The sequence below is a fragment of the Shouchella tritolerans genome (assembly GCF_025770735.1).
Classification (GTDB): Bacteria; Bacillota; Bacilli; order Bacillales; family Bacillaceae_D; genus Shouchella; species Shouchella tritolerans.
Genome location: NZ_JAODPB010000008.1, coordinates 1 through 57,368 on the forward strand (window position 1 = coordinate 1; position 57,368 = coordinate 57,368).

59 protein-coding genes and 1 pseudogene (1 of these 60 running past the window's edge) are annotated in these 57,368 nt (G+C 44.5%); 40 read left to right on the top strand and 20 right to left on the bottom strand.

From position 1 onward, the window contains the following. The 9 genes from N6H06_RS19635 to N6H06_RS19670 form a co-directional block, all read left to right on the top strand. Positions 1-1,430, top strand: a 1,430-nt coding sequence (locus N6H06_RS19635; protein WP_263707783.1) for an AHH domain-containing protein, incomplete at its 5' end; no start/stop codon positions are given. A 35-nt stretch (positions 1,431-1,465) separates the two neighbouring features. Continuing rightward, on the top strand, positions 1,466-1,921 hold the full coding sequence (locus N6H06_RS19640) for a DUF4274 domain-containing protein (RefSeq protein ID WP_213029407.1): 456 nt from the start codon (positions 1,466-1,468) through the stop codon (positions 1,919-1,921). A 67-nt stretch (positions 1,922-1,988) separates the two neighbouring features. Then, positions 1,989-2,291 carry a hypothetical protein gene (locus N6H06_RS19645; protein WP_263707784.1) on the top strand — a complete coding sequence of 101 codons (303 nt, stop codon included), beginning with the start codon at positions 1,989-1,991 and terminating at the stop codon, positions 2,289-2,291. A 180-nt stretch (positions 2,292-2,471) separates the two neighbouring features. Further along, positions 2,472-2,528, top strand: a complete 57-nt coding sequence (locus N6H06_RS19650; RefSeq protein ID WP_450103996.1) for a hypothetical protein — start codon at positions 2,472-2,474, stop codon at positions 2,526-2,528. A 134-nt stretch (positions 2,529-2,662) separates the two neighbouring features. Continuing rightward, a complete protein-coding gene (locus N6H06_RS19655) occupies positions 2,663-3,154 on the top strand; it encodes a hypothetical protein (protein ID WP_213029406.1) in 492 nt (163 codons plus the stop codon). Between the two features lie 324 nt (positions 3,155-3,478). Then, positions 3,479-3,910, top strand: a complete 432-nt coding sequence (locus N6H06_RS19660; RefSeq protein WP_263707785.1) for an SMI1/KNR4 family protein — start codon at positions 3,479-3,481, stop codon at positions 3,908-3,910. A 359-nt stretch (positions 3,911-4,269) separates the two neighbouring features. Further along, positions 4,270-4,662, top strand: coding sequence for a hypothetical protein (locus tag N6H06_RS23110; protein ID WP_318527592.1), 393 nt, complete (start codon positions 4,270-4,272; stop codon positions 4,660-4,662). 53 nt (positions 4,663-4,715) lie between these two features. Further along, on the top strand, positions 4,716-5,075 hold the full coding sequence (locus N6H06_RS23115; RefSeq protein ID WP_318527593.1) for an EndoU domain-containing protein: 360 nt from the start codon (positions 4,716-4,718) through the stop codon (positions 5,073-5,075). A 116-nt stretch (positions 5,076-5,191) separates the two neighbouring features. Beyond that, positions 5,192-5,494: a hypothetical protein gene (locus N6H06_RS19670; RefSeq protein ID WP_095253368.1), complete on the top strand. Its 303-nt coding sequence runs from the start codon at positions 5,192-5,194 to the stop codon at positions 5,492-5,494. A gap of 311 nt (positions 5,495-5,805) precedes the next feature. Here N6H06_RS19670 and N6H06_RS19675 read toward each other — a convergent pair. Further along, positions 5,806-5,950 (bottom strand): annotated as a pseudogene (locus N6H06_RS19675) (DUF1569 domain-containing protein); the annotation flags it as partial. A gap of 71 nt (positions 5,951-6,021) precedes the next feature. Beyond that, positions 6,022-6,444, bottom strand: coding sequence for a thiol-disulfide oxidoreductase DCC family protein (locus N6H06_RS19680; RefSeq protein WP_263707786.1), 423 nt, complete (start codon positions 6,442-6,444; stop codon positions 6,022-6,024). 219 nt (positions 6,445-6,663) lie between these two features. Here N6H06_RS19680 and N6H06_RS19685 point away from each other — a divergent pair, with 219 nt between their 5' ends. Next, complete coding sequence (locus N6H06_RS19685) at positions 6,664-7,179, top strand: DinB family protein (protein WP_263707787.1); 516 nt, start codon at positions 6,664-6,666, stop codon at positions 7,177-7,179. A gap of 117 nt (positions 7,180-7,296) precedes the next feature. On the opposite strand, the gene N6H06_RS19690 is transcribed toward N6H06_RS19685, so the two are convergent. Further along, entirely contained in the window at positions 7,297-8,712 is a 1,416-nt protein-coding gene (locus N6H06_RS19690; RefSeq protein WP_263707788.1) for an aminotransferase-like domain-containing protein, read from the bottom strand. A 106-nt stretch (positions 8,713-8,818) separates the two neighbouring features. Here N6H06_RS19690 and N6H06_RS19695 point away from each other — a divergent pair, with 106 nt between their 5' ends. Then, positions 8,819-9,454: a LysE/ArgO family amino acid transporter gene (locus N6H06_RS19695; protein ID WP_062750099.1), complete on the top strand. Its 636-nt coding sequence runs from the start codon at positions 8,819-8,821 to the stop codon at positions 9,452-9,454. Between the two features lie 35 nt (positions 9,455-9,489). On the opposite strand, the gene N6H06_RS19700 is transcribed toward N6H06_RS19695, so the two are convergent. After that, the gene (locus N6H06_RS19700) at positions 9,490-9,921 is read right to left on the bottom strand and encodes an Lrp/AsnC family transcriptional regulator (RefSeq protein WP_213029394.1); all 432 of its coding nucleotides are present in this window, start codon (positions 9,919-9,921) and stop codon (positions 9,490-9,492) included. A 121-nt stretch (positions 9,922-10,042) separates the two neighbouring features. On the opposite strand from N6H06_RS19700, the gene N6H06_RS19705 reads away from it, so the two are divergent. Then, a complete protein-coding gene (locus N6H06_RS19705; RefSeq protein ID WP_062750097.1) occupies positions 10,043-10,465 on the top strand; it encodes a carboxymuconolactone decarboxylase family protein in 423 nt (140 codons plus the stop codon). Between the two features lie 146 nt (positions 10,466-10,611). Here N6H06_RS19705 and N6H06_RS19710 read toward each other — a convergent pair whose 3' ends face one another. From N6H06_RS19710 to N6H06_RS19730, 5 genes are all read right to left on the bottom strand, one after another. Continuing rightward, positions 10,612-12,015 carry a sensor histidine kinase gene (locus tag N6H06_RS19710; RefSeq protein ID WP_263707789.1) on the bottom strand — a complete coding sequence of 468 codons (1,404 nt, stop codon included), beginning with the start codon at positions 12,013-12,015 and terminating at the stop codon, positions 10,612-10,614. Continuing rightward, positions 12,006-12,668 (bottom strand): response regulator transcription factor, encoded by a 663-nt coding sequence (locus N6H06_RS19715; RefSeq protein ID WP_062750095.1) that lies wholly within the window; start codon positions 12,666-12,668, stop codon positions 12,006-12,008. The genes N6H06_RS19710 and N6H06_RS19715 overlap by 10 nt, the downstream gene beginning before the upstream one ends. Positions 12,669-12,731: 63 nt before the next feature. Beyond that, positions 12,732-13,493, bottom strand: a complete 762-nt coding sequence (locus N6H06_RS19720; protein ID WP_213029392.1) for a lantibiotic immunity ABC transporter MutG family permease subunit — start codon at positions 13,491-13,493, stop codon at positions 12,732-12,734. Positions 13,494-13,497: 4 nt separating this feature from the next. Then, positions 13,498-14,253, bottom strand: a complete 756-nt coding sequence (locus N6H06_RS19725) for a lantibiotic immunity ABC transporter MutE/EpiE family permease subunit (protein WP_263707790.1) — start codon at positions 14,251-14,253, stop codon at positions 13,498-13,500. Between the two features lie 3 nt (positions 14,254-14,256). Then, entirely contained in the window at positions 14,257-14,958 is a 702-nt protein-coding gene (locus tag N6H06_RS19730; protein WP_238583367.1) for a lantibiotic protection ABC transporter ATP-binding protein, read from the bottom strand. A gap of 302 nt (positions 14,959-15,260) precedes the next feature. Between N6H06_RS19730 and N6H06_RS19735 the strand changes: the two genes are divergently transcribed. From N6H06_RS19735 to N6H06_RS19755, 5 genes are all read left to right on the top strand, one after another. Next, a complete protein-coding gene (locus tag N6H06_RS19735) occupies positions 15,261-16,121 on the top strand; it encodes a MurR/RpiR family transcriptional regulator (RefSeq protein WP_263707791.1) in 861 nt (286 codons plus the stop codon). A 168-nt stretch (positions 16,122-16,289) separates the two neighbouring features. Further along, positions 16,290-16,955: an RraA family protein gene (locus N6H06_RS19740; RefSeq protein ID WP_263707792.1), complete on the top strand. Its 666-nt coding sequence runs from the start codon at positions 16,290-16,292 to the stop codon at positions 16,953-16,955. A 22-nt stretch (positions 16,956-16,977) separates the two neighbouring features. Then, the gene (locus N6H06_RS19745; RefSeq protein WP_263707793.1) at positions 16,978-17,844 is read left to right on the top strand and encodes a DUF1932 domain-containing protein; all 867 of its coding nucleotides are present in this window, start codon (positions 16,978-16,980) and stop codon (positions 17,842-17,844) included. Positions 17,845-17,864: 20 nt separating this feature from the next. Then, on the top strand, positions 17,865-19,214 hold the full coding sequence (locus tag N6H06_RS19750) for a TRAP transporter permease (RefSeq protein ID WP_263707794.1): 1,350 nt from the start codon (positions 17,865-17,867) through the stop codon (positions 19,212-19,214). 4 nt (positions 19,215-19,218) lie between these two features. Further along, positions 19,219-19,449 carry a hypothetical protein gene (locus tag N6H06_RS19755; RefSeq protein ID WP_263707795.1) on the top strand — a complete coding sequence of 77 codons (231 nt, stop codon included), beginning with the start codon at positions 19,219-19,221 and terminating at the stop codon, positions 19,447-19,449. Between the two features lie 214 nt (positions 19,450-19,663). Here N6H06_RS19755 and N6H06_RS19760 read toward each other — a convergent pair whose 3' ends face one another. Continuing rightward, positions 19,664-20,572 (bottom strand): AraC family transcriptional regulator, encoded by a 909-nt coding sequence (locus tag N6H06_RS19760; protein WP_263707796.1) that lies wholly within the window; start codon positions 20,570-20,572, stop codon positions 19,664-19,666. A gap of 146 nt (positions 20,573-20,718) precedes the next feature. On the opposite strand from N6H06_RS19760, the gene N6H06_RS19765 reads away from it, so the two are divergent. The 4 genes from N6H06_RS19765 to N6H06_RS19780 are packed head-to-tail and all read left to right on the top strand — an operon-like array spanning position 20,719 to position 25,801. Next, entirely contained in the window at positions 20,719-22,644 is a 1,926-nt protein-coding gene (locus N6H06_RS19765) for a glycoside hydrolase family 127 protein (protein ID WP_263707797.1), read from the top strand. 22 nt (positions 22,645-22,666) lie between these two features. Then, the gene (locus tag N6H06_RS19770; RefSeq protein ID WP_263707798.1) at positions 22,667-24,025 is read left to right on the top strand and encodes an ABC transporter substrate-binding protein; all 1,359 of its coding nucleotides are present in this window, start codon (positions 22,667-22,669) and stop codon (positions 24,023-24,025) included. A gap of 40 nt (positions 24,026-24,065) precedes the next feature. Then, a complete protein-coding gene (locus N6H06_RS19775; protein ID WP_263707827.1) occupies positions 24,066-24,974 on the top strand; it encodes a carbohydrate ABC transporter permease in 909 nt (302 codons plus the stop codon). Then, on the top strand, positions 24,974-25,801 hold the full coding sequence (locus N6H06_RS19780) for a carbohydrate ABC transporter permease (protein WP_263707799.1): 828 nt from the start codon (positions 24,974-24,976) through the stop codon (positions 25,799-25,801). Before N6H06_RS19775 ends, N6H06_RS19780 begins: the two co-directional genes overlap by 1 nt. A gap of 284 nt (positions 25,802-26,085) precedes the next feature. Here the strand turns inward: N6H06_RS19780 and N6H06_RS19785 are convergent, their stop codons facing one another. Further along, a complete protein-coding gene (locus N6H06_RS19785) occupies positions 26,086-26,619 on the bottom strand; it encodes a GNAT family N-acetyltransferase (RefSeq protein ID WP_263707800.1) in 534 nt (177 codons plus the stop codon). A 372-nt stretch (positions 26,620-26,991) separates the two neighbouring features. Between N6H06_RS19785 and N6H06_RS19790 the strand changes: the two genes are divergently transcribed. The 3 genes from N6H06_RS19790 (at position 26,992) to N6H06_RS19800 (ending at position 30,483) form a co-directional block, all read left to right on the top strand. Next, positions 26,992-27,399 carry a helix-turn-helix domain-containing protein gene (locus N6H06_RS19790; protein ID WP_062750088.1) on the top strand — a complete coding sequence of 136 codons (408 nt, stop codon included), beginning with the start codon at positions 26,992-26,994 and terminating at the stop codon, positions 27,397-27,399. A 91-nt stretch (positions 27,400-27,490) separates the two neighbouring features. After that, positions 27,491-28,549, top strand: coding sequence for a tetraprenyl-beta-curcumene synthase family protein (locus N6H06_RS19795; protein ID WP_263707801.1), 1,059 nt, complete (start codon positions 27,491-27,493; stop codon positions 28,547-28,549). 332 nt (positions 28,550-28,881) lie between these two features. Next, positions 28,882-30,483, top strand: a complete 1,602-nt coding sequence (locus tag N6H06_RS19800) for a glutathione ABC transporter substrate-binding protein (RefSeq protein WP_263707802.1) — start codon at positions 28,882-28,884, stop codon at positions 30,481-30,483. Between the two features lies 1 nt (position 30,484). On the opposite strand, the gene N6H06_RS19805 is transcribed toward N6H06_RS19800, so the two are convergent. After that, positions 30,485-31,366, bottom strand: coding sequence for a LysR family transcriptional regulator (locus tag N6H06_RS19805; protein ID WP_263707803.1), 882 nt, complete (start codon positions 31,364-31,366; stop codon positions 30,485-30,487). A gap of 97 nt (positions 31,367-31,463) precedes the next feature. Here N6H06_RS19805 and aroA point away from each other — a divergent pair, with 97 nt between their 5' ends. After that, the gene (gene aroA, locus N6H06_RS19810; protein WP_263707804.1) at positions 31,464-32,804 is read left to right on the top strand and encodes a 3-phosphoshikimate 1-carboxyvinyltransferase; all 1,341 of its coding nucleotides are present in this window, start codon (positions 31,464-31,466) and stop codon (positions 32,802-32,804) included. Positions 32,805-32,840: 36 nt separating this feature from the next. On the opposite strand, the gene N6H06_RS19815 is transcribed toward aroA, so the two are convergent. The 4 genes from N6H06_RS19815 to ybaK form a co-directional block, all read right to left on the bottom strand. Then, positions 32,841-33,809, bottom strand: coding sequence for a bile acid:sodium symporter family protein (locus tag N6H06_RS19815; protein ID WP_062750083.1), 969 nt, complete (start codon positions 33,807-33,809; stop codon positions 32,841-32,843). Next, entirely contained in the window at positions 33,806-35,191 is a 1,386-nt protein-coding gene (locus tag N6H06_RS19820) for an FAD-binding oxidoreductase (protein WP_263707805.1), read from the bottom strand. The genes N6H06_RS19815 and N6H06_RS19820 overlap by 4 nt, the downstream gene beginning before the upstream one ends. 197 nt (positions 35,192-35,388) lie before the next feature. Next, positions 35,389-37,014 carry a PAS domain-containing sensor histidine kinase gene (locus tag N6H06_RS19825; RefSeq protein WP_062750082.1) on the bottom strand — a complete coding sequence of 542 codons (1,626 nt, stop codon included), beginning with the start codon at positions 37,012-37,014 and terminating at the stop codon, positions 35,389-35,391. A 97-nt stretch (positions 37,015-37,111) separates the two neighbouring features. After that, entirely contained in the window at positions 37,112-37,588 is a 477-nt protein-coding gene (gene ybaK / locus N6H06_RS19830; RefSeq protein WP_062750081.1) for a Cys-tRNA(Pro) deacylase, read from the bottom strand. 351 nt (positions 37,589-37,939) lie between these two features. On the opposite strand from ybaK, the gene N6H06_RS19835 reads away from it, so the two are divergent. The 5 genes from N6H06_RS19835 to N6H06_RS19855 all read left to right on the top strand — a co-directional run bounded on the left by N6H06_RS19835 (position 37,940) and on the right by N6H06_RS19855 (position 42,890). Next, on the top strand, positions 37,940-38,962 hold the full coding sequence (locus N6H06_RS19835) for a sulfate ABC transporter substrate-binding protein (RefSeq protein ID WP_213029380.1): 1,023 nt from the start codon (positions 37,940-37,942) through the stop codon (positions 38,960-38,962). A gap of 66 nt (positions 38,963-39,028) precedes the next feature. Then, positions 39,029-39,853, top strand: coding sequence for a sulfate ABC transporter permease subunit CysT (gene cysT, locus N6H06_RS19840; protein WP_062750078.1), 825 nt, complete (start codon positions 39,029-39,031; stop codon positions 39,851-39,853). Positions 39,854-39,856: 3 nt separating this feature from the next. Further along, entirely contained in the window at positions 39,857-40,693 is an 837-nt protein-coding gene (cysW, locus tag N6H06_RS19845) for a sulfate ABC transporter permease subunit CysW (RefSeq protein ID WP_062750077.1), read from the top strand. After that, entirely contained in the window at positions 40,668-41,741 is a 1,074-nt protein-coding gene (locus tag N6H06_RS19850) for a sulfate/molybdate ABC transporter ATP-binding protein (RefSeq protein ID WP_263707806.1), read from the top strand. The genes cysW and N6H06_RS19850 overlap by 26 nt, the downstream gene beginning before the upstream one ends. 138 nt (positions 41,742-41,879) lie before the next feature. Beyond that, positions 41,880-42,890 (top strand): hypothetical protein, encoded by a 1,011-nt coding sequence (locus N6H06_RS19855; protein WP_062750075.1) that lies wholly within the window; start codon positions 41,880-41,882, stop codon positions 42,888-42,890. A 64-nt stretch (positions 42,891-42,954) separates the two neighbouring features. Here N6H06_RS19855 and N6H06_RS19860 read toward each other — a convergent pair whose 3' ends face one another. The 4 genes from N6H06_RS19860 to N6H06_RS19875 form a co-directional block, all read right to left on the bottom strand. Further along, on the bottom strand, positions 42,955-43,752 hold the full coding sequence (locus N6H06_RS19860; protein WP_062750074.1) for an ABC transporter ATP-binding protein: 798 nt from the start codon (positions 43,750-43,752) through the stop codon (positions 42,955-42,957). Continuing rightward, positions 43,736-44,746, bottom strand: coding sequence for an ABC transporter permease (locus N6H06_RS19865; RefSeq protein WP_062750073.1), 1,011 nt, complete (start codon positions 44,744-44,746; stop codon positions 43,736-43,738). Before N6H06_RS19865 ends, N6H06_RS19860 begins: the two co-directional genes overlap by 17 nt. A 21-nt stretch (positions 44,747-44,767) precedes the next feature. Then, a complete protein-coding gene (locus N6H06_RS19870; RefSeq protein ID WP_062750072.1) occupies positions 44,768-45,754 on the bottom strand; it encodes an ABC transporter substrate-binding protein in 987 nt (328 codons plus the stop codon). 241 nt (positions 45,755-45,995) lie between these two features. Then, positions 45,996-47,243, bottom strand: coding sequence for a YeeE/YedE family protein (locus N6H06_RS19875; protein WP_062750071.1), 1,248 nt, complete (start codon positions 47,241-47,243; stop codon positions 45,996-45,998). A gap of 105 nt (positions 47,244-47,348) precedes the next feature. On the opposite strand from N6H06_RS19875, the gene N6H06_RS19880 reads away from it, so the two are divergent. The 10 genes from N6H06_RS19880 to N6H06_RS19925 form a co-directional block, all read left to right on the top strand. Continuing rightward, positions 47,349-47,879 (top strand): GNAT family N-acetyltransferase, encoded by a 531-nt coding sequence (locus N6H06_RS19880; protein ID WP_062750070.1) that lies wholly within the window; start codon positions 47,349-47,351, stop codon positions 47,877-47,879. 15 nt (positions 47,880-47,894) lie between these two features. Continuing rightward, entirely contained in the window at positions 47,895-48,278 is a 384-nt protein-coding gene (locus N6H06_RS19885; protein WP_062750069.1) for a nuclear transport factor 2 family protein, read from the top strand. A gap of 87 nt (positions 48,279-48,365) precedes the next feature. Beyond that, complete coding sequence (locus N6H06_RS19890) at positions 48,366-50,195, top strand: hypothetical protein (RefSeq protein ID WP_213029373.1); 1,830 nt, start codon at positions 48,366-48,368, stop codon at positions 50,193-50,195. A 321-nt stretch (positions 50,196-50,516) separates the two neighbouring features. Further along, positions 50,517-51,506, top strand: a complete 990-nt coding sequence (locus tag N6H06_RS19895; RefSeq protein ID WP_213029372.1) for an ABC transporter ATP-binding protein — start codon at positions 50,517-50,519, stop codon at positions 51,504-51,506. Continuing rightward, positions 51,496-52,494 carry an ABC transporter ATP-binding protein gene (locus N6H06_RS19900; protein WP_062750066.1) on the top strand — a complete coding sequence of 333 codons (999 nt, stop codon included), beginning with the start codon at positions 51,496-51,498 and terminating at the stop codon, positions 52,492-52,494. Before N6H06_RS19895 ends, N6H06_RS19900 begins: the two co-directional genes overlap by 11 nt. Next, positions 52,491-54,146, top strand: a complete 1,656-nt coding sequence (locus tag N6H06_RS19905) for an ABC transporter substrate-binding protein (RefSeq protein ID WP_062750065.1) — start codon at positions 52,491-52,493, stop codon at positions 54,144-54,146. The genes N6H06_RS19900 and N6H06_RS19905 overlap by 4 nt, the downstream gene beginning before the upstream one ends. Positions 54,147-54,210: 64 nt before the next feature. Next, positions 54,211-55,215: an ABC transporter permease gene (locus N6H06_RS19910; protein WP_062750064.1), complete on the top strand. Its 1,005-nt coding sequence runs from the start codon at positions 54,211-54,213 to the stop codon at positions 55,213-55,215. Between the two features lie 12 nt (positions 55,216-55,227). Next, positions 55,228-56,139 carry an ABC transporter permease gene (locus tag N6H06_RS19915; protein ID WP_062750063.1) on the top strand — a complete coding sequence of 304 codons (912 nt, stop codon included), beginning with the start codon at positions 55,228-55,230 and terminating at the stop codon, positions 56,137-56,139. Positions 56,140-56,170: 31 nt separating this feature from the next. Then, on the top strand, positions 56,171-56,689 hold the full coding sequence (locus N6H06_RS19920; protein ID WP_238583378.1) for a histidine phosphatase family protein: 519 nt from the start codon (positions 56,171-56,173) through the stop codon (positions 56,687-56,689). A gap of 128 nt (positions 56,690-56,817) precedes the next feature. Continuing rightward, positions 56,818-57,368 carry the 5' portion of a TetR/AcrR family transcriptional regulator gene (locus N6H06_RS19925; RefSeq protein ID WP_062750061.1) on the top strand. It continues 40 nt past the right edge of the window, so the window shows 551 of its 591 coding nt (coding positions 1-551); its start codon is at positions 56,818-56,820; the stop codon falls past the right edge of the window.

Genomic DNA, 57,368 nt, shown 5'->3' on the forward strand with positions numbered 1-57,368 from the left:
CCATCGCCGACCTGTTGCCGCTGCCACCGTTCTCGATGGAACCAGTCCTTCGCTACGTGCAACAAGGCAAAGACCATGTCCGTGTGACGGCGGAAAGGCTTGGTAACCTGGACGAAGCCAACGACACGGTGCTCTCAAGCGCAAAAAGCACTTTGCAAGAACTGACGACCGTTGTCAGCCAAGTAGCCAACTGGACCAGTGGCGGCGTGATCCCTTCCCCAGAAACGCAGGCGGAGATCGATGCCAATATGGAAGAGCTGTACCAAAATGTCGTGACACAAGCGATCCAAATGGCCCCACTAGACCGAAGCCATATCAACGGCCGCGAAGGGGATCTGTACCAAGACGTCTTGCCGCTCGAATTTCTGTATACAGGCGCCTACGCCCCGCTATACAGTGGCCTGAAGGCAGCTAACTGGTATTACTTGAACCATTTCCCTGTCAGTGCCATCCTAAGCAACGAGCAGGCCCTGCAAGCGTGCCGAGCGCCAGCGATGGGAGCAACCCATGCCGTTACCCCGGGGTATTTCCCGTTATTTGCGCGCCTATCGAGCCTGCCCGCAAACGCGACCGTCTCGCCGGCAATCCTGACACGGCAACTGAAACAGCTGGTGCCGATCCAATACCAATGGTACCAAGCCCAACTCCGTACCCAAGCGACTCAAGTGGACACGTCGCAAGTGGTCACCATACCAGAATATATGTTTACGGATGAAGAAGTCGCAGCCATCAACACGTACCTCGAGAACAACCCTCCGAGCGAGGAGAGGTTGAAGACAAATCCCATTGTTGCTGGAGTGGTCGACTTTTTCTTCGGTGACTTCCTCACGCTCGCCGACCCAGAAGCTTCGCTTGGGGAGAAAGCCCTAGCAACGACGTTTATCTTAGTGAAGCCAGCGAAAGTGGCCGAACTAGGATATGACTTGTCGAAGGCGAGGAAGGTGAAGACTGGGGGGAAGGGGATAGATAATTCTAATAGACTTATTCCAGGTACACCTGGTATTGTTACAGGAGGTAACTCTAATAAGTTAGGAAAAAATATGTTGGAAGATATGGGGCTTAAACGTTCTACAAAATGGAGTGGATATCAAGCACAACATATTATTCCTTCTGAAATGGCAAATAATCCTGTTATACAAAAAATTGGAATGAATTTTGATGACTCAACAAATGGAATTTTTCTAAGAGTGCCAGATAATGAGATTAGTACCATGTCTAGGCATAGGGGATATCATTCTGTTTATAATGAAGTAGTTGAAAGAGCATTAAACAGAATGGATATAAATCAAAACGTTGATAATTTACAAAAGCAAGTATACGAGTTACAAAGTAACCTAAGAAAATTACAGGAGAAAGGTCTACCTTTGTACCCAAGCCAAGGGGCAACAGTAGAACTTTGGGAAAGAAAGCTTAAACAGTTGGAAAAATAATTGTATATGAAAATATGGTAAGGAGGTAAGTATTTATGGATAAAAAAGATATTATTTTCCTTGAACAGTTACTTTATAATACAGATAAAGATTATGTAGTAAGCCAGTTAAAGAATATAGACAACCCTTTATTACTCCATTACTTTGCTGCAAATTATAATTGGAATAGTGGATTTGATGTACCAACAGTCATCTTAGATAATGAGGCTTGTGATTTAGGGACAGGTTTACTAATGTTCCATTATGCAGATGGCTATCGTTTGTTAGAGAGTTCAGATGAAATTTCAAGTTCTTCATTAGAGGAATGGAAAGTTTTTTTGGGAAAGATTTATAATAAACTATTAAACTTAGACTTTAAATCACAAGACATTTCCTTTGACCCTGAATTAACCAAAATTCAAAAGTATAAGTTAAAAAAGAATAACCCTGACCTTCCGGATGTTTTAATTAGTAAGTCTCCAGGCAAAGAGATTGATATACCTAAGATATGATGTGATTTATTAGAAACCTTGATTGGCAAAATGCATTTCAAGGTTTCTTTTTTGTGGGGGCTACCTAGTGCCGAATAAACGACTTATTATTTTCAGAGTGGAGATAAGCCTTGTAAGCCCTATTACAGAAGATTTGACCCCTGTATTTGAATTAGAAGATGTGGGCGGTTATGGACGAGATTTAGCGTTGTATCTGATTAAACAAAAATACATTGTAAAATTCGTTAATTCCTCTTTATTTTGGGACGCTCAATGCGTCACAGATGTTCTAATTCGTAAGCTGCCTTACCTACCAGACACTCCACCATCGGATATTCATTGGATAATCTCTCAACTTGTAGGTAGAAGAAATGCTTTAGTGAAAGCCTAAACCCGCTTTGAAGATATATGCAATTAAACTATCGTTATCCAAGCTACAAGGATTCAGAAGTAGATGGCAAAACGGCACTAGCCTTTTGGGAAAGCTATTCTTTACCTTCTCATTTTGAGGGAAAACCAGTAAAAGGATTACGAACATTCCTCATCCGCTTTAATTACAGAAATAGGAGACATTCATCGGTTTTCAAACTCTGACAAACTAGCAAGATATGCTGGAATAGTCCCTTAAGGCGATAAGGAGACGATGAAGAAAACGAAACAAGACAATCGAAAGCTATATGACACCTTTTACAACGCGATTGGAAACGGTTTCGTTGGGATTTGCCATCCCAAGTTACTCCATTAATAGGAGGTTGAAAGTACTTGAAAAAGCTTGATTTTAAGACTTATGGAGAATTTACTGATGAAATGTTAAATCTTAAGTATGACTCACAAATAATATATGAGGGATATACCGATAACTTAATAACTTCAGTAACAGGTGATTTAGAACTAAAACTAAACTATGGTACGAGTAATACTTATTCGGTACTCGCTAGAAAATTTGGTGACCGTGTAGTATGGATACCAAAGCTTCCATTGGACTCAGATTATAGATACAAAACGATTGTTTTTACTTTGAGGCAGTTTGTAGATTTATGGACATTTTTAAAATATAAGGCAGAAGATGATTTAGAAATTATAAAGAATATACGTTCAGATGAATTAAAACTCATATGGATGATGGGAGCTAGAGGGGTAGAACGAATTGATGATACATCAAGTCTAATTCAATCAGTTAAAAAGAATATCCTTGCACTCTCTCCAAGTTTAGAACAACAGGATACCACTTTTAATAATCTTATTCAAAAATAATTGGGTATTAAATAAAGATAGGCTAATAGAAGGAGGAGACAATTGGGAATGTTTTATTGCTTATCTTGACAATGGAGTACATGAGGAGTGGGAGGTTTTTAAAAAAGATCAGGAAGATGTTTTATATATTCACTTAGGTAGTGGATATTGTTTACCAATTTAACAATAGTAGCGGCTATCGAATGATAGCCGTCTTTTGGTTAGAGTACGGAGTGTCATATTTAGACAATAGAAAGATACTTGTAAGCTCAATATGATGTTTTAACAAAGATAAGGAAAGGATTAGCACCGTAAGGAAAAAGTTATTTGAAAGAGGTGTAAATAATGATTGAGATAAAACCAAGTACTGCAAAGTTTAATGAGAGAGAGTTCAACAATTTTCAAAAAGAACTAGGGGCAAGTTTGCCAATTGAATATAAAAAATTCCTAGAAAAAAATAATGGTGGCGCTCCGGAAGTAAATATTGTTGAACTTAAAAATGAAGAAATAAAGTCATTTTCTGTTACCGATTTTTTTGGGATTAATAACGCGAAAATAAATGACTTAAGATCACAATATGAAACTTATAAAGAACGGATACCAAGTAGGAATATACCTATATGTCGGGCAGAGGGAGGCAATATAGTTTGTTTAAATATTGATAATGGGTTAATAAGTTTATGGGACCATGATACTGAACTTATGAATGAAAATTTCTTGCCTACTAATTCTTTTTTAAAAGTTGCGAGCAGTTTTGAAGAGTTTTTAGTTTTATAAAACCATATGACCATGAAGATGCTTTAGATGATTACAAAGTTGAAGACGTGTGGATTGATCCTGATTTTCTAAAAGAATTAAAAAGTGATAAAGATTAACGTGCAATACTTAGAAAAACTTGATTTGCTATAAAGAACTGCCCCCGAAGAATGGACCCTTTAAAAAGTTCGTTTCTCGGGTTTTTGTTTTCTATTACAACGAACCCGGTATAATTAAATCAACTAAGAAGAACGACGAATGTAAAAATGAGTAAACGATTTTTACTATTCTTGAGTAGAAACAGTTAGAATTTAAACCATTTCCCTGTCAGTGCCATCCTAAGCAATGAACAGGCGCTGCAAGCGTGCCGAGCGCCAGCGATGGGAGCAACCCATGCCGTTACCCCGGCGTATTTCCCGTTATTTGCGCGCCTATCGCACCTGCCCGCTAACGCGACCGTCTCGCCGGCAATCCTGACACGGCAACTGAAACAGCTGGTGCCGATCCAATACCAATGGTACCAAGCTCAGCTCCGTACCCAAGCGATTCAAACGGATACGTCTCAAGTGGTCACTACACCAGGATATATGTTTACGGATCAAGAAGTCGCAGCTATCAACACGTACCTCGAGAACAACCCTCCGAACGAGGAGCGGTTGAATGAAAATCCCATTGTTGCTGGAGTGGTCGACTTTTTCTTCGGTGACTTCATCACGCTCGCCGACCAGAAGCTTCGCTCGGGGAGAAAGCCCTGGCAACGACGTTTATCTTAGTGAAGCCAGCGAAAGTGGCCGAACTAGGATATGACTTGTCGAAGGTGAGGAAGGTGGAGACTGGGGGGAAGGGGACGGTTAAAGCTGTAACATTGAGTGAGAAATCCCTGGATCATGCAAATATAGGTGACTTTACTATAAACCCTAAAACAGGAAAAATATCTAAAATGAGTGGTGGTGGGCATGGTCAAGATAATATAGATTTTCTTAAACAAAATGGCATCGAATACAATATTGAAAGAGTTTATCCTAACGGGGTAAGGGTTGGCAATGTACCAGACCACAAGGCAAAAGGGAAGCGAACAGGTAATGGTCAAGCATGGTTTCCTGAAAATTGGTCTAAGGAAGATATAAAGAAAGCTGGAGAACATGAATTAATATGCCTGAACACAAGAATATTGCTGATGGTGTAACAGTATTTGGTGATTACAATGGTGTTAGGGTAGGCGTAATCAAAACAAATGGAGAGATAGGAACTATTTTTCCAGATAGTATGTTACAACCATAGTTATAAAGGGAGGAATTAACATTGTTTGAGGAAAGAGTTAGAGCAGTCTTAGGTGCACGAGCATTACTAGATGATAATGATCCAAGAGTCGAGCAAAAATGGAAAGAGCTAATTGTATTACTAAGTGAAGATGAGAACCTAACTCTGAATTTCTTACAGGTTTGTACAAAAACAGAACTTTCATTTTTAAGTGAGATTTTTGAGGAAGTGGCATATAATTTGCAAAGTAAAAAGTATATTGAATTACTATACTTACTAGATCAAAGATACCCAGACTTAAACTTGAAGAGAAGTATACAGATTGCTGAGGAATACATGGATTAAATAGTGGTAACAAAGTTTTCGAATTCAAAAGTTTGTGTGAAAAAATATTAATTTAGACTAATTACTTTTTTAGTAGAAACAAGTATTAATGTTGTATAGAGAGAGAAATTCTGATTCCCAAAAAAACCTTGATTGACTAAATGAACTGCAACCCGAAGAATGGACACTTTAAAAAGTTCGTTTCTCGGGTTTTTTTATGTCAAAGAACTGGATAACGAAGATTTTGAAAGAGGAAATTGGTAGGAATACCTATGAAACCTTGATTAGCTAAAAGCTTTTCAAGGTCTCTTTTTGGTGGTGCTACTTAATGCCTAAACTTCAAACTGATTTAGATGATGGTCCAGGTGCTTATATAATTGTTTTCCCCATTGTTCAGGAGTCAGTTTACCAAAAAAGGGATGTGGTGAGACGTGCATTTTCCGGGCCGTTGTTCTGGAATGTTATAATTTGGTCTCTTCCTCCTCAAACATTCCCAACAAAAGAGCCGCAACGGCTTGCTCGTGTGCGGCTTCCTTTTTGCTTCACCATTAATCTAAAAAGCGCGTTTTTATTTCAGGGGAGGGGATCATGCATTGCTCTCGTTTGCCGAAGAAGTGGTAACGGTTTCGCGCAAACCAGCGGTAAGCCGGGTCGCGAATGAAGGGAGGGACAAGAATAAGTACATAGAGAATTTTCCATAGTCCGGTTAGTTTTTTGCAAATTCGTAGGACTGCGGTTGATTCGGTTACATACTGCTCTCCTTCAATCAACACGAGTGAACGTAGGTTTTTGTCGGAAATGCCTAGTGTGGAGAAATAAGATTCCGCTACCGGCGACTGCAAAGAGGCAAACAAAAAATAACCGTTCTTGTCATGGTTGACAATAAACTGGACTGAATGGTTGCATACATTGCACACGCCATCAAATAGAAGAACGGCATGTTTCTTCGGATCGTAAAAAGTAGGACCCATTTAGACCACGCCTTTTTTATGTGTTGGTTTAACTTTGTAGATCGAGTCTAAAACTGCTGTAGATGATTTTTTATTTGCGATAGGTGGTGTTTGTTGCGGTTAACGTCTGTACGTCCATTTTACCACAAAATAGCAAAAAGACGACCATTGCTTGTCTCAAGCAGGAAAGTAGATTTTTGTGACTATACTCGGTACGCTGAAAGTAGGGGAGGGATTGCTTTGCATTATCATTTACATAGACAAACAGAGATGGAGCCGCGCGTGAATATGCTGTTTTCGATGGCAGAGGAGAATTATGAGCGACTTCGCGGGCTTTTAGAAAAGGTGTCGGAAGAAGAGCTTTTCTATAAAGGGCCTGGCCAAGCATACAATAGCATTGGCCAGCTGTTGAAGCATTTGGCTTTTGTGGATTTGCAGTGGAATTACCGAATCAAGGAAAAACCTCTTCCTGTCGAGCTTGAAAAAGCATATGGGCCAGAACTTGATGCAACAGGGAAGCTGCCTGCCGTTGAGAGCGGCTCGACCATCGTCGATGTGCTTGATGCTTACGACTTCGTGTTCCAATCTTTTAAGGAAACGTGTAAAATGCTTAAGGATGAAGACTTGGATAAGGCCATCCCTTACAACGATCATACAGCGACAATTGGTTGGGGCATTTGGCATATGGCTGACCATAGTCGTTACCATCAAGCCCATATTGTTTTGATGCGAAAATGGTTTCGGAAGCTTGGTTGATTCAAATAATGCCCTTTTTCTAGCACTTGTTAAAGGTGTTTGGCTAATAGCACATGCCCCCTAAGGCGAACAGTTGGTTTGCTTTAGGGGGCTTTTTGTCTATTTACTGATGTCCCATCAAGTCGTCATTGCTTGAACGGTTTGCGCCAACAAATCGATTCCTTTCTCCAGCTCTGGGAGTGAAGCGTAAGCAAACGAAAGCCGCAAATGGTGGTGGTTGTCTCGATCATATAAGTAGCCTGGATGAATAAGGACTCCTTTTTGTAATAGTTTTAAAAAGAGTGCTTTTGTCACCAGAGGTTGATGGAAGCGGAGCCAGATGTAAAACCCTCCCTTAGGCTTTTGCCAAACGGCTATGTTGTGAAAATGTTTGGTCAGCAATGCTTCCATGAGAGTAGCCCGTTGCTGTAGGTTTTCCCGCAGTTGCTGCAGGTGGGTTTCATGATGTGGCGAAGCGAGCCAAGTGGCAGCAAGTAGCTGTGAAAAGCCGCTGGCCCCGTAATCAAACTGCATTTTTATGTCCGCTAACCTATCGACGACTGGTTCAGGGGCAACCACCCAACCGATTCTTAATCCAGGGCTAACCGTTTTGGAAAGGCTGCCAAGATATAAGACATTTCCGGCCGTGTCAACCGATTTTATCGCCGGGGGGATGGCGGAAAAAGCGAGCTCATTATACACATCGTCTTCCACAATCGGAATTTGCAAATTTGTCCAATGCTGGTAAAGGTCGTGTCTTTCTGCCTCCGTCAATATCGCCCCTGACGGATTGTTTAGCGTCGGGATCGTATAAAACAATCCATGCTTCTGTGACTTGCTGTATGTCATGTTTTCGGCGCCAGAACGAAGGCGAGAAAGGCGCATGCCCGCTGATTGGAACAAGTGCAACAACTCGATATAAGAGGGTGCCTCGTAGTAAATGGTGGAATGCTGTGGCAACAATCCTAGTGAGATGAGCTGGAGTGCTTGGAGCGCGCCGGAGACGATAAGAATGCAGTCTGGGGATGTCTGGATGCCTCTTTTTTGTAAGTGGATGGCGACTGCATGTCTAAGCGCTTTGTGCCCTTTAGGCTCTGAATACCCGATTGTTCGCGGGTCAAGGGAAATCGATTGCCACACTTCTTCCAATTGTTTCGTAGGAAGGAGGCTAGGCGATAATTCCCCTGTGCCAAGGCGGATGATCTCTTTTGTTTCATATTCATTAATAAGCTGGATCGTCTGCAAGTTAGGCTGGTGAATGCCTGCTCGTATTCGTTCTTTCCAGTGATATTGACGGGGAAAGAGTGTTTGCCAGCTATTGTGGGCTACATACGTGCCTGACCCTGTTTTGCTTTCGAGCCATCCTTCTGCTTTTAACTCATCGAGGACATCGATGATCGTTGAGCGGTTGACCCCTAATTGCTCGGCTAATTTTCGTTGAGAAGGAAGCTTTGTTCCTGGTGGCCATTCGCCTTGGTAAATGCGGTCAAGCATCCGTGTATAAATTTGTTCAAAAAGGGTTGTTTGGCTGTGTCGGTCTAGTTGAATCTCCATGGTGTATCCCTTCAAAATTGGTTGGGTCTTTTCCCAGCCAATTGGTGGTGTTGTTTTTATTAAACCACAGCTAAGGTAAGAGAGGAAGAGCAAAATCAATAAAAGGATGAAGGTAATGGGAATCGCTTTTTTACATGGCATGATTTTATCAATTGGGCTCATATTGCCCCTTGGTCCACAAAATTTGTTCATTTTTAATCAAGGAGCGACACATAAAAAGCTGTTAAACGCAATGCCAGCTGTCATAACGGCATCATTATGCGATACGGCTCTCATTTTGCTTGCTGTCATGGGGGTGTCGGCAGCGGTGCTTGCGATTCCTGGACTGCAAGTGTTCTTGCTCGTTTGCGGGTTTATCTTTTTGCTATGGATCGGACAATCGATTTGGCGAGCACAACCTGAACATGCCAGTGCCGTAGACGAAACGTTGTCAATGAAAAAGCAAGTGTTATTTGCTCTGTCCGTGTCAGTTTTGAATCCTCACGCGGTATTGGATACAATTGGCGTAATAGGCACGAGTTCGCTTCGCTATGAAAGTTTAAGTGAAAAAGCGCTGTTTGCGCTAGCATGCATTGCTGTTTCTTGGCTCGCTTTCTTTTTGCTTGCGGCTGGTGGGAAGACGGTGCGGGCGATCGATAAGAGAGGTACATGGCTTGTGCTCGTCAACAAAGTCTCGGCCATTTGCATTTGGGCGATGGCGCTGCTTATTGGCGCCCAACTCGTGCAAATCATTTTTAAGTAAACGATATGTTAGGAGGCTAGCAGCTTTTATCGTGGCTAGCCTTCCAGCGAGCACTCGACTTGCGAGAAAATAAAATGAGTCACAGTCGACGCGTACGGGCTTGCAGAATCAATAAACGCCTCGGCGTCGGCAAAGCTTGCAAATTGCAGTTTGAGCAAATAACAAGCTTTGCCTGCGACGCGGTAACAAAATTCTACGTTCGGCAACGTTTGGATATAGTGTTTGAACGCGTCATAGCGCCCATGTTTAATCGATGCTTCGACAATGCATTGGATCGGCAAGCCCAATTTCTCATAGTCGACTTCAATCGTATATTTTTTGATCAATCCAAAGGATTCCATGCGTTTTACCCGTTCTGCCACCGATGGTGAAGACAAACTGACGCGCCGCCCGAGTTCTGCCATCGACAAGCGGCTGTTTTGCTTTAAAAGCTTTAATAGACTTCTGTCGGTTTCGTCCATTTTCATTTTAATGTATTTCCTTTTTATTAGTTCGATTTATAAAGTGAAAACAATAAATTCATTACGTTTCCTATGTTTATCAGAATGATCACTTTATATAATTGAATTGTACAAAGGAGGCAAACAAATGGCAAGAATCGAGAAATCACCTATCGGCCAAACGCCATTCCAACAGTTGCTTGGCCATAATCCGAATATTTTAGAAGCATGGGGAAATTTGGCCACCCAACTAGAGCGGGAAGGAAGTCTTAGCGAGGAGCTAAAAGAGCAAGTTAGAAGAACACTTGCTCAAGGAAACGGCTGTGCTTATTGCAAGGCGAAAGGAAAGCCAGATCAGCACCATGTCGACGAGAAGACGGTGTTGGCAACTGGTTTTGCGGACATTTTCCTTAAGAACAGAGACGCGATTGATGAAAAGCTGTTCCAACTGTTGAGAGAGCAGTTTTCTACAAAAGAAATAAGCGAGCTTTGTGCGTTTATTGCCTTTACTACCGCCCAGCAATATTATGGCGCAATGATGGGGTTGGAGGCAGAACCGCCAAGTAGCTAGGAAAGCAAATCGGAAGAAACAGGCGGAGGCAGCCCTGGCGTGATGCAATGATCGGGAATGCCTCGGTTCCTAAAAAGCACGGTTGCGCTACCGGAAGGAAAAGGTTATTCGTGCCCCCTCGGTAGCGGCCGTATCCTCTAAGAAAGTTATTTGATTTGCATTCCTTCGTTCCCGTTCACGGGTGTGAGCGGAATCGCTACATGTACGGAACCCCCTCCTGAAGCGGCATTCTTAATCGAGAGGCGGCCATTATGAAGCTTGGCAACATTGGCAGCGAAAGTGAGGCCAATGCCGTAATGGTTGTTTGTATGTCTGCTTTTCTCTTCCATAAAAAAGAGCTCTGTCGCCCGCTTTAATGCTTCAGCAGAAAACCCCTTGCCTGTGTCCGTCACAGTAAAGTGGAAAGTCGTTGATGTGCAGGTTGCCTCAATTAAGATAGATCCTTGTTCAGGTGTGTAATCAATCGCATTGGTGACAATGTTTAGCAAGGCACGATGGAGAAGATGTTTGTCGACTTCAGCCGTCGTTAACTCGTTTTTTCGGCAGACGATTTTAACGTTTTTGCTTCCCTTGTAAGCTGAAGCGTCTGCCAACAACGTTTCAATGAATGGAGCTAAGTCGGTTTTACGTAATGTCAGCGGCATAGATCCGTCTGTATGGGACAAGTGGATCAGTTGGGAAATGTATTGCTCGATTTTATGGACCGCGTTTAAAATATAGTGCGTATACGCCGACTGATCTTCTTGTTGCCCGCTCAAGCTTAATAACTCTGCATTCCCTTTGATGATCGTTACCGGGATTTTAAGGTCATGGGCGAGGGCACCAATTTGTTCACCTTTGGCTTTTTCCATATGCCACTGCGTGTTCAATGAATGCTGGAGGGACTGTTTCATTTCGAGCAGGGAGTCAATAATCTCGTCAAATTCCTTGATTTTAGAAAACTCAGGGGTGAAATCGAGATTCTGCTCTTTAATATGTTTCGTAATGGAATGCAATTTTTTAAACTGTTTTTTCATCCTGTTGGCAAAGTGTGTCGTTACAGCAAAAGCGGTCGCGATAAGAAGGATAACGAGCAGGGCGATGCTTGTTAGTTCATAGTTAGGCAAATACTGCCGCAAGAAAGAGGAACGGAACTCCGCTCGCAATGGGTATTCGACTACGCCATATTCATCGGGCCGTTCAACAACCATATAGCCAGTTTGGCGAATATGGTTTGTATAGGGCTCATCGGTAAGCATGCTTTTCACAGTTTGTAAACTCTTGTCCGATAGCGTCCCTTTTGTTTTAACGTTTAACTCTTTATCAAAAATGGCGTAAGACATCATCTCAGGGATCATGTTTTCCGTCACTTGTTCCACTGATTCTAATGACGGTCTCAGCTTTTCGGCTTCGCGCTCATAATGATTAGCTGGGTAAACGAAGCCTACATTTAATGCGATTATATGAAGCAGCAAGTAGAGGGCGGCCACCATCGTTAGGCTAACGCCTAATGTCATCATATAAAAAGTCAGTTCCCGTCGCAGCGTCTTGTTTCGGTTGCCTATTCCCATTTGTATCCGATTCCCCAAACTGTTTTAATCGGGTCCACTTCGTGTTCTTTGCATTTTTTGCGGATGGTGCGGATAAACTCCGTAATCGTACCATGCAAGGCATTGCCGTCTAACCCGTAAATTTCATCGTAAATTTGGTCCCTTGAAAATGTGCGTCCTTTGTTTTGCGCCAAAAAGGCGCAAATTTTATATTCATTCCTTGTCAAGTTTAGCTTTTGGTTGTTGATATACACTTCTTTATTGTCAAAGTCGAAGACAAACCCTGAGATCACCCGCTTGGTATGGTGTTTTTCCCGGTTTTCCCGGCGCAAATGGGCGTTTACTCTAGCGCTGAGTTCGAGTACGCTAAACGGTTTTGAAATATAGTCGTCCCCACCGCTTGTAAACCCTTCTACCACTGCCGCTTCCTCTGCCTTCGCTGTTAAAAACAGAATCGGGCAATCAACAATAGGCCGGATTTTTTGGCATAAATCAAAGCCATTGATATGGGGCATCATCACATCGAGCAAAATCAAGTCGTAACCAGCAAAAGCGTTAAGAGCAACTTTGTCTGCTTGGGCGATCGTATCGACTTTATGTCCATCACGCTGCAAAATATTTTCGATAAGCACTAAAATGTCTTGTTCGTCATCGACTGCGAGAATATTAGCCATCTGTTAACCATTCCTTGTTGAACGTTCTTTTTTACTCACCGATGAGGGAGAGAGCCAAAAATCTTATTCTGACGCCTTTCTTCCTTCCCAACGATGAAACCAAATACTGCTTATGACCGTTACGAATAGTATAACAGATGCGACGATCATGAACCCAGTACGCATTTCTTGTTGAATAAATGACAAAAAAGCTGGTTCCAATTGTTCATACTCAACGATTCCCGCATACCCGGATAGCCGTATCCCCCAAGCCCAAGGGTTATATTGCCACCAAGCATCACCTAGCCCTGTGCCCATAAGCGCCGTCATTAGCAAGCCAGCGACGCCAAACAAGGCAGACGCGCCGATTCCAAACAAACAGCTAACAAAAAAATAGAAAAAGTAAAGAACAAGGCTTGTGACAACTAGCCATGCCCCGCCAATCAAAAAAGGCAGAATCGAGAGTTCGGCATTCGATAAGAGAAAACCTAGCCACAATAAACCAATCGCCAAAAAGATAGAAACGCCGTTTAGCACAATGAGAAATGTCATTTTGCTAAAATACGGAATGAGTTTCGGTAATGGAGCGCCGACAATATTTTGGAAGTGACCCGCTCGTTCTTCTTGAGAAACGGTCAGACCGCATACAAGGGCAATGACAAAAGGCAAGGCAATCGCTAATGGCGTCATAAACAACTCATAGATATGAGCGCCCTCGAGTTCCCGGGCGTGGAAATAAAGCAGGCATACCGCTGAATACAGCAGGGGAGCGAGTAAATGGAGCCACATAAAAGCAGTGCGTTTCGTTTTAAGAACGTCGGCATATAAACATCGTAGCAATTGCACGCCTTTATGCCACCTCCTGTTTCGACTTCTGCACAACAGCGAATGAGAATGACTTTTGAGAGATCACAAGCAATACCGCGAACAACAATAAAGAAAGAATGATGGCGATTGGGATGACTGTCGTGCTAAGCAATGGGTCGCCTTCTTCAAGGGGTAAGCCATTTGGATGGATGCCAATCGTTGGGCTCATTGTTCGAATCGGCCAGCTCCACGGCCATACCCACCAGTAAGCTTTCGAGGCAGCGATAATGCCGAATATTAGGCAACCAAAAAGGTTGACGATTAGGGAAACAGCAAAGCCGAATTTTTTAGCAAGCATGAGACAAAACGGAATTTGCCATAATGTCGTCACCCACAGTAAGAAGCAAGCAGCGATAACAGGGAAAGGACCGACTGGAAATAGCGGGAAAACCATTTCGATTACAAACATGACCACAAGAAAAATCAGTTGTGAAGCAAGGGAATAAAGGGCAATAACGCTTGCTTTCGCTAGCCAAACGAGCCGCAAATCGACAGGGGCTGAATAGATGCCGTTGTAGTTGGATGCCTGTTTTTCCCGTATGTGACACAAAGCGCAGAACAAAGCAATCATCATCGGCATAAACAAAATCGACCACCAATTGAAGGTGAGAAACACAAAGTATTCCATGTTCATGATAAAAGAAAAAGCAACCGCTAAAAGCGGAACGATGCCAATCATTTTTCGCGCAAATGTTCTTTTTAGCTTTAGATTTTCAGCTTTCATGTATGAGATGAACATTGTTTATTTCCTCCTGTTTGTTTTTACAACTTCCATAAACAGACTTTCTAAGTCATCTTCGCCTTTGATGCTGTCTTGGTAGCCGAGGCGCCCCTCGCTTATGATGCCAATGTGGTCTGCCATTAATTGGACTTCCGACAAAATGTGGCTTGATAAAATGACGGTCATGCCCTTTTGCGGAAAAGACGTAATCAGCTCTCTTAATTCTTGGATGCCAAGTGGGTCCAATCCGTTCGTCGGCTCGTCAAGGATGAGCAATTTCGGCTGGTTCAAAAGAGCAATGGCAATGCCGAGCCTTTGTTTCATTCCCATCGAAAATTGGCCAGCTTTTTTCTTGCCAGTATAGGTTAAATCGACGGTATGGAGGACTTCCTCGATTCGTTGTGTAGGAAGCCCCCGCAATAAGGCATGTACTTTCACATTTTCAAATGCTGTTAAATTGCCATAAAGGGGCGGGGCTTCAATCAGAGAACCAATGTCTTTTAACATAGACCGGTTCCAGCTGCTGCCGTCAAATAAAATCTCCCCAGAACTGGGGCGTAAAATGCCCGTTAACATTTTTAGCGTTGTTGATTTTCCTGCACCATTAGGGCCAAGCAACCCATAGATGCTGTTTTTTGGTACGCGTAGTGATACATCTGCTACAGCTGCCTGTTTGCCAAAGCGTTTGCTTAGCTGCTTCGTTTCTAACATGATTGTGCTCACAAAGACCTCTCCTTTTCCATATCATCGGTTAACTGAGATAAGGATAGCGGATATTTATCAATAATTAATCAAGAAATGGGGGGAACATTCAATTTCTTACAAACAGGTCTCCGTGACCTCAAGCAGGAAAGAGGCAGCAATCATTATTAGTCGATGAAAGAGCTGATTTCCCTTGTGGAAGGCGCTGGTATTGCATTGTATACGTTCTAATGGAAGAATTAATTACTAGAACCTGCTATATCTCTCATGCTCCTAGATACATATGGTATACTATTGGAAAAAAATCAAAATTGGAGATTGTTATGGATCCATTAATTAGATTAAAAGAAAGCCTACCCGAACTGACGAATGCTCAAAGAAATGTGGCAGATTATATATTAAAAAACCCTTCAGAAGTTGCCTTTTTGACTGTAAATCAATTGGCTCAATGTGTGAAAACAAGTACAACGACAATAATGAGATTAACTTCTAGATTAGGTTATTCAGGATACAGTGATTTTCAAGAGGGGTTACAACAATTAATTAGAGAACTAACAGCTCCTCACCAACGTTTAGAGGTTAATTTAGAGAATTTGGATAAAAATGATTTATGGGGGAATACAATTAACCATCACCTTCATCAAATTCAATCTGTGATGGGACATATATCAGGATCTCAATTAGATGAGGTTGTTCAAAAAATCATTTTCTCAAGACGTGTGTATTGTACAAGTGTACTTAGTGGATTACCTGTTGCTCAATATTTAAAACAAGGACTAAATAGAACGGTTGGGAATTGTAAACTTATGATTGCTGACACAACAAGTGATTGGGTAGATGATGTCATTACAATGCAACCGAGTGATTTAATGATAGCTATTAGTTTTCCTCGATATGCAAGAAGAATTATTCACTATATGAAGATTGCAAAACAACAAGGGACAAAAATTGTGGCTATTACAGATAGTTATTCATCTCCGGTAGTAGAATATGCTGACGTGGTCCTACCTTGTAACTCAGATAGTTTAGCCTTTCACAACTCACCTATAGTAGCTATGGTTGTGGCTGATTATCTGATATCAGCTACAGCAATTGAACAATCGGAGGCAACTAAAAAACGCCTGGATCAAATCAATCGAATTCTAACAAACACTCAATACCACTATCAAGCTTTAGAAGAGTAATTGATTGCTTGCCTGATAACAAGCTCTTTAAAGGACAACACAGTCTTTTGAAGAGCTTATTTTTATTAATAAAGATGAAAGGGTTTACACCTAATCAAATGCTTGTTATAGTAATAAATATTATTTTTTTTATTTAATAGGTAATAAAAATTACGGAGAGTGGTTTAAATGGACAAAAATAATTTCGACGTAATAAACAGGATGAAAAGCATTGGTTCTTCTGTGTTTGCTGATGTTATGGAAATTAAGAATGTTATGGATTATCGTATGAAGCCCATAAATTTGTCGGCACCCTTAGTAGGTCAAGTAAGAACTGTTTCTGTGCCACCTGGTGATAATTTATTTTTACACTATGCTATGTATCAAGTAGAGGCTGGAGACATTATTGTGGTGGACGGTAAAGATTATAAAGAATCGGCTTATCTAGGCGAGCTTATGGCAGGAGCAGCGCAAAAGTTAGGCATTAAAGGAATCATTATCGATGGTCTAGTTAGAGATAAAAAAGAGCTCTCTCAATTAGATATCCCAATTTATGCAAAAGGATTTATATCGACTGGACCAAGTAAGGAAGGGCCAGGTGCGTTTGATTGTACCATCACATGTGCAGGTGCCACTGTATCTCCTTATGATTACGTGATTGGAGATGAAGATGGGGTAGTAGTGGTTCCTCGAGCTGATGCGGAGAGCATTCTAGAAAAGGCTGAAAAGAAATTAGCCTATGAAAAAAAGCGTTTAGATAAAATCAATACTTATAACATGCAAGAAAGTAACAACGCTCAATCTATTAAACCAGATTGGCTTCAGGGCAAGATGGAGAAATTCAACTTATCATGATAAGAACAAAGGAGTTAAAACGATGAATATAGGTTTTATAGGATTTGGTGAAGTAGGATATGAAATGTCTAAGGGATTTCAGAGTTATGATAACGGTCAAACAATCTATGTCTATGACCCATTACACGAAAGTGAAGCGACAAGACAAAGGGCAAAGGAAGCAAATGTTAATCTCGTAGATGATCCAATAAAAGTCGTTCAAAACAAATTAGATATTTTATTTGTCGCTGTACCTGCTTTGTACGCACATGACGCTTGGAGCTCAATTGGAAAATACTTGAATGTAAAAACATTATGTGTAGATCTAACGACTGCAAGCTCAAAAATGAAGCAGCAGATTAGTAAAGAGATGCCTATTCGAAATGGGATCATTGACGGTGCAATTATGGGACCACTAAAAGGAAATCAGCAAAAGGTTCCGATGTTGATAAGCGGTGCAGGGGCACTGGGGTTTGAAAAGTGGGGAAAAAGCTTTGATATGAATCTTACTTGTATAAGTGAAAACGTTGGTGATGCGACTAATATTAAATTTATTCGAAGCATCTTCACTAAGGGGCTTTCTACACTCCTTCACGAGGTTATGGAAATAGCAGATAGCTTAGAGTTAGACGATATAATACTCGCTTCTATTACAAGTACAATCGATAATGAACCTTTTGAGGTTATTTTAAATCGCTTGATTACAAGTAACGTACTCCATTCAGAAAGACGAGTACAAGAAATGGACAATGTAATGGAGTTTTTAATTGAAAATAAAGTGGTACCGCAAATGACACAGGCAACCCGTAATAAGCTCGTTGAAATAACAAACTCAAATATAAAAGAGAAATTCGCTGGAAGAGAGCCACAACATTGGAAAGAAGTTATGCGAACGTTAAGACATAAGTAAAAATGTGAGGAGGGGTTATAATGGGTATTATTGCCCTTGTTATTTTTGTAAGCGTATTAATTTTTTGGAGTATCAAACTGAAAAGAAATCTTGGTGAGGCTGCGTTAGTTGGTTTTGTGGCAATTGTGCCTTTAGGCGGAACGGAAACCCTTACTTTATTCGTAAGAGGAATTACGTTTGCTTCTACATTCTCTGTCCTCTATGCGGCAATTGCCTTTATATTTATGGCTTACGTTATTGATAAATTCGGTATTGTTGAGAAGCTTCTAGCTATTTTAAACTCACTTGTTGGAAGACTCCCAGGAGCCCCGGCAGTTATGGATGCCGTTGGTTCTTCGGTAATGGGAACCTTATCCGGAGGGGATTCAGGAAATACAGCAGCAACTGGATCTATTACGGGTCCGTGGATGCTTAAAAACAAGTGGAACAAAGAAATAGCTGCATCAGTGTTGGTTGGGAATGGTGGAATGGCTTCTGTTTTGCCGCCTACTACCTCAATGTTTATTATTTTAGGGTTTGCACCTGTGGCAGCAGCCATCACAACAGGGGAATTTTATATTGCGTTGTTAATTGCAGGGGCCTATCAGTTTCTCCACCGATTAATTTTGATTGGTTACTTTGTGAAAAAACAAAATATTAAAGCGTTCCCGGCTGAAGCATTAGATCCATTAAGAGTTTCATTAAAAAATGGCTGGAGTTCAATGTTAATCTATTTAGGTGCTATCATTCCTTTAATTTTAACAATTGGCCCATTAGCCGATTATTTAAAAACTATCCCTGCTCTGGGTGAAGAAGTGTTAAAAAGTATTGATATTGTCATTTGGATTCCGACACTAATGATCGTCATATCATTTCTAATAGCCAGAAAATCAGTTCCAAGTTCAACAAAAGACTTATTTACGTTTGTAAAGAATTCAATTCCCCGTTTTACTGTCATTGGCTCTTTAATATTCTTTGCTGTTGCCTCAAGTGAGGTATTAACGGCGTTAGGGCTATCTGAGAATATTGTCCAATTAATGAATGCGGCCAATACACCTGCTTGGCTGACAGTCATTTTGCTAGGAATTGGGATAACAGCTATTGCAGGTCCTTTAACATCGACGGGGACACTTACTGCAGTTGGCTTAGTATCCTATGAAATATTAGTATCTACTGGTTTTTCACCATTGATATCAGCTGTGGTAGTTATGACTTTTGCTTCCACTTCTGCACAAATGCCTCCAGCATCAGGATCAATTTACATTGCTTCTGGTATTGTTGGGGCCAAGCCAGAAAAGACATTTGCAATGTTAATATTTTACTATGCTCTTCCTGTCATTCTGATAGGATGGTTCATTGCAATGGGAATATTGCCAATTTGGGGAGGTTAGGATTATGCAAGCGGTCTTAGAAAAATTGTTTACAGTATCATTAATAGTATCGGTTTTATTAGCTCTAACAATGATATTTGGTCAAATAATTGGTCTTATTAGTGGTAATGGTGAGTTAGTGACTTTAAGTAGTGAATGGTTGAAGCGACCAACCATTATTTTGGCGGCCATCTTTTCTGGTATTGCTTTTGTACTTGGATACTTTCCAGCGTATAAAGATACGAGTGGTAATTGATAGAGAATGTAGAAGTTTGAATTACTACCTACAGATACAGACTCTTTATGTAATTGAGTTTTAATCAAGAGCAAAAACACCAAATGTGCGAATCGCAAACGCCTAAATAGACTCGTTAAACAATTTAATGATCTAACTAACAAACTTGGATGAGAAAGACCAATCAGCTGTAGCTCGCCTCTTTTCATATCTCTAATATATAAGGGAGTAAAGCTTACTCCCTTAAATTCGTTAAATGGATTCGATAAAACGCTTTGCGGAATGCAGTCGGCGTCATGCCTTCCGTTTTTTTGAAGAGGCGCATAAAATACTTTTCGTCTTGGATGCCGACGTCAGCAGCAACTTCTTTAATCGTTCGCCTCGTCCGCGATAGGATGTCTTTTGCTTTTGTCATTTTGACGAGTGTAATGTATTTTTGCAAAGACATGCCAATATGTTGTTTAAACTGCCGCGTTAAATAGTCTGGGTTGTAATTAAAATGATCGGAGACGCGCTTAACGGTAAGAGGTTGGTTCGCATATACCCGAATCCATTCCATAATGTGGGATAAATCGCGTTGAAGGCTCGTTTTCGTAAGAGGCGAAGCATAAGAGGCAATCAGTTGTTCTGATAATTCAATCAGCAATGACGTCATGATATAACTGGCGCCTAAATGAGTGCGACAACCTCCTTGGGCAAGGTCTGTTAGTTGATTAAACAAAATGTTCAGCCTTTCGATTTCTGGCGACTTGAAAAACGTCGGTATAAAAATGAACGAAGCAAGAATATGGCTGTACGGTTCTTGGCGAAAGCGCATAATCTGTTCGTCCATTTGTTTTTTGTCTAGATACGTTGCACGATGATTGTCTAAATTAAAGTGAAACCAATAGTAGGACAAGCCAGGTTTAGACGGTTCGATCCCCCTATGTTTAATGCCTTTTTTTAAAAGCAGCGTATGGCCAGGACCGACTTCGTATAGATGGCCTTCTTGCTCAATGAACAAAGAGCCGCGAATGCCGATCAACAATACGTAGCTGTCCAGAGTGCGGGTAGGATGGCAAAAGGGCTTCATTGTTTCGACTCGCCCAGCCGATGCGTAACGAACGGGTTCTAATGCATGAATCATTAAATAGTCGCTTTCCATGGATAAGTTGGCCTCCCCGTATTTTTTTCCATCGTACGAAAGAAGGGCGGAAAAGTCCACCTTTTCTTATTTCCTTGCTACCGACAGCAAAAACAAGGCTTGGTATGATCATTTTTGAAAGGGCTTACAACAAAAGGAGGATGACAATGCTTGAACAACGCAATCGCCATATGCGCGTAACTGACGATTTTTGGGGCCGTTACATTGACGTAGTAAAGGAAAAGGTTATTCCTTACCAATGGGGAGCATTGCATGATGACATAGAAGGAGCGGCGCCGAGCCATGCGATCGAAAACTTAAAAATCGCTGCTGGTGAAGCGGAGGGCGAATTTCACGGCTTTGTTTTCCAAGACAGCGATGTTGCCAAGTGGATTGAGGCCGCCGCTTATGCACTTGCCGAAAGGCCCGATCCTAAGCTGGAGCAACGCTGTGATGAACTCATCGCACTTATTAGCCGTGCCCAACAACCGGATGGCTACTTAAATACGTACTATACGATCAAAACACCGACAAAAAGGTGGACCAATTTGCGTGACAATCATGAACTTTATGTAGCCGGGCATTTGATTGAGGCGGCAGTCGCTTACTATGAAACGACAGGCAAACAGGCGCTTTTGGATGTGGTGTGCAAGTTTGCCGATTTAATTGACCAAGTGTTTGGCCCTGAACCTGGGAAACTTAGAGGCTATGACGGCCATCAAGAAATCGAGCTTGCGTTATTAAAATTATATCGCGTTAAAGGAGAACCACGCTATTTGCGGTTGGCGCAGTTTTTTATAGAAGAACGGGGAAAGGAGCCCCATTTTTTCGACGAGGAAGCAAAAAAACGAGGCGAGGACGGAACGTTTTGGTACCGCGGTCGATACGAGTATTCACAATCACACCTACCTGTACGGCAGCAGCAAGAAGCAACAGGCCACGCCGTTCGCGCGGTTTATATGTACACGGCCATGGCTGATTTAGCGAATGAAACAAATGATGAACAGTTGGCGAAAGTGTGCCGAACGCTCTGGGACAATGTGACCAACCGGCAAATGTATATTACAGGCGGCATCGGCTCGGCAGAATTTGGTGAAGCATTTACGTTTGCTTATGATTTGCCAAATGATTTGGCTTATACAGAAACATGCGCTTCGATCGGGCTAGTTTTTTGGTCCAAAAAAATGCTGGAACTTGAAGCAGACAGCCGCTATGGCGATGTCATGGAACGGGCGCTCTATAATGGCACCATCAGCGGCATCCAGCTTGATGGGACGAAGTTTTTCTACGTGAACCCCCTTGAAGTGTGGCCACAAGCTGCCAAGCACCGCCACGATTTAAAGCATGTAAAAACAGAGCGCCAACCGTGGTTCGGCTGTGCATGCTGCCCACCAAATATAGCGAGGCTGCTAGCTTCTATCGGCCAATACATTTATACAACGAAAAATCAAACTGGATTTATCCACCTTTACATCGGAAACGAATCGACACTAACAATCGGTTCAGGTGAAGTGACACTGAAAATGAAGTCTTCCTTTCCATGGGAGGGAGAGGTGGGATTGGAAGTGAACCCAGACACGAGCAGGCCATTTACGCTTGCCTTCCGTATTCCAAACTGGGCAAGCGATTATCAACTCACTGTCAACGGCAACTTTGTCGATGTGGAAGTCCGCAACGGCTACGCTTACGTGGAGCGGACTTGGCAAAAAGGCGACCATATTTCGATCCAGTTTCCGCTGGAAACGAAAGTGATCCATGCCCATCCCCAGGTAAGAGCCAACGCTGGCAAAATTGCGCTGCAACGGGGACCTATCGTATTTTGTGCAGAAGAAGCAGACAACGGCAGCAACTTGCAAAGTGTGGCAATCCGCTGCGAGGAAAACATCGACGCGTCCTTTGCTGATAATCGCTTAAACGGCGTGATCGTGCTCAAGGGAAAAGGCGTTCGTACAATCACCGCCAATGCAAACGAGTCTCTCTATTTGCCTAAAGAGGCGTTGCAAACAGAAGAAGTGACATTGCAGTTCATCCCTTATTATGCCTGGGCAAACCGTGGCGAAGGCGAGATGGCTGTTTGGCTGCGCCATATATAGCTTTTGAAAGGAGGAAAGGTCAATGAAAGGTCGGTTAAAGGACGCCTGTCATGTTGTCACGCTTCTAGCCGCCTTTAGTTGTTCCGGCTGCCTGTATGCTTCCGTTGGCACCAATGATCCAGTAGAGTTGCGTTTTACTTACTGGGGTGGGCCGCTAGAGCGGGAAGCAGTTGAAACATTAATTGCCACATTTAATAACGAGCATCCAGGAATTCAAGTGAGGGCACAGCTTGTCCCGATTAATAGCTATGTGGAGAAAATGAATGTGATGGCTGCATCGAAAACACTTCCCGACGTTGGCTATTTTCCAGAGGGCAGCTTGTACCCGTGGGTGGAAAACGGCATGCTTCGCGATTTGACGCCATTGTTGACAGGAGACGAAGCAAACGAAAAGCTCGATTATACGCTATACCAGTTTCATGATGGACCGATTGCTGGGGGCAGCGTTGCGAATGAAGTGATAAACATTTATTACAACAAACAATTGTTTGCAGAAGCGGGAGTAGAACTGCCGCCGACAAAAGCAGAAGAGGCATGGAGCTGGGATGAATTTGTCGAAGTCGCCAAAATGCTCACGGTTGACCGGAACGGACGGAGGGCGAATGAGCCTGGCTTTGATGAGAACCGGATTGAAACATACGGCGTCAGCAATTTTACGGGGTGGATCGACTCTTTCTTATTCAGCAACGGCGGCGGTTTTGTTGATGAAACAGGCAAAGAGTTGTTGATCGATCAACCTGAATCAATTGAAGTGCTTCAGCGCGTTGCCGACTTAATGTATGTGCATCATGTCATGCCGAAACCGTCTGATTTATCAACCGTACCAGCGACAGACACGGCACTTTTAACAAAGCGTGTCGCTATGGCCGTTGACGGCCAATGGGCGATGCAGGAGCTGGGTCGGGCGAGTGTCGAGGACGGCTTGGATTTTGGCATCGGCGTACTGCCGTATTTTGAACAACCAGCAACGACCAATTACGGCACGCCGATTGTTGCCTTTGAGACAGGGAAGGAAGGCGAGCATAGGCAAGCCGTTGATACGTTTTTAACATACATCATGGATCCAGAAAATGTGTTGATGCTTATTAATGAAGGGCTGTGGATGCCAAATGAAACAGCCTGGTACGATGATCGTGAAAAAATAGAGCGCTGGATCGGCACGCCGATTCATCCACCTGAATACGAAGAGGCAGTGATCGACTGGGCTAAAGACTATGTTGTCCAAAACCCAAATTATTTTTGGGATGATCGGCAAAAAGCAGGCGACATCATCTCACCTGCACTAGACCAGCTATGGCTAAACAACAAATCAGCAGAGGAAGTCGTCCATGAAGACATTATGCCAAGGATGAAACGCCAGTTTGGCGACAAATATGAGTAGGGAGGGGGCAAATGTGGACATTGAACCGGTGAAACCGTCGATGGGGGCTAGGAAAAAAACGACTCGGTTTGCGAGAAAAGAGCATATTGCTGGCTATCTGTTTACGCTGCCAGCGATTTTGGGCTTGCTCGTTTGGACGATAGGCCCGATTGTTGCCAGCTTGGTTTTGAGCTTTACCGATTACCAAGTGATCGCGGACACAATCAATTGGATTGGGTTCGACAATTATATGGCCATTTTCACAGAAGATCTTTATTTTAAGCAAGTACTTGTCGTTACGTTGTATTTTGCGTTTGCCAGCACGGCTGCTACACTTGTCGCTGCCTTGTTGATCGCTCTGCTTATGAACATGAAGATAAAAGGGCAAGGTCTGTGGCGGACGCTCTTTTATTTGCCTGTGCTTGTGCCAGCAGTGGCAGCGAACATTTTATGGATGTGGTTGTTTAATCCAGAATTTGGCCTGCTCAATGGCATTCTCCGCTTCTTTGGGCTCCCTGCTTCTATGTGGATCTATGACGAGGCATCGGTTATCCCGTCGCTGATTTTGCTAAGCGTATGGGGCTGCGGCGGTGCGGCGCTCATTTTTCTAGCCGGTCTCCAAGAAATCCCCAAAGATCAATTGGAAGCAGTCGAGTTGGATGGCGGTCATGCTTGGCATCAGTTTCGCTTTGTGACACTGCCTGCCATTTCGCCGATCATTTTCTTCAATTTGATTATGGGGCTCATTGGCGCATTTCAAACGTTTAATCAAGCCTACATTATGACAGAGGGAGGGCCCAATAACGCAAGTTTGTTTTATGTATATTTAATTTATCGAGAAGCATTTGTCCACAGCAATATGGGGTATGCAAGCGCGTTAGCGTGGATTTTGTTCCTAGTTGTCTCGTTGTTCACGGTGTTGATTTTTAGATGGGGCAAAGGCTGGGTTTTCTACGGAGGTGGCAAATAATGCGAAGTCGGGGATGGAAAATCGTCGCTTTATGCCTGTTGCTTTTCGGAGCGGCTCTGTCGTTGCTGCCATTTTTCTGGATGGTACGAAGTGCGCTCATGACCTCTTCTGAAATTTTCCAATTTCCGCCGAAAATTTTGCCGGATCATTGGCTATGGAGCAATTTTATCGAAATTTTTGAAGTGGTTGAATTCGGCTTGTATGTGAAAAATACACTGTTTATCCTTATTCCTGTCCTAATCGGGACAGTGTTGACAAGTTGCATGTGCGGTTTTGGTTTTGCACGCCTTCAATTTCCAGGGAAAAATATTTGGTTTACACTCATTATTGCCACGATGATGCTCCCACCTGCCGTCACATTAATCCCAACTTTCATGCTTTGGACGGAGCTTGGCGCCATTAATACGTATTGGCCTCTTGTGTTCCCAAGCTTTTTTGGCGGTGGCGGCTTCTTCATCTTCTTGATGCGGCAATTTTTTATGAGCATTCCCCGAGAACTGGACGAAGCAGCATTAATCGATGGCGCCAATTACCTGCAAATTTTTGCCTTCGTGCTCCTGCCCCTCGTCAAGCCAGCTCTACTAGTTGTTGCCTTTTTTACCTTTACGAATGTGTGGAATGACTTTTTCGGCCCATTGATTTACTTAAATGACGAGTCATTGTTTACACTGGCACTCGGCCTTTTGCAGCTTCAAGGCACGTATACAACTGACTGGAATTTAATTATGGCTGCTGCGACTGTCATGACGTTGCCAGCGATTCTTGTCTTCTTTCTTGGGCAAAAGTATTTTGTCGAAGGTGTTACGCTAACTGGCATCAAAGGATAAGAGAGGACAGTGTTCAACGAATTAGAGGAGCCTGTACGACCATGTCGAAGTGCATAAACGAGGCGTTTAACAAAAAAGGCCACAAAGGGATGAATCATAATCGTTCGACATCATGTTTATTTTCTAAGCGCAGCGGTTTGTCTGGCTGTTGCTGTTGGCTCACTCTTTCTGTTGGAAAATCCGCTTTCATTCGCTGTCATTTTTGGCGGGTTGTGTATACTCAACATCGTTAGGGGCAGTTATCATTACCGAAGCGCGAGAAAACGAAAAAACAAAGAGTGGGCTTAAGCCCACTCTTCCTTTAATAAACTAAACAAATAAAGGTCAATATACCGACCTTTTGCCTTTTCATACTGTCGCAAAAGCCCTTCATTTTGAAAGCCGATTTTCTCTAACAAGCCAATCGAGGCGCTGTTTTCTGGTTCGACTTTTGCTTCAATCCGATTTAATGCAAATGAAGCAAAGCCGACTTCCAACAATTTCATGAGCGCTTCCTTCATATAACCATGGCCCCAATAAGGTTCCCCTAATTCATACCCAATTTCGCCCCTGTCATTGTCAGCATCAAGCTGGTTAAAGCCGCAAGTGCCAATCAGATTGCCTGTTTCAGCGAGAAAAATCGAATATCGGTTTCCTTTCTTTTCTTTGCTTAGCTGTGCAAACATCTTAATGATGTCTTCTGCTTGTGTGACCTCCGTTAACGGAACGATATTCATAAATTTTGTGACCGCCGGCGTTGACCAAATGGTGAACAACTCGGTGGCATCTTTGTCTGCCAATTCCCGAAGGTAGAGGCGGTTTGTTTTCAATGAGTTCATTATGCCTAGCAGCTCCTTTATGAAGAAATAGTCTTAGAAAAGGCAACTTAGGCTATCTGGCATCGTTCACCTCGCTTTATGTTCTTTTACAGTATAGCGCAGTCGGTAGGAGCGAGCCAAGCGAACAGAAATATTCGCGGAGTAGAAAAAAGCGGCCAATGCAAAAAAGAAAGAAATGGAAAGGATATTTCGTCAAACCGAATACGGCTCATTTCGCCCTGCAATCATCATCAACTTCGGTAAAACAGCTACATAATCGGCTATGCAAAACGGCTGTAAACAGGTTTTCAACCGATCGTTGTCATTGGTAAACGGCAAGTAGCGTACACGATGATGTTATATTTGCTATCATAGGGAGAGAGGTGAGCAAACATGCATTCTTTTGGAAGTAAACTGAAACAGCTCCGTGAAGAACAAGGATTTTCTCAAGAACAATTGGCGAAAGAATTGAACGTTTCCAGGCAAGCCGTATGGAAATGGGAGACAGACAAAGGGTTGCCGGATATCCAAAATATTGTTCGCCTAAGTGAATTATTCGATGTTTCGACCGATTATTTATTAAAGGAGAGCGAACTAATAGCGGAACCCACTCCCGCTAAGAAGTGGAACAGCGAAGAAGAAATTGCTTTTTATTTAGGGATGATTCTTATTTTAATTGGCGGTTTAGCGTTTGAAGGAAGCACTTCCTGGATTTTAATATCGATCGGGTTGGTCCTTCTCTTATTTTTTGACGGTCTGCTCATTTCATTAAAGCGTTTCTTTTCCACTCGTGACAAATAAATGAGAAGAGTGCTTCTGAGAGGAATTGCTTCCTTTGATATGGTAAAGTAAAAGCAGCGAACTTTCTTGCCTTATTGAAGGAGGAATACATATGGGCACAGTGCCTGCCAACCCATTTAAAATTATACAACTAGCTTTTAAGGAAACCGTGCCAAAAGCTCATGCCGAGCTGCAGAAATGGCATCAAGAAGCATTAAAAATCGACGATGTTGATATCCGGGAGCAAGCCGCTTGGACGGTCAATGATAAAACGTTTCATTGTGAAGGCGGCAGCATTTTTGCATTGCTGGCAGGCGAGAACAAGGACAACCATATTCAATTTTTAGTTGCCTACCAAACGATTTGTGATTACCTTGATACACTTTGTGATAAAAATGATGCCCATGATCCAAATGATTTTCGTTCCATCCATCAAGCACTTTTAGACTGTTTGACGCCAGACAAACCGTATGGCGATTATTATCAGTATCGTGATCGCTTTGAAGACAACGGTTATTTGCGAAAGTTGGTCGATGCTTGCCGAGAAGCGACTGCTTCTTTTCCTGGTTTTGAGGACATGCAAACGCATATGCAGGAAGTATCCCAGTTTTACATTGATTTTCAAGTATACAAGCATGTCGAGGAAGAAAAACGCGAGCCGCTGTTAAAGGATTTTTATGAACGCAACAAACATTTTGCCCCGACGATGCGTTGGTATGAATTTGCTTGTGGAACCGCCTCTACACTTGCATTATACTGTATGGCTGCTTATGCTGCTGCCCCTGTACAGACTGCTCACGGCCAGCAAATAAAAGAGGCGTATTTTCCTTGGGTACAAGGTGTCCATATTTTACTCGATTATTTTATTGACCAAGAAGAAGACCGCCAAGAAAACGAAATGAATTTTGTCGCTTATTATGGGGACAGCAAAGAAATGTTCGAGCGCTTTAAATACATTGATGAGAAGGCGACAGAGAAGCTGCAAATGCTTCCTGACAAAAAATTTCATTTGCTATTAAAAACAGGACTGTACGCGCTCTATTTATCAGATAAAAAAGTTATGAGCCACCCTCGTTTGAAAGCAGAAGCAAAACAATTAATCAAACTAGGCGGTTTTCCAGCTAGCTTGTTTTATTACAACCGTTGGATTTTTAAACGAAAAATCTCGTAACCAGGGCGTAAAAGTGTCGATATAGTCGACAAAATCCCAGACTGATAGTAAACGCTTGTCAGTCGAGGCGCGAAACCGAGTGAAGATGCGAGTAGAAGGTGGGTTCATGAGCAACGGTTTCTTGCGCATGAAACGACAGTTTCAAAGCATATGAATGAGGTGAGCAGCGAAGAATGTGAGCGTTTGTCTACAGTCTGGCCAGGGCGCTAACGGCGCTCTGGTTTTGTTGCCGATGCGAGAAATGATGAATTTCACCAAACCCTCTTATAAAAAGTCTAGTAATCTTATGGGAGATTAAGTATAATAGGGGAAACAACAAAAGAGGTGACATCATGTTTAAGAAAAATGCTTTATGGTTAGCGGTTGCAGCTTCTGTCATGCTTGTTGTTACTGCGTGCTCAAACGACCCTGAACAGGAGGCCAGCCCAGGCGACGGGACAGGAAATCGTGCGAGTGGAGCCGAGCTAACGATTGATTTGTCGTCTGATCCTGTTTCTCTCGACCCCCATGGGGCAAATGATGGGAATTCATTATATGTAATGGGGACTCTTTACAATAAGTTGGTTGAGTTTGATGAAAACAATGAGATTCAACCAAGCTTGGCGACAAGTCTTGAACAAATAGAAGATGATGTCTGGGAAGCAAAGTTGCGTGAAGACGTGACATTCCACGACGGCAGTGAGTTGAATGCTGAAGTCGTTAAAGCCAACTTGGACCGTGTTCGCGACCCAGATCTAGGTTCCCCTGTTGCCTTTTTGTTTGATAAAATCACCGATGTCGAAGTCATCGATGAGTACACGGTTCATATCCATACAGACGGCCCTTTTTCGCCGCTTCCTTCCCATTTAGCCCACCCAGCTGGAGGAATGATTAGCAAAGAAGCGATTGACGCTGATTATGAAGCAATCGAAAACGGCGAACCTGCTTTTTCATACGTAGATGCACACCCGATCGGCACTGGTTTTTTTGAATTGGACAGCCGTACATCAGGCGAATCGGTCTCTGTAACCCGGAATGAAGATTACTGGGACAAGGACAACCTTGCCAAAGCAAGCGGAATTACCTTTAAAACGGTTCCAGAGGAAGCAACGCGAATTGCCGAGTTGCAAGGCGATGTAGCCGATCTTATTTACCCAGTTAACCCGAGCAGCATTTCGGAGATCGAGTCTGCTGAAAACACGACTGTGAAACAGTCTCCAAGCTCGAACTTGACTTATCTAGGCTTTAACACTGAAGTTGAACCGTTTACTGATAAGCGAGTACGCCAAGCCATTAGTATGGCGATTGACAAAGACAGCATTATTAACGGCTTATTGGACGGTGTTGCTGAACCGGCGATTGGGCCACTTGCGCCTACTGTTACAGGTTACAGCCAAAACATCGATACGTTCGAATATAACCAAGAAGAAGCCCGGCAGCTACTGGCAGAAGCAGGCTATGAAGACGGTTTTGATGCGACATTAACCGTAAACAGCAGCACCGCCTCATTAGTTGATTTGGCTACCTACTTGCAAGCCCAACTTGAAGAAATTGGTATTAACGTTTCCATTAATCCGGTTGAGAGTGCTACTTATCTGGAAATGACCGGTGATGGCGAGACGGAAATGTTTATCGGCACGTGGGGAACCGTAACCGTCGATGCTGATTATGGCTTGTATCCGATGTTCCATTCATCCAACTTTGGCACTCCTGGCAATAGAACGTTCTTTGCCAATGAACAATTAGACGATTTGCTAGAGCAAGCGCGTAAAGAGACAGATGAACAGAAGCGTTTGGCCCTTTATGAAGAAGCGCAAAACGTGTTGGCCGAAGAAGCGCCAGTCGTCAATTTGTACCACTCTGTGTTATTAGCCGGCATGGGCGATGACATTGAAGGGTTCTGGCAATATCCAGCAAGTATTTTCTATTTACGTGATACGGAAAAAGTCGAATAATTTAATTGGCCAGTAAATGGCTATAAAAGCGGCGCGCTGCGATTGACAGTGGCGCTGCTTTTTTTGTGATGAGCGCAATTTCCCTAGTGGGGATGGCTATATCTACTGGGATTTCGACTAACTCGCCTCGCTCAAGTTCCTTTTCGATCAGCTCTTTAGCGACAAAGCCAATTCCCATACCAAGCTTGGCGCACTCAATTAGCAGTTCAATGCTTCCGACTTCCAACTCTGGAGAAAACGTTTGACCCTGTTGTTGGAATAAAAGCTCAAGAAAAGAGCGCGTGCTGCTCCCTGCTGAAAAAGAGACGAGGGGGTAGCGGGTGAGCTCAGCTAATGAATGGGTACCGTCATGCAGCGTTTTGTATGTTGGACTCGCACAAAAGAGGCAAGTCGTCGTTTTAAAAGGGGTTATTTCCACGTCCTTCTTGTTAATAGGCAAGTGCACAATCCCTATGTCGATTCGCTCTTCCTCAAGTTTTTTCACAATTTCTGGCGTGGAGCCATGCTGGAACTTAATGTCAAGTTTCGGCCAACGTTTCAAAAAAGAGGGAACCTGTGGCAACAGATAATGTTTGCAAATCGAGTCGCTGCTAGCAATGGTAATCGTTCCACTCTCAAGCGCTTTCAATGATTGGAGGTGCCGTTCGCCTGTTTCAATATGGGCAAATGCTTGCTTGATGTACGAATAAAGCACATTGCCTTCAGTTGTTAAAAAGACGCCTTTTGAGTGCCTAACAAAGAGCGACACGCCTAATTGGGTTTCCAATTGTTTAATGGCATGGCTGACACTAGGCTGTGTGATAAATAGGGAGGAAGCGGCTCTGCTAAAGTTTTGCTCTTTGGCCGTTGTATAAAAAATGCGGTAATGCTCTAAATTTGTCATAAATATCACCTATGTCATAGATTAATAATATTGATTTCATTTATATCACTTCCGTCATTAAAATAAAAGGAAGAACGAAAACAAAGGAGATTGGACCATGGTTCAGTTTGATTCACAGGCACGTAGCCCTTGGACGCCTTTAGCAGGCGTCGAGCGCCTCCGTTTAACGCCGAGCCAAAAGAGAATAAACGCTACGTTAGAAGTGCCTGGAAGCAAAAGTGCAACAAATCGCGCATTGCTGTTAGCAGCTGCTGCGTCTGGCCCTTCTACATTAAGGAATGCGTTAAAAAGCGACGACACATATTGGTGCATCGATGCGCTAAAAAAAACGGGGGTAGAAATGGCGATAGATGGAAGCGATGTAACTGTCTATGGGAGAGGAGGGATGTTTCATTCTGGCTCCCTGTATATTGGTTCGGCTGGAACAGCAGGGCGTTTTTTGCCTGGAATGTTGGCGGCTGCAACGGGAAACTGGCATCTGGAAGCTAGTCAAAGCATGAACAAACGCCCGATTGCCCCTTTGGTAGAAACATTACAGGCATTAGGGGCAGGCATTCAGTATGGCGGTAATAGGGACCATTATCCCCTTTCCATATCCGGTGAAGGGTTGAACGGGGGAAAAGTGAACATGAGCGGCCAGCTGTCCAGCCAATTTATAAGCGGCTGTTTATTGGCGGCCCCATTGGCTAAAAAGCCTGTCTCGATCACTGTTGAAGGTGGCATTGTCCAACAGGCGTATGTGCGAATCACAATCGACTTGATGGCAGCTTTTGGGGTCGAAGTGAAAACAACGCCTGATTTAAGCTTGCTTGAAGTGAACCCTTCCCCTTATGTAGCAAAAGACATCTCGATTGAAGCCGATGCCTCAACGGCCTGCTACTTTCTTGCCCTTGCAGCAATCACAGCGGGAAAAATCCGTATACGCCATTTTTCAACGAAAACAAGCCAGCCAGATATTCTGTTTGTATCCATCCTGAAACGAATGGGATGCAACTTTGAAATCGGACCATCGTTTGTTGAAGTAGAAGGCCCCCCTCATTTAAGGGGCGGATTTACCGTTAACATGAATGAATTATCCGATCAAGCCTTAACGCTTGCATCGATCGCGCCTTTTGCTGACGGGCCAATTGCCATCGAAGGAGTTGGCCATATTCGACACCATGAATGTGATCGCATTCGCGCAATTTGCACAGAGTTAAGCCGCTTAGGTATCCGTGTCGAGGAAAGACATGATGGATTAATGGTCTATCCAGGCCAGCCTACGCCAACCGTTGTAAACACCTACGATGACCACCGCATGGCGATGGCGCTCGCTCTGATTGGCGCAAAAGTCAATGGAATCGAACTAGACGATCCAGGCTGCGTTGCCAAAACATGCCCCTCTTATTTTTCCATGCTTGCCCAAACAGGAATAGGAGTAAAAACCGTTTCCCCTTAAGCATCATGGAACAACCCGCCGTAGGCGGGTTGTTCGTCAAGAAACTGTTTTTTTATTTAGTGGTGATGTTTCCTCAGGTGGCAGTGGCTGTTTTGACCAGTATGTGGCAAGGATCGGTCCAGAAATGTTGTGCCAAGCAGCGGCGAGCACACTTGGAATCGCAGCCAATGGCGTAAAATGGGCAGTTGCCAAGGTAACACCAAGGCCGGAATTTTGCATGCCTACTTCAATTGAAATCGCCCGGCGTTGGCTGGCCGGCAAACGGAAAGCGACGGCCGCTATAAAGCCTAGCGCGAGGCCGGCGGCATTATGAAGCATTACAGCAACAAAGCTAATCATGCCTGCTTGGACCAAGCTGCCAGTGTTGGCGGCGACAACCGCTGATAAGATGGCGAGAATGGCAAGCACAGAGACAAGAGGCATCGCTATAGACGTTTTTGCTGCGATTTTCGGCAAGAAGCGGTTAATTAATACCCCAGCTATAACAGGAATGACAATCACTTGCACGATCATCGTGAACATGTCGACGAAATTGACTGGCAGCCATTGGCCAGCTAACAAATAAAGCAAAGCCGGTGTAGCGATTGGCGCCAGTAACGTTGATATGGACGTCATCGTAATTGAAAGGGGTAAATCGCCTTTTGCTAAATAAACCATGACGTTGGACGCTGTGCCTCCAGGGACTGAGCCAAGCAACACAAGGCCTGCCGCAAGTTCTGGCGGCAATTGCAGCATATAGGCAATCGCGAAAGCCGTAAAGGGCATAATCGTAAATTGGAATACCAGGCCAAGCAAAACAGGGAATGGCTGGGTGGCAACAAGCTTGAAGTCGACTGGTTTTAAAGTCATTCCCATTCCTAACATAACGATGCCTAGCAAAATCGGAACATAGCCATTAATCGGGATAAAAGCTTCTGGAATAAGAAAGGCTGTTATAGCCGCAATAATTACAAGCAATGCAAAATATTTTCCGGCAAAAGAACTAAGCCATTCAACCCACTTCATATATTATCCTCCGTGTTTGTGTACACCATTTTATTAGGATTCATTCGATTTTCAGGGTCAAGGGCGCGTTTGATCGATTGCATCACGCCAAGCGCTGATCCGTGTTCTTGTGCTTGGTATTTCAGTTTGCCTACGCCTACGCCATGCTCGCCTGTGCAAGTGCCACCACGAGCGAGTGCATCATTGACAATTTCTTCGTTTAAGCGGTTAGCCGCATTGATCTCATCAGCGTTAGCTGGATCAATCATTAGCAAAACGTGGTAATTGCCATCGCCAACGTGGCCAATGATACCCCCTTCAAAAGGAGAGCAAGTTAGCGCGTTTCGCGCTGTACGAATGGCGTCTGCCAGTTGCGAAATGGGGACGCATACGTCTGTCACCATCAGCTTTCGTCCAGGCGCGCTGTGCACGTAAGCATATGCCAAGTTGTGCCGCGCTTCCCATAGCTTGTTGCGGGCTGCTGTATCGGTTTCAAAAGCAAAGGCTTCGCAGCCGTAGTCGGCAACAATCTCTTTTGTAAATTCCACGTCTTGTTTGAGCCCTGCTTCATTGCCATGAAATTCAAGAAAAAGTGTTGGCCTTTGGCTGTAATCGGTGTCGCTAAAGGCATTGACTTTAGCAATGGAAGGTTCATCTACTAATTCCACGCGGGCAATCGGTATTCCGGCTTGTAAAATCGCGACCACAGCGGCTACTGCGTCGTCCAATGTCCGAAAGGCAGCGCGCCCAGCCACAATGTGTTCAGGGATGCCGTGGACACGTAACGTCAATTCTGTAAAGCAGCCAAGAGTGCCCTCCGACCCTACAAACAATCCGTTTAAATGGTAGCCTGATGACGACTTGGCCGCAAGATTGCCAGTACGGATAATCGTACCGTCAGCTAAAACGACTTCTAGGTCACGGACTTGATCTCGCATAATGCCGTATCGCACAGAAGTTGTGCCGCTGGCATTGGTGGCAGCCATGCCGCCAAGTGTCGCGTTTGCGCCAGGATCGACTGGAAAAAACAATCCATATTTCTTTAATTCCTGATTGAGCTGTGAACGGGTTACCCCTGGTTGAACCGTTACAAGGAAATCGTTTTCTTGTACAGAAATAATGTTATTCATTTCTGAAAAATCAACCGAGACACCACCTTCATACGGAATGGCGTGGCCTTCCAAACTTGTGCCGAGGCCAAATGAATAGATAGGTGCGGAAAATGATTTAGCTATCTGAATAATGGCTTGCACGTCTTCTGTACATGCTGGATATGCGACCACTTCAGGTTTGCTCGGCGTATGGTAGGATTCGTCCTTGCTATGAAGCGCAAGAGCCGTTTCGTTGATCGTCACTTTTTGAGTCCCTAAATGGGCTTGCAATGCCTTGACCAATTCAGACATATGTCATTCCCCTTTTCTGTTCGAATGTTGCGACGTTTGAAACCAAAACGATTCGTCTAATAATGGCAGATTATATCACGTTACGGTGGCCCTGTATAGATAAAAAACCTGCTGTTATCAGCAGGCTACTGAGTGATGCTGCCAGACAAAGAGCAGCTTGAAGCCGTGTCTCCAACCTTTGTTTCTTAAGGCTTGGTTTATTGTACTTTCGGCAAAGTAATGAAGACCGTTGTACCCGTTCCTAGCTCACTCTTATACTGAATCGAACCATGGTGGGCATCAACAATCTTATGGCTGATCGTTAGCCCAAGCCCTGTTCCCCGCTCTTTTTCTGAATAAAAAGGTTCGCCGAGTTTGTCAATCCGGTCGGCACTGATGCCACAGCCATTGTCTTCTACAGCTACGCATATATGCGTGCGGTATGGGAATGCCCTTACAACAATCGCGCTCGCCCCTGATTCTGCCGCGTTTTTCACGACATTAATAAATAGTTGTTTTAACTGGTTAGGGTCGCAATCAAGAGATAGCGCTTCTTCTGCTTGAAGGCACAGAGTCGCCCCATTAAGCTGTGCATCCGTGTCCATTAACTGAACGACATCCCCTAAGACTTGGCGGAGGTTGCATCTTTGGAAGGCCACTTCTTGTGGCCGTGACAAAACGAGCAATTCGCTGGCAATTGTATTAATGCGCTCCAATTCATCAAGCATGATCCGATGAAGGGGGTTATTTTCCTTGCTTTCATGCTGGAAAAGTTGGACAAATCCTCTAAGCGATGTAAGTGGGTTGCGGATTTCGTGGGCAATCCCGGCTGCTAACTCGCCAACGACAGCCAACTTTTCCGTTGTCCGGAGCTTTTCTTCTGTTTCCAATATTTTTGTAATATTGGTTGCATATCCTGTAATGCCGACCAATTCATTATCGATGATGATCGGAACCGATGCGCAGTTGACAATGACATGATCACCATGGCGGTGGTTAATACGGACTTGATTGCATTGGTGTGCTTTCCGTGTCAATTTGACTTGCTCTAATTTCCAGCGCAACCGCTCGTGGTCATCTGGCTGGACGTAAGTGAGGATTGATTTGCCGAGCGCGTCCTCTTGTTTGTAGCCAGTTACTTGCATAAATTTATCATTTAAATCCACAATGTTCCCGTGCAAATCAATTCTGTACACAAGTTCAGGATTATGGTCGAATAGAGCTTTGTAACGCAACTCGCTTTCTGCAAGTTGTTTCTCTGCTTTTTTCCTTTCTGTTATATCGCGGCCAATGACAACGAGCCCTTTTCGTTTCCCGTTTTCATCATAAATGGGCGTTTTAATCGTATCAAACGTTTTCTTTGTTCCATCTTCCATCGGAAAGACTTCTTCCGTTCTCGTCGTTTCGCCTCTTTCCCATGTCAAGTTGTCCGTGTGCTCGCAATAGAGCAAAGGCTCGCGGCTTGCCTTGCTATAAGCAGCAAGTTCTGAATCTTTCTTTCCACGGTAATCCACATTTTCAAGCTGGTAAAGTTTAAGGCCATACTCATTGGTTTGAATCCAACGACCCTCTCCGTCCTTGAAGTTGACAAAGTCGACCATTGAGTTAATCAATGTATCGATTTTTTCCTTTTCCTCTTCCAATTCCTGTAGCTTTTCGGTTTTGCTGATTAATATATAAATGAATATGCTAGAGGCAAGGACAAACACAATGCCTTTCATTTTTTGGAAAAACGGCATGACTTCTTGGTCTTGGTCGAAAGCAAGAAGCACGAGGTCAGACCCCACTACCCATACTAAGCTACAAAATAGATAGAGCAAAAAAATTTTCGTTCTCAGTTTCATAAGAGCCTCCGGCCGTAGTAGTCTTACCGCATCCCTGAAGGCAACGTAACGTCTCAAGGCTGCTTAAAATCGTGATCCAGATCACAAGGCAGATTAGCTAGATTGTCAGTTCTGCAAACTGAGCGTTGGCGGCATCGAGTAAATCACTTAACCGAAGTTCCATCTGCAAGCCAACTTTTCCAGCGTTTACGACAATTGTATCTAGCTGTGCCGCTTGGGAATCGATAAAAGTCGGGTATTGCTTTTTCATACCGATTGGCGAGCAGCCGCCACGGACATAATTGGTCACATCATGGAGCTGTTTCGCCAAGAGCATGTTGACTTTTTTCTCAGCAGTCACTTTTTGCAGTTTTTTTAAATCGAGCTCTTCGTTCACAGGGACGAGCGCAACGTAAATGGCACCGCTTTTTCCTTGGGCAACAAGGGTTTTATAAACAACGTTTTCCGGTTTATTGATTTTTCGCGCGACCGATTGGCCATCAATCTTGCCATCTGAAACCGGATAGGAAAACAAGGTATAAGGCTTCTCATTTTGTTCGATCAAACGGATCGCATTCGTTTTTGATTGTTTCATCTCACACCTCTGTAGTAGGGTTCATGCTTCTTTTTACATTTTACAGGAAACAGCTGTCCAGAAAAAGAGGAAACATCCTCAATTGTGGAAAAAAGCGTAATCGCAAAAGAGAAGCAGATTGTTCTTTCGGTGTTAACGCCAATTGAGCAAAGGGGGCATGGAACGAATTCAAGCTGTTTACGTTGCTTAGGAGCCCTGTTGTTTGTCGAGGAAATAGCGAAAAACCTATTGACAGGTCGGAATAGTGAGAATAATATAGAGTCAGTTGTTTTTAGGTTCGTCTTTAATGATTTTAAACCGAGTAATTTTCTATTTTTAATCAATTAAATCGGATTAAAGGGGTGTGATTCTATGAAAATCGGATATGGCGTTACCGTCGCAATGGTAGGAGTGCTGCTTGCGGCTTGTGCTCCTTCTGGTGGAGAAACATCAGGGGAGGGGGATTCAGTCGAGATTTTAAATGTTTCTTATGACCCAACAAGAGAATTATATGCAGACGTAAACAAGGCATTTGCCGACTATTGGTTGGAAAAAACCGGTGAGCAAGTCGTGATTAACACCTCCCACGGCGGTTCAGGCAGCCAAGCGCGCTCCGTTCTCGACGGCTTGGAGGCGGATGTCGTTACGTTAGCGCTTGCTTATGATATTGATATTTTGCAAGAACGGGAGCTTCTTGATCCATCTTGGCAGCAGCAATTTGCCGATCAATCTTCTCCTTATACGTCGACGATTAATTTTCTTGTCCGCAAAGGAAACCCAAAACAAATTGAAGATTGGGATGACCTCATTCGCGATGATGTGGAAGTGGTCACGCCAAACCCGAAAACGTCAGGCGGGGCACGTTGGAACTATTTAGCGGCTTGGGGTTACGCAGAGGAAACCTATGGCTCAGAGGAAGGGGCGCAACAATTTGTTGGAGACTTGTACCAAAATGTAACTGCATTAGATTCAGGCGCCAGGGGCGCTACGACTTCTTTTGTGGAACGGGGTATCGGCGATGTTCTGTTGGCATGGGAGAATGAAGCGATTCTTGCCGCACATGAGCTCGGCGATTCTGAGTTTGATATTGTGACACCGTCGATGTCGATTTTAACGGAACCGCCTGTCGCCATTGTCGATAAAGTCGTCGATCAAAAAGGGACGAGAGAAGTAGCAGAAGCCTATTTGCAATTTCTTTACAGCGATGAAGGGCAGGAGTTGATTGCCGACCATTATTACCGGCCACGGAATGAAGCGGTTTTAGAGGAGCATCGCGATGTATTTCCAGAAGTAGAGCTATTTACAATTGACGAAAAATTCGGCGGCTGGGAAGAGGCGCAGGCCAAACATTTTGCTGACGGCGGCATATTTGACCAGATATACCAGCCCAATTAATGCCAGCGTTGCAGCCTTGATTGGAGGCATGGAACAACTAGAAAATCAGACGATAGGAGTTTGGCTATGAAACGGATATTGCCTGGATTTGGCTTAAGCTTTGGGTTTACAATGCTCTATTTGAGCTTTGTGGTGCTCATTCCGTTAGCTGCGTTGCTGTTGTTTACTGTCCACAACGGTTGGGAAACGTTTTGGAATGCTGTGAATGACCCCCGCGTGTTCGCTGCATTTCGATTAAGCTTCTCGGCTGCCTTGATGGCAGCATTAATCAACGGCGTGTTTGGACTTTTAGTGGCATGGGTGATGGCACGCTACTCGTTTTTTGGGAAACGTTTGATGGATGGCATGATCGATTTGCCGTTTGCTTTACCGACAGCAGTAGCGGGTATCGCCTTAACAAGCCTCTATACGGAAAATGGCTGGATTGGTTCATTGCTTGCGCCTTTAGGCATAGAGGTTGCCTTTACGCCTATTGGCGTCACGATTGCGTTAACTTTTATCGGCTTGCCGTTTGTTGTCCGGATGGTTGAACCTGTGCTTAAAAACCTCGACAAGGAAGTGGAGGAAGCGTCAGCCCTTTTAGGGGCAACGCCAGTAAAGACATTTTTAACTGTCATTTTTCCGGTGTTGGCCCCGGCGCTATTGGCAGGGATGGCGCTTGCCTTTGCCAGAGCGTTAGGTGAATACGGTTCTGTTGTGTTTATTGCCGGAAATATGCCTATGCAAACAGAAATAGTGCCGCTTTTGATTATGACAAAGCTCGAGCAATTTGACTACGGGGGCGCTACCGCGATTGCGGTCGTTATGCTAGTCGTGTCATTCTTGCTGTTGCTGCTTACTAATGGCTTGCAGTGGCTATTGTCAAAACGATTAGGGCAAAAGGGGGCGTAAAAAATAAACAGCTGCAAAACGTGGAGCCAACTTCTGTTAACCATTGTCGCTTTTTTGTTTTTAATTGCTTTTTTATTGCTCCCGCTTATCGTGATTTTTGCAGGGGCGTTTTCACAAGGGCTAGCGGTGTTTTTTGCAGCGATTACAGAGCCTGCGGCACGTTCGGCGATTCAGCTTACGCTGCTTGTCACTGTGATTACCGTGCCGTTGCAACTGTTGTTTGGCTTGTCGGCAGCGTGGCTACTGACAAAATTCCGTTTTCGTGGAAGGCAGTTGCTCATCACCTTAATTGAAGTTCCTTTTGCTGTATCGCCAGTTATTGCTGGTCTAGTGTTTATTTTGTTATATGGTGTTCACGGCTTTTTTGGCGAATGGCTTCAAGCGCAGGGTTTTCAAATCATTTTTGCCGTCCCAGGAATTGTGCTGGCCACGATGTTTGTGACATTGCCTTTTATTGCAAGGGAACTCATTCCGTTAATGGAAGCACAAGGCTCTGAGGCTGAAGAAGCCTCGCTCACACTAGGGGCAGGTGGATGGCGGACATTTTGGCATGTCACGCTTCCGGCAATTAAATGGGGGCTATTGTATGGCGTCATTCTATGCAGCGCCCGGGCGATTGGCGAATTTGGCGCTGTATCAGTTGTATCAGGGCGCATTCGAGGCCAAACAAATACGATGCCTTTACATATTGAAATTCTGTACAATGAATACCAATTTACTGCTTCATTTGCAGTAGCGGCGCTCATGTCGCTATTTGCTCTCGTTACAATTGGCGTTAAACAATGGGTAGAGTGGCGGCAAAAAAGGAGGAGCTATGACGATCTCACTGAACAAAATTGACAAACGCTTTGGGAACACCCATGTCTTAAAGCAAGTAGATTTACAGGTAGAGCAAGGGGAGCTGATTGCTTTGCTCGGCCCGTCAGGATCGGGAAAAACAACGCTTTTGCGAATGATTGCTGGCCTTGAAGCAGTTGACTCTGGAGAAGTTTGGATCAATGGAAAACATGTCACAGACGTTAATCCAAGAAAACGAAAAGTAGGATTTGTGTTCCAGCACTATGCATTATTTGCCCATATGACCGTCGCGCAGAACATTGCCTATGGCTTAAACGTATCGAAACGATCGGAACGGCCAAGCAAAGCAGAGATTAAGAGCATTGTCGAACAGCTGCTGGCGCTTGTCAAATTAGAAGGACTTGAAAAGCGCCGTCCATCAGAGCTTTCTGGCGGCCAGCGCCAGCGAGTCGCCCTTGCTCGGGCACTGGCGATCAAGCCTGAAGTACTGTTGCTTGACGAGCCATTTGGTGCCCTTGATGCCCAAGTGCGAAAAGAACTAAGGCGCTGGCTGAGGACGTTGCACAAAGAAACGGGCATTACGACTGTGTTTGTCACACACGACCAAGAAGAAGCGCTAGATGTTGCGGATAAGATTGTCGTTATGAATAAAGGCGAGATTGAACAGGCTGGCACGCCAACGGAAGTATATGAGGAGCCGAATAGCCCTTTCGTTTACGAATTCCTAGGCAATGCCTATCCGTTTAGAGGCGTTAGCCAATCTGGAAAATTGGCCGTTGCCGGCGCCAAATGGGAGCTTGCTGCAACAGACGCCACCACAAATGGACCGGTCGTTGGGTATGCTCGCCCCCATGAAATCGCTGTTTCCAAAACATATGAAGGCGAAGGGGATTTGCAAGTTGACATTGTTTCTGTCCATCCTGTAGGGCCAATTGTATTTATTGAAGCAAAGTGGGCGGGAGAAGGCGGTACAATTGAGATTCAGCTGCCTAAAAAAACATTTGCGCAACTGGGGCTTTCTATCGGTGATAAAGCGTACATTCGACCAGAAAAACTAGGCGTCTTCCAAGTAAGCGATTATACCATTTAGTTCTCCTTCAAAAAAGCAATCTGGTGAATAGGATTGTTTTTTTGAATGGTAACGTTTATCAACGATCGGTGGATGTCAAATTTGAGAAGAAATGGTACAATAAAGATAGATGAAAAAATTGGAATAGAGGTGCTACTAATGCCATATGGAACCGAGGCGTTCGGCAATGTGAATGGCGAAGAAATCTCCCTCCAGTTTATCGGCGCAACGGAAGACAAGCACTGGCTGTTCCCGTTTGTCAAAAAACGCCTTTTTGGCAGCGGGCCAGTAACAGAAACAGAATGTATGATTGAAAAGGAAGGCGATTTGCGGTTAGAAATAGTTGGGAAGGACGAGGCTGAAAACAAAGCGGTGCAACATGGCGTATGGTCTTTGCCATTCCGTATCCACCAAGCTGCTGATACGAGGCGGCCGTTTTCCGAATTGGTCCAATCGATGGCTAAACAAGAAAGGAAACGGCGCCGTAAAAATGAAGGCAGGTTTGTGTATGAGGTAGCAGAAAAAGAAAGCGATTTTTTCGAGTTTTATTATAATATGCATAAGCCGACGATTAAAAATCGCCATGGCGACAGCGCGATCAGTGAACCTGTGGATACTGCCTATGAAAAATTGTTTAAGAGCGGGAAACTGTTTCTCGTTAAAGAAAACGGGCTTGCTGTTAGCGGTGGTTTATGTGCAATAAACAGAGAACATCGCCGTTTAGATGCAAGATTGATAGGGGTAGCTGGCGGCGAGGCACGACACCGCCAAAGTGGTGCACAAGCTGCTGTTTATGACTTTTTGCTGGAATGGGCATGTGGAGAGTGTGACATCGATGAAGTTGACTTCCAAGGGGGGGAACCGTTTTTGTCGAAAGGGACGGTCCAGTATAAAAAGCGGTTTGCTACAGCGGTGAAATGGCCGCCTGCTGCTTTTGCAGACAAGCGGGTCTTGTTAAGTGCAAATGTCCAATCCCCTGCCATAAAAAACTTTTTGCTAAATAATCCAGTATTCCTAGCTAAAGGGGACACAATTGGCTGTGGGTATTTTACGGATGAAAAAAAGAAGCCAAGGTATGATTTAGCCGTTCGTTCTCCTGGGGTCCAGTTTGAAACAGAGTTGAACCTTGGAATGGTTGCTTCTAGCAGGCAACATCAGCCTGCGTTCTAAACACGAAGGGCATTCACTTACGTTACTTAGTGAATGCCCTCGGACGGTAACACTTGCATGATCCTTAACTTAAAACGGCACGATCGTCCGCAAATTGGCCGCCGCGAATTTTTTGAAATTCACTTAACAGCTTTTCCACGGTCAGTTTTCGCTTTTCGGCTGCTGTTGCCTCAAAAATGACCTGTCCTTTGTCCATCATAATCAAACGGTTGCCAAGATCCAGTGCTTGCTGCATATTATGGGTGACCATCAGCGTTGTTAATTTTGTTTTGCTAACCATTTCCCGTGTTTTGTCAGTAATCAGTTCAGCCCGGGATGGATCGAGCGCAGCCGTATGTTCATCTAGCAATAGGATCGACGGGTTTGTAAAAGTCGCCATCAAAAGCGATAGCGCTTGCCGTTCTCCACCTGACAGAAATCCAACTTTAGCAGTTAAACGGTCTTCCAAGCCCATGCCTAGCGAGGCAAGTTGTTCCTGGAAAAAAGCGCGCCTGTTTTTGGTTACCCCGATCCGGAAAAACGACCGTCTTTTGGCGCGGCTGTACGCCATCGCCATGTTTTCCTCAATTGTCATCGAAGGAGCTGTGCCTGCTTGCGGGTCCTGGAACACGCGGCCAATCAGTTTAGCCCGTTCGTGTTCAGGGAGATTGGTGACATTTTTTCCGTTAATGTCAATCGTGCCGACATCAGGAGCCAGGTGTCCAGCAATTAAATTCATCAATGTTGATTTGCCGGCGCCGTTGCTGCCGATCACCGTAACAAAGTCGCCTTCTTCGAGCGTAAGATTGATTGACTGGAGCGCCATTTTTTCATCGACAGAGCCTTCGTTAAAGACTTTATAAATCTCATTTAGGCGAAGCAAGGCTGCTAGCCTCCTTCCTTTCTTGCTGAATCGCTTTAAGCCGTTTCGCTTTGCGGGTTTTGTTGCGTGACTGCTCGAGCAGCATTGGCACAACAAGGGCGCAAATGACGATTATTGCTGTGATTAACCGCAAATCGCCTGCTTCTAAAAACTCAACCCGAAGCGCCAGTGCAATAATGATGCGGTAGACAACAGCGCCAATAATGACGGCAAATGTAATCTTAACGAGCGAACCTTTGCCAAACAGAGCTTCGCCAATAATGACAGAAGCAAGCCCGATAATAATCATACCTATGCCCATGTTGACATCAGCAAATTTTGTATACTGGGCTGCGGTTGCACCGGCTAGTGCAACAAAGGCATTGGACATGCCGAGGCCAATAATTTTAAGTCGGTCCGTGTTAGCTGATAAGCTGCGGATCATTTTCGGATTGTCGCCAGTCGCACGCAAGGCAAGGCCTGACTCGGTTTTTAAAAAGAAGTCAATGACAAGCTTGACCGCTAAGACGAGGACAATGACGAAGACCAGTATCGACCAGCTTGATGGGGTAAATGCGCCTAGCCCAATCGATGTCAAGGCGCCGTTGACCGCATTGTCAATCGGCAAGCCTGCCCACCACTCCGAAAAAACAGTGAGCAATGAATCCTCACGCATAAGCGAGATGTTTGGGCTGTTGCCCATAATCCGCAAGTTAATCGAATATAAAGCAATCATCATTAAAATCCCGGATAGAAGAGGATTGATTTTCCCTTTTGTATGGAGCGTTCCTGTTAAGCAACCGGCGATAAAGCCGACAACAAGGGCGCAAAACGTAGCAAGCAAAGGCGAGTAGCCGCTTGTAATCATAATCGCAGCAACGGCAGCACCTGTTACGTAGCTGCCGTCAACGGTCAAATCAGGAAAATCGAGAATCCGGAATGACAAGTAGACGCCGAGCGCCATGATTCCATAAATTAAGCCGAGCTCTACAGCTCCAAAAACAGCGGTAAACATCCGATTTTCACTTCCTTTGCGTTACTCATCGATGACATCGTCAGCAAGGTCTTCCCAATCGTCTTGCCATTCAATTCCCATTCGTTCCGCAGCACCGCGATTAAACACTAAATTGAGTTCTGGCGGCAGTTCAACGGACATCGTGCTCACATCCGCTCCGTCATTTAAGATCTCAACTGCCATTTCCCCCGCTTTGTAGCCAATGTCATAATAGGAAAAGCCAAAACCAGCAAGCCCTCCTGCTTCCACAGAGTCTATTTCGCCAACAAATAGCGGCAATTGCTCCCTTTCAGCGACGCCAATGACAGCATCTAATCCAGCAACAACATCATTATCGGTAATGATATAAAGGGCGTCGATTTCGCCAATTAAGCTTTCTGTTGCCGTTTGCACGTCAGCAGACGTTTGCACGGTTGCTTCTACAATCGACATTCCCCTAGCTTCAGCAGCTTCTTTGGCAAGGTTGACTTGGTGTTGCGAGTTTTGCTCGCCAGCGTTGTAGACCATGCCGATCCGTTCGAGGCCGAACTCTTCATCCATTAGTGTGATCGATTTTTCGATGGCTTCTGGATGGAAGTCAACCGTGCCTGATACATTTCCCCCTGGCTCTTCTAATGAATCGACGAGTTGAGCCCCTACTGGGTCCGTAACAGAGGTAAACAAGATTGGGACTTCCGTTATCGACGAGGCCATAATCTGTGCTGCTGGGGTAGCATTGGCAAATACAAGGTCAACTTCATTGCCAATAAGCTTGTCAGCGATCGTTTGCAACGTGTTGGCATCTCCGTTTGCATTGTTTTCGTCAAATGTTACGTTAAGCGCTGAGTCCTCAAGCGCGGCTTGGAACCCTTCTGTTGCTTGGTCCAATGAAGGGTGATCGGCATACTGGACAATGCCAATATCAACACGTTCTCCTTCCGCTTCTCCTGATTGCTCGGTGCTTCCGCAGGCAACAAGAAGGCCAGCTATAGATGTAAGTACTACCGTAAATAAAAGATGTTTTCTCATCGGGTGTCCTCCTACTCCTAAAATAAGAACGATTATGGCATTATATCGAATGAAAATTTCTATAATAAACACCATACAACAGTTTGGCGATTTAGTCCATTACAGCGCCAAACTTTTTTGTTTTTTTACGAAAATTTCTTTCGCCCATCTGCCACTATGCTACAATAACCTCAATTGGGGGTGGCGGAGCGGACTGGAGCAAGCAAAAACCGGCCGGGAAAGATTCCCAAGCCGGTTCGGTTTAACAAAATGTGTCTTTCGGTTTTGGCACAGAAAGGCCAAAAAGGGGCCGTAAATATAGAGCCAAAAAGGTACCGCCAAGCGCCATTACCCCCCAAATATAGCCGTGGGCGCTAAAGGAAGCGATACCGCTAAAATAAGCGCCGACGTTACAGCCGAAAGCAAGGCGTGCGCCGTAGCCCATAAGCAATCCGCCAATTACGGATGCTGCGGCATTTTTGGCAGTGATGGTAGAGAATTTGAATAGGCCGCCTGCTGCAGAAGCAATAAAGGCTCCTAAAATGACGCCGAAATTCAATACGGTTGTCGTATCAGCGAAAATCGAAGCGTGAAGAGCGTCAACGTTGCCTTGCCAATAACCCCAGCTTTCTACGTTAAATCCAAGCGATTCTGCTGCTTTTGAGCCCCAGAGAGTAAAAGCAGACGTCACGCCCCATGGCGAACCGCGCGTAAGAAGAGTAAGCGCATTGAGCACTGCTAGGGCAACTGCTGCGGCCATAAGTGGCCACGAACCGCGGAAAATCCGTTTCCAACCACTTGCTGAAGGCAAAGCGGCCATTTTCGGCGGATTGCGTTTTTTCTCGATCCAGAGCGACAACAGAATGGCGGCTCCAAAAATCAACAACGATACGAGCCAAGCCCCGCCGTAACCAAGGTTCGTTGAGGTAGCAAGGGAAAACGGTTCTGCGGCTGGCATATCGTTCATCCAAAAGTTAAAGTGTGCTGCGCCAATCGTTGAACCGATGATAAAGAATAATAGCGTAATAAACATAACAGAACGACCGCCGCCAACGGCGTACAAAGTTCCTGAGGCACAGCCGCCGCCAAGCTGCATGCCGATGCCGAACAAAAAGGCGCCGACAATCAAACTGACGCCAACAGGCGAGACGTTACCCGTTGCTTCAGCGCCAAAAAAAGTCGTGCCTATTGCGAGAATCGGCGCAAATAAAGAACAAGCAACAGCAAGCATGACCATATGGGCGCGAATGGCTTGGCCGTTGCCGACAGAGGCAAGGCGCCGAAAAGCCGATGTAAAGCCGAAACGAGCATGGAACAATGTATACCCAAGCCCTAAACCGATGACAAGTAGCAGCGGTTGGACAATATCTTGTGTAAAAGCCAAAAATAGTGTTAACGCTGCCGCGACCACAAGGCCGCCAATGACAAGTCGGTTTTGTGGGCGGTTTAAAGCGGGTGCTTTGTTCTGTTGGATGTCTCGATGCGGTTGCGATGATGCGATTACAGACAACAAAATCACCTTCTAATCTTATTAATTTAGTCCGAATTATATCGTAAAGGCTATTCATGTTTCTGTCAAGAAAACGAGGAAATGAGGATGAATGGGAGGAAGACCATGAAATTAGAGACGAACCGCCTGTTCATAAGGCCTTTTCAGGAAAGCGATTGGAGCCGTTTGTATGACTATGCCAAGCAAACGGCGGTCATGCACTATATACCAGGTGGAATATTAGACAAACAAGGAGCAAAAGCATTTGTGAGAACCAATAGCGGTGATAACGCAAAGGCTTTTGCTGTGATCGAAAAAAACAGCGATTCTTTAATTGGGCACATTGATTTCTTTGATTACTTTGGCGGCCATACGTATGAGATTGGTTGGGTATTCGATCCAAAATGGCAAAGGAGAGGTTTTGCGACAGAAGCTGCACAAGCTTGTATAGATGAGGGATTCTCCAATATCGGTCTCCATCGCATTGTAGCGACGTGCCAGCCGGAAAACAGCGCCTCTTGGAAGTTAATGGAGACGATTGGCATGCGCAAGGAAGGGTTTTGCCGGCAATGCATTCCCACTCGATCTGGCGGGTGGTGGGATGAGTACATTTATGCCATTTTACGAGAGGAATGGGCAGAAAAAAGACATAAATGAGGGTGTGATGGAACAATGGAAAAGCTAACGAAGTTGTTGAAAAGCCAAGAAGAAGCGTTGCTTACGGCAGAAGTACGGACGTCGCTCGACCGTCTTAGTGAGCTTTTAGACGATGATTTTTTTGAATTTGGCAGCTCCGGTACGGTGATCCACAAAGAGGATGTGTTTGCCAGCAGCAATCAAAAAACAGTTCCCCATTGGAGGTTGTCCCATTTTCAAGTCCGGAGGCTAGCGATGGATACGGCGCTAGCCACTTATTTCATCATGAACGAGAACAGCGGCAGGAAGACGCTTCGCAGTTCGATATGGCAAAAGAAGCACAGAAAATGGAAGATGGTGTTTCATCAAGGGACGGTGACTGAGTGGGACCCAGAGCAATTAAAATCGCCACTGACTTAAAGCCGTCATACCCCTTATCAGTCCTTATTTCTATGAAACTTTTCAGCGGCAGCGTGCGTATATATGGAAGGAGAGGGGGAGAAAGATATGCTTAGTTGGATTTTGATCATGGCTTTAACGTGTGTCAATTTAAATGTATTTAAATGGGCCAATGGATTAAAAGAGAGACCGAAATCGTGGTTGTATGCACAAGGAGCCCGATATTTATTTGGACTTGTACTTAGCTTTCTATTTATTTATGTATGGTTAATTGACGTAAGTGTCACTGGCCTATTAAATACTTTTGGCTTTGTTGTAGCGATCAATTTAATTGTTTCCGGGCTATTTCATGTTGTCCCGAAACCAAGCAAAAAATCTGGCAGCAAGGTGAAAAAGTTAAAAAAACCAAGTTTTTCTGTCGGAAAGGAAAGCGGCATTGGCGTTTTGCTTTTGCTTGGTTTGTTAGCGATGAATTATGTGTATCCATTGACCGTAACGAAAGAACTCGCACAGCTTGGCGAATTTGAGGTGAGTGAAGAGCAAATTGAATCGGTGACAGAAGACGGTGTTCGATCCGTGCCTTATACATACGCACGCTACAAATCGGAAATTGTCTTTGGCAACATTGACAATTACTCGTTTTATGAATTAGGGGAAACGAGTGTCCAGAAAATCAATGGCGAACTGTTCTGGGTATCGCCGATTGAATATTCGAGTATTTGGCGGTGGCTGCGAGCTGACCATGCACCAGGCTATGTCATGGTTAGCGCTGAAAATCCGAATGCTGAAGCACAGCTAGTTGATGAATATGAAATGAAATACGTGCCGAGTGCTTTTTTTGGTGAGAATCTTGACCGCCATGTACGCAAAGCATATGGGGATATCATTTTACTTGACTATTCGTTTGAACCAGATGATGACGGCAACCCGTATTACGCCTATTCATACGCTTATTATAAACACTACCGCACAGCCCCAAAAGCAGACGGTATCATTTTGGTCGATGCGGTGACGGGGGAAATGGAGCAGTATCCATTAGGGGAACAGCCTGAGTTTGTCGACAATGCGATTGATTACCACATCGCCCTCGATTATGCGAACTGGTTTGGCACTTACAGCAACGGCCTAATCAATGCGTTGTTCGCTAAGGAAGGTGTCCACCAACCGACAAGCGACGAGGAAATGATCGGCGTATTAGGGGCTGATGGCGATATGTATTGGATGATCGACCATATGCGGCCAAATCAAGATTCAAATGCGATGGTTGGCTTTACGATGGTAAATGCGCAAACAGGGGAAGCAACGTATTATACGGGCAATTCAGGAATGACAAATGCCCGTGGAGCTCTCGATGCTGTTAATCGTTCCTACCAACGTGAACAATGGGAGGGAACGCAACCTGTCCTTTATTCGGTTTATGACAATTATACGTGGGTCGTTCCAGTTGTCGACCAAAGTGGCTTAATGCGTGAAATTGCGATGGTACACGCCGATTCTTCCAGCGTCGCAAGAGGCACATCCCGTGAAGAAGCATTTCATAATTATCGGCAAATGCTGGCGACTGATTTGGCAGATGATGACTATATACCGACCGATTTATATGAGCAAGAGACCGTTTCTGGAACGGTGTACCGGGTAAGCGATACATTTAATAGCCGCTTTTTGCAAGTGTTACTAGAAGGGGAGAGTCGTGTGCTCGAATTTGACGTCACCACTAGCGCTAATGCCGTGTTTATTGAGCCAGGCGATGAGATTGAGGCACTTGTGGTCGATACAGAAGAGAATGTATTGCAAGTCGTTGAATTTACGAATGCGACCGTCGACGACGAATTTGGCGAAGTGGAAGAATTTGAACTCGATGAAACGCAAACAGGCGGTGAACCAGAAAACCAAAACGGCACTGAACAAGAGACAGACAGCGAAGCAGGAGCCGAGTAAGAACAGAATAAAGACGTAGAGGAAAAACAACGGGCTCGTTTTTAGCCCGTTGTTTTTTTGGGGAATAGGGATTGAAATGATATTCGTAGAAGGAAAATCGAAACATGCAACTAATTAAGACAGGAAGGGTTTGTCGTTTGAAGTGTAAAACCAAATTCTAAAGAAAAAAGTGTAAACACCGACCCTTGTTAGAAAACATAACATGGAGAATTAAAAATGAAGAGGAAATAATAATAAAAGTGTAAAAATTTATTGCTTTATTTTTAAAACTTATGTATCTTAAAAGATATATTTCAATACTTTTGAAAAAGGAGGATGCCGATGGAACAAGTGGTGTTGGAGCTTAAAAATTTGCAAACAACATTCCAGTCTGGCAAAACAGCCGTTCCTGCAGTAGATGGCGTCAGCCTTCATGTCCGAAAAGGGGAAGTGTTAGGGATTGTAGGCGAATCTGGCTGCGGAAAAAGCGTAACGTCGCTATCGATTATGCAGTTAATCCCGAGTCCGCCTGGAAAAATTGCCGGTGGCGAAATCCTCTATAAAGGTGAAAACATTGCCAAGGCAAAGGCCAAGCGAATGAAACGTGTAAGAGGAAAAGAAATTTCAATGATTTTCCAAGAGCCGATGACGTCCCTTAATCCACTCTTTACGATTGGAAACCAACTGATTGAGGCGATTCGCAACCATAACAAAATCAGCAAAAAAGAAGCGCGTGCCAAAGCGATCCAATTAGTACGCGATGTGGGCATACCACGAGCGGAGGAAATCATTCATGAGTATCCCCACCAGCTTTCAGGCGGGATGCGGCAGCGGATTATGATTGCGATGGCGATGTCTTGCGATCCAGAAGTGCTTATTGCTGATGAACCAACAACGGCGCTCGATGTCACGATACAAGCGCAAATTCTTGATTTAATGAAATCTTTAAATGAAGAAAAAGGCATGGCGATTTTGCTCATTACCCATGACTTAGGCGTTGTCGCCGATATTTGCCACCGAGTCGTTGTCATGTATGCTGGACAAGTAGTGGAAGAAGGGACTGTGCGGACGATCTTAAAACAGCCGAAACATCCGTATACACAGGGACTTATCCGTTCGCTGCCAAAGCTAACAGAACGAAAACAGCAATTGTATTCGATTCCAGGCACTGTCCCACAGCCAGGGACCATTGAACAAGGTTGCCGCTTTGCTGAACGATGCGAATTTGCTTTCGAGGCTTGTTTTCAGAAAAGTCCAGCGCTTCTTGAACTAGAGAACGGCCATGCTTGCCGTTGTTTGCTATACGAAGGAGGCAACGAAGATGCCGGCTAAGCCGATTTTGGAAGTAAAGCAGTTAAAAACGTATTTTTCAATTAATGGCGGCGTATTTTCCAGAAAAATCGGAGAAGTGAAAGCAGTAGATGGCGTCACCTTTTCGGTCAGTGAAGGCGAAATTTTAGGAATTGTTGGCGAATCAGGCTGCGGAAAGTCAACGACGGGAAAGTCCATTTTGCGCTTAATCGAGCCGACAGAAGGGGAGGTCGTTTTTAACGGTCAAAAAGTGACAGCTTTGCCTGCTGAAGATGTACGGAAATTGCGCCGAGATATGCAAATGATTTTCCAAGATCCGTATGCGTCCCTTAATCCACGGCACACAGTGGAAAAAATCATCAGCGAGCCTTTAAAAGTACACGGCATTGGCACGAAGGAAGAACAAAAACAGAAAGTCGTAGAGCTTCTAGAAACGGTGGGCTTGCGTCCAGAACATGCAAAGCGTTACCCTCATCAGTTTAGCGGCGGCCAACGCCAGCGGATTGGGATTGCCAGGGCGCTAGCGGTAAACCCAAAACTCGTGATTTGTGACGAGCCTGTTTCCGCATTAGACGTTTCGGTGCAGTCACAAATTTTAAATTTAATGGAACGATTAAAAGACGAATTTAAGCTTACATATTTGTTTATTGCCCATGATTTAAGCGTCGTAAAGCATATCAGTGACCGCGTCGGTGTGATGTACCTTGGGCGGCTCGTCGAATTGGCCGACAAAGACACGTTATATGAGATGCCAAAGCATCCGTATACAAAAGCATTATTGTCGGCCGTTCCCGTTCCTGACCCAGACATTAAGAATGAACGGATTGTCCTTACTGGCGATGTGCCAAGCCCGTCAAATCCGCCAAGTGGCTGTACGTTCCACACGCGCTGCCCCTCGTGTATGGACATATGCAAAACAAAAACGCCTGTTTGGCGTGACGTCGGCAATGGCCAGTTTACAGCGTGCCATTTGTACAATGAAACCAACGAAAAGGAGATGAGCAAATGAAAAAAGCAAAAATGCCTCTTTTCTCTGCGGCGTTGTTAGCCGTCTTTGCCCTTGGTGCATGCGGAGGCAATGAGACAGGCACAGATGGAAATGGAACTGGCGAACAAAACAACAGCGGCGGTGAAGAAAGCAGCAGCGGGGGCACGCTTATTTTTGCCCGAGGCGGCGACTCGCAAAGCCTTGATTATGCTTCGGTTACAGACGGGGAATCGTCCCGTGTGACCAAACAAATTTATGAAACGCTGATTGAATTTGCCGATGATTCATTTGAACTGGAGCCAGGGCTTGCCAAAGATTGGGACGTTGATGACGATGGGCTCCGTTATGTGTTCTATTTGCAAGAAGGCGTTACGTTTCACGATGGCACGCCATTTAACGCTGATGCGGTGAAAACAAATTTTGAGCGCTGGGCTGACCCAGACCATGAATATGCCTTTACTGATGAAGGGTACAGTTACAGTGTATACGGTACCCAGTTCGGCGGTTTTAAAGACGATGAAGGCCATGTGATTGAGGAAATTAACGTTATAAATGATTATGAAGTCGAGTTTATCCTGTCCAAACCCCTTGGTTCATTTTTACAAAACATGGGAATGAGCTATTTTGCAATCACATCTCCAGCAGCCCTTGAAGAATATGGTGCTGACATTGATGAAAATCCAGTTGGTACAGGGCCGTTCAAATTTGTCAGTTGGACAAAAGATGCGAGCATTGTCCTCGAAAAAAATGAAGATTACTGGCAGGATGGCTTGCCAAAACTAGATGGCGTCACTTTCCAAGTGATACCTGATAACTCAGCGCGCTTAACGGCGCTCCAATCTGGTGAAATTGATTTAATGGATGGCCTTGCCCCTGATGATGCCGCCATGATTGAAGGGCAAGCGGGATTGACAACGTTTGAGCGGACGCCAAACAACGTTGGCTATCTAGGCTTCAATATAGAAAAGGAGCCATTTGATGATGTCCGCGTGCGCCAGGCGATTAACCACGCCATTGATAAAAATGAAATTATTCATAATATTTACGGTGGATTGGCGGAGCCGGCTGCCAATGCTGTACCGAAAGATTACCTTGGGCACAATGATGACGTTGTCGCCTATGAATACGACATGGATCAAGCAAAAGAATTGCTCGAAGAAGCTGGTTATGGCGATGGGTTTGAATTTGATTTGTGGACGATGCCAGTGAGCCGCCCTTACATGCCTGATCCTGAACAAGCAGCGGTGGTGATCCAAGATGCCCTGAGTGAATTAAACATTACCGCTAATATCGTCACAAAAGAATGGGCAACGTACCTGGAGGAAATCGAGCTTGGCTATCAAGATATGTTCATGCTTGGCTGGTCTGGCGTTAATGGTGACCCTGATTACTTCCTCGGCAGCTTGTTGTCTACAGACGGCATTCCTGGCAGCAACCAAATGTTTTTTAGCAACGAGGAAGTCGATGCCTTGTTAGCAGAAGCAAAGACGACGATTGATCCAGACGAGCGGGCCGCATTGTACGAAGAAGCGCAATTGATCATTCATGAAGAAGCGCCAATGGTGCCTCTTGTCCACGCCATTCCTGCGCTCGCTGGAGTCGACACCATTTCCGGCTATGTTCCGCATCCGTCAACAAGCGAGAGCTTGAAACATGTAGAAATTTCAAACTAGCCTACTGCAGGCAGCAGACAATTCCCTGCTGCCTGTCTTTATTCAATAAAATGAGGTGATGTCGATGTTGGCGTACGCGATCCGCCGGGTACTTTTGCTTATACCGGTTCTCTTTGGCATGACGCTTGTGACGTTTTCGATTATCCAGCTTATTCCTGGAAACCCAGCGCAAACGATTTTAGGGGAACAAGCAACGCCACAAGCGATTGCAGCACTTGAAGAACAGCTTGGCTTAAATGAGCCATTTTGGGTGCAATATGGCGTTTACATATCCGATTTGCTATCAGGCGACTTAGGGGTTTCCCTTAGAACGAATAATGACATTGCCCAAGAAATGTGGCCGTATTTGGCCGGGACATTAGAGTTAACGGTATTTGCAATGTTGTTTGCGATTTTTGTTGGCGTCAACGCAGGGATTATTAGCGCCTGGAAGCAAAACTCGATTTTTGACTATACAAGCATGGTTGTCGCACTGATTGGCGTTTCTATGCCCGTCTTCTGGCTTGCTTTAATGGAACAATGGTTTTTTGCCCAGGAGCTTGGCTGGTTTCCGGCTTTTGGCCGCAACAATCCTCGTGAACCAGTTGAAGCGATTACGCACCTGTATATTTTAGATGCAGCATTGACCGGAAATTGGCAGCAATTGGGGACGACGCTTAAACACTTAGTCTTGCCGATGGTTGCCCTTGGCACCATTCCGATGGCGATTATTGCGAGGATGACCCGTTCAAGCATGCTTGAAGTGCTCCGGTCTGATTATATTCGCACCGTCCAAGCGAAAGGGTCGAACCAGTCTGTTGTCATCTACAAACATGCTTTAAAAAACGCCTTTATTCCTGTCATCACAGTCGTCGGTTTACAAGCGGGCACCCTTTTAGGTGGTGCCATTTTAACGGAAACGATATTCAGTTGGCCAGGCATTGGACGCTACATTTATGACGCTATTTCATATCGGGATTATCCAGTCATTCAATCAGGAATTCTTGTGATCGCCTTCATTTTTGTATGTATCAATTTAGTGGTTGATTTGCTTTATGCCGCCATTGACCCGCGGATTAAATATGATTAGGGGGGACCGGATGTGGAAACGGAAACGCAGTTAGCAACAAGCCCATCTCCCAAGCGTCCAGAAAAAAAGGACAACAAAGAAAAGTCTCCATGGGCGACTATGATTGTTCAGCTAATCGAACATAAACTATCTTTAATTGGTTTAATCATTATTACCTGTTTTCTATTACTCGCATTGCTGGCTCCTTATTTAACGCCGTATTCTTTTGCCGAAACCAATTCGTCGATTCGGTTATTGCCCCCTTCGGGCGATCATTGGTTTGGCACGGACGATCTCGGCCGCGACGTGTTTACAAGGGTCGCTTATGGAGCGCGGATTTCCCTTTTGATCGGTTTTTTCGCCGTCACTGGCGCAATGGTTGTCGGTACGCTGCTCGGACTAATTGCAGGCTTTTACGGAAAGTGGGTTGATATGCTTCTTTCCCGTGTCTTTGATGTGATGCTTGCTTTTCCGAGCATTTTGCTGGCGATTGCGATTGTTGCCATTCTTGGCCCGTCGCTTTCCAACGCGATGCTAGCGATTGCGATTATTAATGTACCGATCTTTGCACGCCTTGTACGGTCTAAAGTCATCAGCCTTAAACAGGAAGAGTTCGTAATGGCGGCCCGTGCCCAAGGAATGAAAAACGGCCGTTTGCTGTTTCACCATATTCTCCCGAACAGCATGGCGCCAATCATTGTCCAGGCGACATTGGGATTTGGCGTCGCCATTATTGAAGCGGCCGCACTTGGCTTTCTCGGCATGGGGGCGAGTCCGCCGACGCCAGAGTGGGGCAAAATGCTTGCTGATTCAAGAGGCTACATTCAAAACGCCTACTGGTCTGTCCTTTTCCCAGGTTTGTCGATTATGCTAGTCGTGCTTGGCTTTAACATGGTAGGCGATGGGTTGCGTGATGCATTGGACCCGAAAATGAAGCGGAAATAAGGAGGCGTTAACACTGAAATCATCCGTATATATCGTTCGGCATGCCGAGGCAACTGGGCAACAGCCCGATGCTCCCTTAACAGAGAAGGGGGAAAGCGATGCTGAGCGCTTAGCTAATTTTTTTCATCGAAAAGGCATTAAACATATCGTTTCAAGCCCATTTGCCCGTGCAGTGGCGACCGCTAAACCAACCGCAGAAAAATTAGCGCTTCGTGTAAAGCAAGACCAACGTTTGCAGGAACGGGTTTTATGCGGAAAACCGGTAGACAATTGGTTGGAATTGTTAGAGAGCAGTTTTCAAGATATGGACAAACAATGGCAAGGCGGCGAGTCATCCAATCAGGCAAAAAAGCGAATTTTGACCGTTGTGGAGGAAGCCGCACAAACACTAGAACCAACCGTTATTGTTAGTCATGGAAACCTAATTTCGTTGCTGTTGCATGCAGTCAATCCACAGTTTGGTTTCCAGCAATGGAAAGACATGCAGTGCCCCGAAGTTTTTCACGTGGATCTACGAAGTCAAACGATCGAAAAAATGGATATTTCCTAGAAAAAAACAAGCCAGCTTGTAATGCCATTGTGCTTCCAAGCTGGCTCGTTCTCTTAAAAAATAAAGCTACTCTTTCCGGGCATCATTTGCTATAATGACCTGACGAACGTTCGGAAGGTGGGGTGGGAGTGACAGCAAAAGATATTAAATCAGCCGCATTTAAATTTTTTTCACGGCATGGCTATGAAGGCGCGTCGTTGTCGCAAATCGCCCATGAAGCGGGGATAAAGAAACAGAGCATTTACACGCATTTTGACGGAAAAGATGATTTGTTTATGCAAGTCGTTCATGATGTGGCTGAGTTGGAATTGGACATGAAAACGAAGCTGCTCAAGGACTTCCAAGACGAGGCATTTGAACAACAGCTTTTTCGTTATGTGTCTGAACATAAACGACTTGTTGAAGAGGATGAACGGTTTTTCTTTTGGTTGCGAATTTCGTTTTTTCCGCCCGTTCATCTTTATGATGCAGTTGAGGAAATCTTTATGCGCAATGAGGAGCAAATTGAAAGGCTGATCCATCAGTTGTTTGCTAAAGCGATAAAGGCGAAACGAATCGGGAGCCAAAACCCGGAAACGCCGACACTTGCTTTTATGGCATTGTTGGATGCTTTGGCTATTGAGCTCGTATATGGGGCAGACAAAGAAAGAATCAAGAAAAAGACGGCTGCTGGCTGGGC

Excerpts from the sequence above, each read along its gene's own strand:
- N6H06_RS19640 (WP_213029407.1), top strand. The coding sequence starts at position 1,466 with ATGGATAAAAAAGATATTATTTTCCTTGAACAGTTACTTTATAATACA.
- N6H06_RS19660 (WP_263707785.1), top strand. The coding sequence starts at position 3,479 with ATGATTGAGATAAAACCAAGTACTGCAAAGTTTAATGAGAGAGAGTTC.
- N6H06_RS23110 (WP_318527592.1), top strand. The coding sequence starts at position 4,270 with ATGGGAGCAACCCATGCCGTTACCCCGGCGTATTTCCCGTTATTTGCG.
- N6H06_RS19680 (WP_263707786.1), bottom strand. The coding sequence starts at position 6,444 with ATGGGTCCTACTTTTTACGATCCGAAGAAACATGCCGTTCTTCTATTT.
- N6H06_RS19690 (WP_263707788.1), bottom strand. The coding sequence starts at position 8,712 with ATGGAGATTCAACTAGACCGACACAGCCAAACAACCCTTTTTGAACAA.
- N6H06_RS19695 (WP_062750099.1), top strand. The coding sequence starts at position 8,819 with ATGAAGGTAATGGGAATCGCTTTTTTACATGGCATGATTTTATCAATT.
- N6H06_RS19700 (WP_213029394.1), bottom strand. The coding sequence starts at position 9,921 with ATGAAAATGGACGAAACCGACAGAAGTCTATTAAAGCTTTTAAAGCAA.
- N6H06_RS19705 (WP_062750097.1), top strand. The coding sequence starts at position 10,043 with ATGGCAAGAATCGAGAAATCACCTATCGGCCAAACGCCATTCCAACAG.
- N6H06_RS19710 (WP_263707789.1), bottom strand. The coding sequence starts at position 12,015 with ATGGGAATAGGCAACCGAAACAAGACGCTGCGACGGGAACTGACTTTT.
- N6H06_RS19715 (WP_062750095.1), bottom strand. The coding sequence starts at position 12,668 with ATGGCTAATATTCTCGCAGTCGATGACGAACAAGACATTTTAGTGCTT.
- N6H06_RS19725 (WP_263707790.1), bottom strand. The coding sequence starts at position 14,253 with ATGTTCATCTCATACATGAAAGCTGAAAATCTAAAGCTAAAAAGAACA.
- N6H06_RS19735 (WP_263707791.1), top strand. The coding sequence starts at position 15,261 with ATGGATCCATTAATTAGATTAAAAGAAAGCCTACCCGAACTGACGAAT.
- N6H06_RS19740 (WP_263707792.1), top strand. The coding sequence starts at position 16,290 with ATGGACAAAAATAATTTCGACGTAATAAACAGGATGAAAAGCATTGGT.
- N6H06_RS19745 (WP_263707793.1), top strand. The coding sequence starts at position 16,978 with ATGAATATAGGTTTTATAGGATTTGGTGAAGTAGGATATGAAATGTCT.
- N6H06_RS19750 (WP_263707794.1), top strand. The coding sequence starts at position 17,865 with ATGGGTATTATTGCCCTTGTTATTTTTGTAAGCGTATTAATTTTTTGG.
- N6H06_RS19755 (WP_263707795.1), top strand. The coding sequence starts at position 19,219 with ATGCAAGCGGTCTTAGAAAAATTGTTTACAGTATCATTAATAGTATCG.
- N6H06_RS19760 (WP_263707796.1), bottom strand. The coding sequence starts at position 20,572 with ATGGAAAGCGACTATTTAATGATTCATGCATTAGAACCCGTTCGTTAC.
- N6H06_RS19765 (WP_263707797.1), top strand. The coding sequence starts at position 20,719 with ATGCTTGAACAACGCAATCGCCATATGCGCGTAACTGACGATTTTTGG.
- N6H06_RS19770 (WP_263707798.1), top strand. The coding sequence starts at position 22,667 with ATGAAAGGTCGGTTAAAGGACGCCTGTCATGTTGTCACGCTTCTAGCC.
- N6H06_RS19775 (WP_263707827.1), top strand. The coding sequence starts at position 24,066 with ATGGGGGCTAGGAAAAAAACGACTCGGTTTGCGAGAAAAGAGCATATT.
- N6H06_RS19780 (WP_263707799.1), top strand. The coding sequence starts at position 24,974 with ATGCGAAGTCGGGGATGGAAAATCGTCGCTTTATGCCTGTTGCTTTTC.
- N6H06_RS19785 (WP_263707800.1), bottom strand. The coding sequence starts at position 26,619 with ATGAACTCATTGAAAACAAACCGCCTCTACCTTCGGGAATTGGCAGAC.
- N6H06_RS19790 (WP_062750088.1), top strand. The coding sequence starts at position 26,992 with ATGCATTCTTTTGGAAGTAAACTGAAACAGCTCCGTGAAGAACAAGGA.
- N6H06_RS19795 (WP_263707801.1), top strand. The coding sequence starts at position 27,491 with ATGGGCACAGTGCCTGCCAACCCATTTAAAATTATACAACTAGCTTTT.
- N6H06_RS19800 (WP_263707802.1), top strand. The coding sequence starts at position 28,882 with ATGTTTAAGAAAAATGCTTTATGGTTAGCGGTTGCAGCTTCTGTCATG.
- N6H06_RS19805 (WP_263707803.1), bottom strand. The coding sequence starts at position 31,366 with ATGACAAATTTAGAGCATTACCGCATTTTTTATACAACGGCCAAAGAG.
- aroA (WP_263707804.1), top strand. The coding sequence starts at position 31,464 with ATGGTTCAGTTTGATTCACAGGCACGTAGCCCTTGGACGCCTTTAGCA.
- N6H06_RS19815 (WP_062750083.1), bottom strand. The coding sequence starts at position 33,809 with ATGAAGTGGGTTGAATGGCTTAGTTCTTTTGCCGGAAAATATTTTGCA.
- N6H06_RS19820 (WP_263707805.1), bottom strand. The coding sequence starts at position 35,191 with ATGTCTGAATTGGTCAAGGCATTGCAAGCCCATTTAGGGACTCAAAAA.
- N6H06_RS19825 (WP_062750082.1), bottom strand. The coding sequence starts at position 37,014 with ATGAAACTGAGAACGAAAATTTTTTTGCTCTATCTATTTTGTAGCTTA.
- ybaK (WP_062750081.1), bottom strand. The coding sequence starts at position 37,588 with ATGAAACAATCAAAAACGAATGCGATCCGTTTGATCGAACAAAATGAG.
- N6H06_RS19835 (WP_213029380.1), top strand. The coding sequence starts at position 37,940 with ATGAAAATCGGATATGGCGTTACCGTCGCAATGGTAGGAGTGCTGCTT.
- cysT (WP_062750078.1), top strand. The coding sequence starts at position 39,029 with ATGAAACGGATATTGCCTGGATTTGGCTTAAGCTTTGGGTTTACAATG.
- N6H06_RS19850 (WP_263707806.1), top strand. The coding sequence starts at position 40,668 with ATGACGATCTCACTGAACAAAATTGACAAACGCTTTGGGAACACCCAT.
- N6H06_RS19855 (WP_062750075.1), top strand. The coding sequence starts at position 41,880 with ATGCCATATGGAACCGAGGCGTTCGGCAATGTGAATGGCGAAGAAATC.
- N6H06_RS19865 (WP_062750073.1), bottom strand. The coding sequence starts at position 44,746 with ATGTTTACCGCTGTTTTTGGAGCTGTAGAGCTCGGCTTAATTTATGGA.
- N6H06_RS19870 (WP_062750072.1), bottom strand. The coding sequence starts at position 45,754 with ATGAGAAAACATCTTTTATTTACGGTAGTACTTACATCTATAGCTGGC.
- N6H06_RS19880 (WP_062750070.1), top strand. The coding sequence starts at position 47,349 with ATGAAATTAGAGACGAACCGCCTGTTCATAAGGCCTTTTCAGGAAAGC.
- N6H06_RS19885 (WP_062750069.1), top strand. The coding sequence starts at position 47,895 with ATGGAAAAGCTAACGAAGTTGTTGAAAAGCCAAGAAGAAGCGTTGCTT.
- N6H06_RS19890 (WP_213029373.1), top strand. The coding sequence starts at position 48,366 with ATGCTTAGTTGGATTTTGATCATGGCTTTAACGTGTGTCAATTTAAAT.
- N6H06_RS19895 (WP_213029372.1), top strand. The coding sequence starts at position 50,517 with ATGGAACAAGTGGTGTTGGAGCTTAAAAATTTGCAAACAACATTCCAG.
- N6H06_RS19900 (WP_062750066.1), top strand. The coding sequence starts at position 51,496 with ATGCCGGCTAAGCCGATTTTGGAAGTAAAGCAGTTAAAAACGTATTTT.
- N6H06_RS19905 (WP_062750065.1), top strand. The coding sequence starts at position 52,491 with ATGAAAAAAGCAAAAATGCCTCTTTTCTCTGCGGCGTTGTTAGCCGTC.
- N6H06_RS19910 (WP_062750064.1), top strand. The coding sequence starts at position 54,211 with ATGTTGGCGTACGCGATCCGCCGGGTACTTTTGCTTATACCGGTTCTC.